This is a genomic window from Fulvimarina manganoxydans (assembly GCF_900176465.1).
GTDB classification, from domain to species: domain Bacteria; phylum Pseudomonadota; class Alphaproteobacteria; order Rhizobiales; family Rhizobiaceae; genus Fulvimarina; species Fulvimarina manganoxydans.
Genome location: NZ_FWXR01000006.1, coordinates 53891 through 111561, shown reverse-complemented (window position 1 = coordinate 111561; position 57671 = coordinate 53891). Strand labels below are relative to the sequence as shown.

At 63.1% G+C, this 57671-nt stretch carries 49 protein-coding genes, 1 pseudogene and 1 riboswitch (2 of these 51 running past the window's edge); of the genes and pseudogenes, 22 read left to right on the top strand and 28 right to left on the bottom strand.

The features are described 5' to 3' along the window. The 4 genes from B9A15_RS09255 to B9A15_RS09240 form a co-directional block, all read right to left on the bottom strand. Positions 1-1145 carry the 5' portion of an alpha,alpha-trehalose-phosphate synthase (UDP-forming) gene (locus tag B9A15_RS09255; RefSeq protein WP_084409765.1) on the bottom strand. The gene continues 313 nt to the left of window position 1, outside the view, so the window shows 1145 of its 1458 coding nt (coding positions 1-1145); its start codon is at positions 1143-1145; its stop codon lies beyond the left edge, outside the window. 149 nt (positions 1146-1294) lie between these two features. Further along, positions 1295-2038: a trehalose-phosphatase gene (otsB, locus tag B9A15_RS09250; protein WP_084409833.1), complete on the bottom strand. Its 744-nt coding sequence runs from the start codon at positions 2036-2038 to the stop codon at positions 1295-1297. 97 nt (positions 2039-2135) lie between these two features. After that, positions 2136-2936, bottom strand: a complete 801-nt coding sequence (locus B9A15_RS09245) for an N-acetylmuramidase domain-containing protein (RefSeq protein ID WP_084409764.1) — start codon at positions 2934-2936, stop codon at positions 2136-2138. A 147-nt stretch (positions 2937-3083) separates the two neighbouring features. Next, the gene (locus tag B9A15_RS09240; RefSeq protein ID WP_084409763.1) at positions 3084-4373 is read right to left on the bottom strand and encodes a D-amino acid dehydrogenase; all 1290 of its coding nucleotides are present in this window, start codon (positions 4371-4373) and stop codon (positions 3084-3086) included. A 167-nt stretch (positions 4374-4540) separates the two neighbouring features. Continuing rightward, positions 4541-4631: riboswitch (glycine riboswitch) on the bottom strand. 198 nt (positions 4632-4829) lie between these two features. Here B9A15_RS09240 and B9A15_RS23620 point away from each other — a divergent pair. After that, entirely contained in the window at positions 4830-7415 is a 2586-nt protein-coding gene (locus B9A15_RS23620) for a methyl-accepting chemotaxis protein (protein WP_280173788.1), read from the top strand. A 100-nt stretch (positions 7416-7515) separates the two neighbouring features. Here the strand turns inward: B9A15_RS23620 and B9A15_RS09230 are convergent, their stop codons facing one another. The 5 genes from B9A15_RS09230 to B9A15_RS09210 all read right to left on the bottom strand — a co-directional run bounded on the left by B9A15_RS09230 (position 7516) and on the right by B9A15_RS09210 (position 13847). Then, complete coding sequence (locus tag B9A15_RS09230; protein ID WP_084409761.1) at positions 7516-8643, bottom strand: TRAP transporter substrate-binding protein; 1128 nt, start codon at positions 8641-8643, stop codon at positions 7516-7518. A gap of 254 nt (positions 8644-8897) precedes the next feature. Then, positions 8898-9983, bottom strand: coding sequence for a glycine betaine/L-proline ABC transporter substrate-binding protein ProX (gene proX / locus B9A15_RS09225; protein ID WP_084409832.1), 1086 nt, complete (start codon positions 9981-9983; stop codon positions 8898-8900). A gap of 107 nt (positions 9984-10090) precedes the next feature. Continuing rightward, positions 10091-11308 (bottom strand): glycine betaine/L-proline ABC transporter permease ProW, encoded by a 1218-nt coding sequence (gene proW, locus B9A15_RS09220; RefSeq protein ID WP_084409760.1) that lies wholly within the window; start codon positions 11306-11308, stop codon positions 10091-10093. Next, a complete protein-coding gene (gene proV, locus B9A15_RS09215; protein ID WP_084409759.1) occupies positions 11301-12491 on the bottom strand; it encodes a glycine betaine/L-proline ABC transporter ATP-binding protein ProV in 1191 nt (396 codons plus the stop codon). Before proV ends, proW begins: the two co-directional genes overlap by 8 nt. Positions 12492-12728: 237 nt before the next feature. Next, positions 12729-13847 carry a TRAP transporter substrate-binding protein gene (locus B9A15_RS09210; protein ID WP_084409758.1) on the bottom strand — a complete coding sequence of 373 codons (1119 nt, stop codon included), beginning with the start codon at positions 13845-13847 and terminating at the stop codon, positions 12729-12731. Between the two features lie 349 nt (positions 13848-14196). Between B9A15_RS09210 and B9A15_RS09205 the strand changes: the two genes are divergently transcribed. From B9A15_RS09205 to pnp, 9 genes are all read left to right on the top strand, one after another. Beyond that, entirely contained in the window at positions 14197-14952 is a 756-nt protein-coding gene (locus tag B9A15_RS09205; RefSeq protein WP_084409831.1) for a gamma-glutamyl-gamma-aminobutyrate hydrolase family protein, read from the top strand. Between the two features lie 349 nt (positions 14953-15301). Then, entirely contained in the window at positions 15302-15739 is a 438-nt protein-coding gene (locus tag B9A15_RS09200; RefSeq protein WP_084409757.1) for a DUF2852 domain-containing protein, read from the top strand. 249 nt (positions 15740-15988) lie between these two features. Continuing rightward, entirely contained in the window at positions 15989-16843 is an 855-nt protein-coding gene (locus B9A15_RS09195) for a M48 family metallopeptidase (protein ID WP_084409830.1), read from the top strand. 354 nt (positions 16844-17197) lie between these two features. Next, complete coding sequence (gene rbfA, locus B9A15_RS09190) at positions 17198-17626, top strand: 30S ribosome-binding factor RbfA (protein ID WP_084409756.1); 429 nt, start codon at positions 17198-17200, stop codon at positions 17624-17626. Further along, positions 17626-18612 carry a tRNA pseudouridine(55) synthase TruB gene (truB, locus tag B9A15_RS09185; RefSeq protein WP_084409755.1) on the top strand — a complete coding sequence of 329 codons (987 nt, stop codon included), beginning with the start codon at positions 17626-17628 and terminating at the stop codon, positions 18610-18612. The genes rbfA and truB overlap by 1 nt, the downstream gene beginning before the upstream one ends. Before the next feature lie 141 nt (positions 18613-18753). Beyond that, positions 18754-19845, top strand: coding sequence for a magnesium/cobalt transporter CorA (gene corA, locus B9A15_RS09180; RefSeq protein WP_084409754.1), 1092 nt, complete (start codon positions 18754-18756; stop codon positions 19843-19845). Positions 19846-19855: 10 nt separating this feature from the next. Further along, positions 19856-20782 carry an alpha/beta hydrolase gene (locus B9A15_RS09175; protein WP_084409753.1) on the top strand — a complete coding sequence of 309 codons (927 nt, stop codon included), beginning with the start codon at positions 19856-19858 and terminating at the stop codon, positions 20780-20782. Positions 20783-21039: 257 nt separating this feature from the next. Then, positions 21040-21309, top strand: a complete 270-nt coding sequence (gene rpsO / locus B9A15_RS09170) for a 30S ribosomal protein S15 (protein WP_084409752.1) — start codon at positions 21040-21042, stop codon at positions 21307-21309. Between the two features lie 370 nt (positions 21310-21679). Then, entirely contained in the window at positions 21680-23821 is a 2142-nt protein-coding gene (gene pnp, locus B9A15_RS09165; RefSeq protein WP_084409751.1) for a polyribonucleotide nucleotidyltransferase, read from the top strand. A 365-nt stretch (positions 23822-24186) separates the two neighbouring features. Here pnp and B9A15_RS09160 read toward each other — a convergent pair whose 3' ends face one another. The 17 genes and pseudogenes from B9A15_RS09160 to B9A15_RS09080 form a co-directional block, all read right to left on the bottom strand. Next, complete coding sequence (locus B9A15_RS09160) at positions 24187-25902, bottom strand: methyl-accepting chemotaxis protein (protein WP_084409750.1); 1716 nt, start codon at positions 25900-25902, stop codon at positions 24187-24189. Positions 25903-26215: 313 nt separating this feature from the next. Next, complete coding sequence (gene tilS, locus B9A15_RS09155) at positions 26216-27520, bottom strand: tRNA lysidine(34) synthetase TilS (RefSeq protein WP_170923222.1); 1305 nt, start codon at positions 27518-27520, stop codon at positions 26216-26218. A 55-nt stretch (positions 27521-27575) separates the two neighbouring features. Then, a complete protein-coding gene (gene ybgF / locus B9A15_RS09150) occupies positions 27576-28511 on the bottom strand; it encodes a tol-pal system protein YbgF (protein WP_084409748.1) in 936 nt (311 codons plus the stop codon). 138 nt (positions 28512-28649) lie between these two features. Further along, complete coding sequence (gene pal, locus B9A15_RS09145) at positions 28650-29186, bottom strand: peptidoglycan-associated lipoprotein Pal (protein ID WP_084409747.1); 537 nt, start codon at positions 29184-29186, stop codon at positions 28650-28652. Between the two features lie 259 nt (positions 29187-29445). After that, positions 29446-30735, bottom strand: coding sequence for a Tol-Pal system beta propeller repeat protein TolB (tolB, locus tag B9A15_RS09140; RefSeq protein ID WP_139798302.1), 1290 nt, complete (start codon positions 30733-30735; stop codon positions 29446-29448). Positions 30736-30850: 115 nt separating this feature from the next. Next, positions 30851-31951, bottom strand: a complete 1101-nt coding sequence (locus B9A15_RS09135) for a hypothetical protein (protein WP_084409746.1) — start codon at positions 31949-31951, stop codon at positions 30851-30853. Positions 31952-31971: 20 nt separating this feature from the next. Then, entirely contained in the window at positions 31972-32424 is a 453-nt protein-coding gene (gene tolR, locus B9A15_RS09130; protein WP_084409745.1) for a protein TolR, read from the bottom strand. Between the two features lie 49 nt (positions 32425-32473). After that, entirely contained in the window at positions 32474-33190 is a 717-nt protein-coding gene (tolQ, locus tag B9A15_RS09125) for a protein TolQ (protein WP_084409744.1), read from the bottom strand. Between the two features lie 260 nt (positions 33191-33450). Continuing rightward, a complete protein-coding gene (locus tag B9A15_RS09120; protein ID WP_342170299.1) occupies positions 33451-34122 on the bottom strand; it encodes a nicotinate-nucleotide adenylyltransferase in 672 nt (223 codons plus the stop codon). An 8-nt stretch (positions 34123-34130) separates the two neighbouring features. Further along, positions 34131-35414: a glutamate-5-semialdehyde dehydrogenase gene (locus B9A15_RS09115; RefSeq protein ID WP_244556874.1), complete on the bottom strand. Its 1284-nt coding sequence runs from the start codon at positions 35412-35414 to the stop codon at positions 34131-34133. 30 nt (positions 35415-35444) lie between these two features. Then, complete coding sequence (proB, locus tag B9A15_RS09110) at positions 35445-36617, bottom strand: glutamate 5-kinase (RefSeq protein ID WP_084409742.1); 1173 nt, start codon at positions 36615-36617, stop codon at positions 35445-35447. Then, positions 36614-37708 carry a GTPase ObgE gene (obgE, locus tag B9A15_RS09105; RefSeq protein ID WP_084409741.1) on the bottom strand — a complete coding sequence of 365 codons (1095 nt, stop codon included), beginning with the start codon at positions 37706-37708 and terminating at the stop codon, positions 36614-36616. The genes proB and obgE overlap by 4 nt, the downstream gene beginning before the upstream one ends. Positions 37709-37818: 110 nt before the next feature. Beyond that, positions 37819-38388 carry a DUF3833 family protein gene (locus B9A15_RS09100; protein WP_170923220.1) on the bottom strand — a complete coding sequence of 190 codons (570 nt, stop codon included), beginning with the start codon at positions 38386-38388 and terminating at the stop codon, positions 37819-37821. 8 nt (positions 38389-38396) lie between these two features. Next, positions 38397-38960, bottom strand: coding sequence for a GNAT family N-acetyltransferase (locus B9A15_RS09095; RefSeq protein WP_084409739.1), 564 nt, complete (start codon positions 38958-38960; stop codon positions 38397-38399). A 142-nt stretch (positions 38961-39102) separates the two neighbouring features. Then, complete coding sequence (rpmA, locus tag B9A15_RS09090; protein ID WP_084409738.1) at positions 39103-39372, bottom strand: 50S ribosomal protein L27; 270 nt, start codon at positions 39370-39372, stop codon at positions 39103-39105. Between the two features lie 124 nt (positions 39373-39496). Beyond that, positions 39497-39787 (bottom strand): annotated as a pseudogene (gene rplU / locus B9A15_RS09085) (50S ribosomal protein L21); the annotation flags it as partial. A gap of 480 nt (positions 39788-40267) precedes the next feature. After that, the gene (locus B9A15_RS09080; RefSeq protein WP_084409736.1) at positions 40268-40609 is read right to left on the bottom strand and encodes a PepSY domain-containing protein; all 342 of its coding nucleotides are present in this window, start codon (positions 40607-40609) and stop codon (positions 40268-40270) included. Between the two features lie 268 nt (positions 40610-40877). Here B9A15_RS09080 and sfsA point away from each other — a divergent pair, with 268 nt between their 5' ends. The 3 genes from sfsA to radC all read left to right on the top strand — a co-directional run bounded on the left by sfsA (position 40878) and on the right by radC (position 43254). Then, entirely contained in the window at positions 40878-41612 is a 735-nt protein-coding gene (sfsA, locus tag B9A15_RS09075) for a DNA/RNA nuclease SfsA (protein WP_084409827.1), read from the top strand. Then, positions 41612-42460, top strand: coding sequence for a type I methionyl aminopeptidase (gene map / locus B9A15_RS09070; protein ID WP_084409735.1), 849 nt, complete (start codon positions 41612-41614; stop codon positions 42458-42460). Before sfsA ends, map begins: the two co-directional genes overlap by 1 nt. A gap of 83 nt (positions 42461-42543) precedes the next feature. Beyond that, a complete protein-coding gene (gene radC, locus B9A15_RS09065) occupies positions 42544-43254 on the top strand; it encodes a RadC family protein (RefSeq protein WP_244556868.1) in 711 nt (236 codons plus the stop codon). Between the two features lie 637 nt (positions 43255-43891). Here the strand turns inward: radC and B9A15_RS09060 are convergent. Continuing rightward, positions 43892-46246 (bottom strand): DUF4214 domain-containing protein, encoded by a 2355-nt coding sequence (locus B9A15_RS09060; protein WP_170923219.1) that lies wholly within the window; start codon positions 46244-46246, stop codon positions 43892-43894. Between the two features lie 992 nt (positions 46247-47238). After that, positions 47239-48894 (bottom strand): putative Ig domain-containing protein, encoded by a 1656-nt coding sequence (locus B9A15_RS09055; RefSeq protein WP_244556873.1) that lies wholly within the window; start codon positions 48892-48894, stop codon positions 47239-47241. Here B9A15_RS09055 and B9A15_RS22910 point away from each other — a divergent pair. The 9 genes from B9A15_RS22910 to B9A15_RS09010 all read left to right on the top strand — a co-directional run. Then, on the top strand, positions 48802-49188 hold the full coding sequence (locus tag B9A15_RS22910) for a hypothetical protein (protein ID WP_170923217.1): 387 nt from the start codon (positions 48802-48804) through the stop codon (positions 49186-49188). The genes B9A15_RS09055 and B9A15_RS22910 overlap by 93 nt on opposite strands. Before the next feature lie 740 nt (positions 49189-49928). Continuing rightward, positions 49929-51041 carry a BMP family ABC transporter substrate-binding protein gene (locus tag B9A15_RS09045; RefSeq protein WP_084409730.1) on the top strand — a complete coding sequence of 371 codons (1113 nt, stop codon included), beginning with the start codon at positions 49929-49931 and terminating at the stop codon, positions 51039-51041. Between the two features lie 11 nt (positions 51042-51052). Further along, positions 51053-52177 carry an ABC transporter permease gene (locus tag B9A15_RS09040; RefSeq protein ID WP_084409729.1) on the top strand — a complete coding sequence of 375 codons (1125 nt, stop codon included), beginning with the start codon at positions 51053-51055 and terminating at the stop codon, positions 52175-52177. Then, the gene (locus tag B9A15_RS09035) at positions 52174-53097 is read left to right on the top strand and encodes an ABC transporter permease (protein WP_084409728.1); all 924 of its coding nucleotides are present in this window, start codon (positions 52174-52176) and stop codon (positions 53095-53097) included. Before B9A15_RS09040 ends, B9A15_RS09035 begins: the two co-directional genes overlap by 4 nt. Positions 53098-53110: 13 nt before the next feature. Continuing rightward, complete coding sequence (locus tag B9A15_RS09030; RefSeq protein WP_084409727.1) at positions 53111-54127, top strand: formamidase; 1017 nt, start codon at positions 53111-53113, stop codon at positions 54125-54127. Positions 54128-54233: 106 nt separating this feature from the next. After that, a complete protein-coding gene (gene biuH, locus B9A15_RS09025; protein WP_139798295.1) occupies positions 54234-54959 on the top strand; it encodes a biuret amidohydrolase in 726 nt (241 codons plus the stop codon). Next, positions 54956-56065 carry a cyanuric acid amidohydrolase gene (gene atzD / locus B9A15_RS09020; protein ID WP_084409726.1) on the top strand — a complete coding sequence of 370 codons (1110 nt, stop codon included), beginning with the start codon at positions 54956-54958 and terminating at the stop codon, positions 56063-56065. The genes biuH and atzD overlap by 4 nt, the downstream gene beginning before the upstream one ends. After that, positions 56062-57651, top strand: coding sequence for an ABC transporter ATP-binding protein (locus B9A15_RS09015; RefSeq protein WP_084409725.1), 1590 nt, complete (start codon positions 56062-56064; stop codon positions 57649-57651). Before atzD ends, B9A15_RS09015 begins: the two co-directional genes overlap by 4 nt. Beyond that, a protein-coding gene (locus tag B9A15_RS09010; protein ID WP_084409724.1) for a cysteine hydrolase family protein crosses the window boundary here: on the top strand, positions 57651-57671 show its 5' end (the start). It continues 687 nt past the right edge of the window; the window shows 21 of its 708 coding nt (coding positions 1-21); it begins with the start codon at positions 57651-57653; its stop codon lies off the right edge, out of view. The genes B9A15_RS09015 and B9A15_RS09010 overlap by 1 nt, the downstream gene beginning before the upstream one ends.

Below are 57671 nucleotides of genomic sequence, written 5' to 3'. Positions count from 1 at the left end.
ATGCCGTCGCGCAAAGGCGTAACGAGACAGACGCGGGCGGCCCGGTAGATGCCGGCCAGCGCCCGCCGCGTGAAGCCGCGCGTCATGATCTGCAGCGGCGTCCAGTCGAGCGTAGCGAAACGGCCATTGATATGGCCCGCCATCTCCTCCAGCTCCCGCCGCAGCTCCACATAGGCGTCGAGCTCGGAGCGCGAAAGCGGGGCGACCTGCAGGAACTGGGCCGAGCCGCGATTTTCGGGATAGTCCTCTAAAAGCCGTTCGAAGCCGCGAAAGCGCTCCAAAAGGCCTTTGGAATAATCCATCCGGTCGACGCCGACGATCAGCTTGCGCCAAGCATCGCCATCGGCATCCGGATTGGATGTGCGCACGCGGGTGAGATCATGCAGCATTTCCTCATGCTCGCCCGCTTCCGGCGAGACCGCGAAGCGCGCATAACCCTGCGCATCGATGCCGATCGGAAAGGCCCGCGCCACGACGGTGCGATCGCCGACCCGGACCCGCTGGCCTGACAACTTCTCGCCGCCGAGTTCGCGGATGCAGAAAGCGACGAAATTGCGCCGGTCGGTGTCAGTCTGAAAGCCGATTACGTCATAGGCCAGAAGAGCGCGCACGATGTCGTGGCTCGCCGGCAGGGCCGAGAAGATCTCTGGCGGGCAGAAGGGAATATGGAGGAAATAGCCGATCCGGCCCTTGAAGCCGCATTGGCGAAGCTCAGAGCCAAGATAGAAGAAGTGGTAGTCATGGACCCAGACGAGGTCGTCTTCCTCCAAGAGCGGCATGACCCGCGAGGCGAAGCGCTGATTGACCGAGCGATAGATGCGGTCCGATTGGCGGTCGAATTCGGCGAGATCGAGCCGATAATGAAGAAGCGGCCAAAGCGAGCGGTTCGAATAGCCGAAATAAAAGCCTTCAAGCTCCTCGGCGCTCATGTCGATCGTGGTCATGGACACATGGTCCTGGACCTCGGTCTTCAATTCGCAGAACGTGCCCTTTTCGGAGGTCTCTCCGCTCCAACCGAACCAGAGCCCGCCGCGCCTTTTAAGAGCATCCGACAAGCCGACCGCGAGGCCACCCGCCTTTCCTTCGTCATTCAGCGGTCCGACCCGGTTGGAAATCGCGACGAGCCGTCCCTGTCCCTCTGCCATAATCTCTCCATGTCCTGTTTTCGTCCGGTGCAGAGCAGCCCGTCTTATATCAGCAGCCCAGAATGCTGGCGCATTGGGCCGCTGTCACGTTCAAGCGCCACGCGGGTTTTCACCGCCGGCCGCCGGTCAAGACCTTAAGGCCGGCGGTATTACGCTTCGTTCCGCTCGGCGAGCGAAGCCGCGATCCAGCGATGGACCGCCGCCACATGTGGCAGCCGATAGGCCGCGACGCTCTCTTTCTCGCCGACCTTCACCGAAAGGCCGCCGCGATCGCGAACGACCTTCAAGGCGAATTCATCCGTCGTATCATCGCCCACATAGACCGGCACACGCCCCTTGAAGGGCGCCCGCTCCATCATCGCGGCCAGAGCCTGGCCCTTGTCCATGCCGGCCGGATGGACCTCGGCGATCATATCGCCATGCATGACGACGAGATCGTCCCGCCCTTCCGCCGCCCGGTCCATCGCCGATTGAGCCAAGCCCTGAAGATCGGGCGCCGTACGGAAATGCAGAACGAGAGCGAGGCCCTTGTCCTCCAGCTTCAGGCGCGGATTGCCCTCGATCACCGGCGCGAGCGCGTCGCGCAACGGGTCGAGCGCCTCCGGCGTGATCAGCCGCTCGACGCTTGCCCCCGGTTCGATGCGACGCTCCAGGCCGTGAACGCCGGCTGCGGCAAAGCGCATGGGCGACAGAAACCGGTCGAGATCGGCGATCTTGCGCCCGCTCACGATGCAGATCGCGTCGTCGCAGGCCTCTCGCAGCCGATCGAGCGGCTCGAAGGTGCCGTCCGGCAGGCGGACGGCATCGGGATCGTCGACGAATTCCGCCAGGGTTCCGTCGAAATCGAGGAAGACGGCGTGGCGCGCGGGATCGATCTTTGGAGGTTCGCTCATAGTGGGTAACCAGATAGGGTTGATGCCCCGGCCGCCAAGCTCTTCGATCTCCGTCTTCGCGAACCCGTCGCCGATGTCCGGGCGGGGCTTTAAGGTTTCAAAGGCGCAATCGCAGCCGCGTCGCCTCATCCGCGATGCCGCTCGGGGCAAGCCCGGCGGCTGTTTGCCAGACCGTCAGCGCCTCATGGGTTCGAGGTCCGAAGATGCCATCCAGGACGATCGGCGAGCCCACATTGCGCAGCGCCATCTGCAGCCGCAGGACCGCGTCCCCCTCGTCGCCGATGGAAAGATCGTCGCCGGCCTGCGCAAGGGCGTTCTTCGCTCGCTTGAGCGCCGCCGCGATCTTCTCGTCATAGCGGTTCTTGCCATAGGCCGGGCCGTTATAGCGTCGGGCAAAGCCTTTGACGTCGCCCTCCATCAGCCGGGCACCCAGATGGCCATGGGCGAGAAAGCGCGCCCCAATGCTCATCTGGCCATGGATCGAGGCGCGGGCCGCCTCGGCCAGTTCGGCAGCCGAGCCGAAACCGAGCGTTTTTCCATGAAGCCCCATCACCTGACACAGGCCCCAGGACACCGAGGCCGCCGCCGCTTCCGCATCGAGCGCGCGCGCGGCTTCATAAAGCGCCCAGCGCCCGCTCTGCCCCGGCGGATTGGCGATCCGCCCGGCACGAGGATGGGACAGCCCCGCAGCACGCGCCTTTGCCCGCAAGGCATCGGGCAGCAGCCGATCGAAATAATGCCCCTCGAAGCGGATGAGCGGCTCGTCTGCCCCCTTCACCTCGACGAAAGGCACGCCGCGCGTTTCCACCAGCGCCACCGCAACGAGCGCCGCCGGCGCCACCCCTTCACGCCCCCCGACGTCACGCGCAGCTTCCAACACCCGCCGATCGATCGCCATCGCTTCGCTCCTTCGCTAGCCTCATCACGGAGCGAAGTGTGCGGCCGGCAGAGAGGATGAGGGAAAAGATTCCTGCCAGAATCAGCGAAAAGGGCCGCCTTCATGGGCAGCCCTTTACATTTCAATCAGCAAGAATCGCGCAGCCGCTCAGCGATCGGCCATCGCGACGGCTTCCTGCGGGCGCATCGGGGCGACGCCTTTCACAGCGGGCTTGCGATAGGCGCCGGCGACTTCCGCCGCGATCATGTCGGCGGTCACGGCGCCGAGGGTCCAGCCCAGATGGCCGTGGCCGGTGTTGTAGAAGACGCGCGGGCTGCGGCCCCGGCCGACCTTCGGCAGCATATTCGGCATCATCGGCCGCAGGCCCGCCCAGGGAACGACCGAATTGGTCGCGATCCCCGGGAAGCGCTGGCGGCACCAGTCGACGAGCGGGCGAATGCGCGCGGCGCGGATATCGCGATTTTCGCCGGCAAATTCCGCCGTACCCGCGATTCGCAGCCGATCGCCGAGGCGACTGGTGACGACTTTTGCGTGATCATCGAGGATCGAGACGAAGGGCGCGGCCTGCCGGCTTTCCTCGTCGGTCAGATTGACGGTGATCGAATAGCCCTTCACCGGATAGATGTTCACCCGGTCGCCGAAACTCGCGGCGAGCTTGCGGCTGCCGACACCGGCACAGACGACGACCGAATCGAAGCGCGCGGTCCGGGCGGACTCCGCCTTGCCATTCGTCTTCCAGCGCACGGTGACGGCATCGGAGCCGGCCGAAGCGTCCTCGACCTCGGCGCCGTAATGGAAGGTCACACCCTTCCTGGCGGCGGCAGCGGCGAGGTTGCGGGTATAAAGATGGATGTCGCCGGTGAAGTCGCTCTCGGTGAAATAGCCGCCGATGAAGGTGCCATGGATGGTCGGCTCGATGGCGCTCACCTCTTCGGGCGAGACGAAGCGGCGGTTGAGCCCACCCTTTTCCAGAAGCGTGTTCACCTTGCGGGCGTGGGCGAGATCCTTCTCCTCCTCATAGACATGGAGGATGCCGCGCTTTTCGAGGTCGAAACCGAAGCCTTCGCGCTCGGCCATGTCGAGAAGATGCTCGCGCGCGGCGATCGCCAGACGCGTCGTCGCAACGGTGTTCTCTTCATAGGAGCGGGCGGCGAGAACGAACTCCGCCATCCAGGAGAGCTTGTGCCAGCTGGGCGCGGGGTGGACGAGGAGCGGCGCGTCCTTGCGCAGCATCCATTTCAGCCCTTTGAGGAAGGTCGAAGGACTGTTCCAGACCTCGGCATTGGAGGCTGACAGCTGGCCGCCATTGGCGAAGGACGTCTCCATGGCGGCATGGGGCTGACGATCGAAGACCGTCACGTCGAAGCCGCGAGACATCAGCTTATAGGCGGTGGTGACGCCGGTGATGCCGGCGCCGAGAACGGCGATAGAAGTCATGACGTATCCCTAACTCCTGCAAGATCGCAGGCGTCTCAGTCATGCCCCTCCCGTAACAAGCCTGAGAGCTTCGGCGTTCGCGAACTGAATTCCGCGGAACCCTTTCTCCTTCGGCGGACCTTGAGCGATCGACACGGATCGACTCATAAGCCACTCTTCGGACTTTGGCGACGCAAACGGTCCTTTTGCCTGAGAGTTTCCGGGGCGGTTGCTCCTTCGGCGCCGACCTTCTCGGCCAGTCTCTCCCGCAAGCGTCTTATGATTCAAGGTATAGCGTCCCCAATGCTGCGCGGCAAGATGTGCACTGCACACTCTTTCAGCAATTCCCCGAACAAAGCCCGGTTTTCCAAGCGGCAAAAGCTTGATTCCAGCGGCAACGCAATGCCGGCTCCAACTTCGGCGGCTAGAGCTTGAAGGGTTAACAAAGCGTGAAGTCGGTCGCAGGGCAGTTCAGGGGTGAAGACGAGGGTTTCCTCCGGTATCGGCGCAAGTGTCGCCGTGGGCGTTCTGCCCGCGGCGCTTCTTGGCGCCCTCTTCCTCCTCCTCGCCGCCTTTCTGCTCCATCGCTATGAGAGCGCGCCGAGACCGGAGCCCCGCGTCGTCGTCAAGACGGTGGTCGAGCGCGTCGAAGTGCCTGTGGAGCGCCCGGTCGCAGCCGCAGCCGAGCCGCAAATCATCCGCATGCCCGCCGCAGAGCCACGCCTGATCGCAGCGCCTGTGAGCGCCGCGCGCGCGCGCATCGAGGCGATCGCCTTGAGGGCGAGGCTGCTGGCCGAGGACGTCTCTCTCGCAGGCACCGAAATGGCGCCGATCGAAGGGCTGGGCGAGCGGATCACGCGCCTGTCGGACATGCTCGACGCCCTCGATCTCACGCCAACTACCGACGCCTTGCGACCAACATCCGCCGATGCCGCAAAGGCCAGGCTCGCGCTTTCGGCCTCCCTCGGCAATCTCGCCTCCGAGGTCGAGGCGATCGCCGATCTCGAAAGACGGATCCAGCGCGACAAGGATTTCATCGCCGATCGCTCCGCCTGGGTGCGCCGGGCGCTCGCCGACATCTCGCGGGTCGCCGGCATGGTCTTCGACATCGAAGCCCTCGATGCGGCAGCCCGTGTCCAGGCCCGCTTCGCCGAAGTCGAAGGCGCAATCGACGCCGCCATGCGGGTCGATGGTAGGTCTGCCTTCCCAATTGCCCAGCAGCGCTACGGCACGGCGCGCGCAGCTCTTAAGGAGCTGCGCCAGACGCTGCCCGATCCCCATCAGACGATCCGCGCCCGCAATGCCGATCGCCTCATGGCCCATCTCGGCGAGCGCGTCGCGCGGCTGAAGCTTCTGTCCGCCCAGCGGCTTGCCTTGCGCCGACAGCTTTCCAGCCGCTATCCGCCCTCCGATCTCGACGAGCTGATCGGCCGACTGGATGCCTATGTGGAGGCGGACGAGGCCCGGCTTGCGGAGGCCGAACTGGCGGCGGCCCGCAAGGAAGCCGCTGCCGCATCGGCCGCGAGCGAGATGCAACGTCCCGTGCTCGATGACGAAGGCAGGACGGGCCGATCGGGACCGATCGACGACGTCACGCCCGAGACGATTCCTGCTGTCATGGAGCCGGTCGCGACGCAGCCGACTGCGTCCACCGTCCAAACGGCCACACTGGAAGCGCCTGCCATCGCGACCCAGTCTGAGATCAACTCTCCGATCCCATCGAACGAGGGCGAGCCGGCAAACGATGCGCAAGCTGCAGGCTCGTTTTATGGCCCGCTCTTCCTCGGCGCCGCCTTGGTCCTTCTGCTGATCGCCGGGCTCTCGGCCTTTCGACTTCATCGCGTGCTGGCCGGGCGCATCACAGCGACGGGGGACACGCTCCGCGCCCTCACCGAGATCAAGGTCGAGCGTCCCGATACCGCTTTCATCGAGGCCCGGTGGCGGGAGGTCTCCTCGCGCGCCCATCGGCCGCTCGAAATTCTCTATGAGCCAATCGCCGCGATCGGCATGAAGCTCGCCGAGAAGGACCAAACGATTGCCGGTCTCGACGCCAATCTCGCGCGGGGCCGCCAAGACCTCGCGCGCTCGGCCGACGAGGCGGATGCGGCGGCTAGACGCCTGCAGGCGGCCCTCGATCGGCTGGCAGAAGCGCTGCCGCGTCTGGCGCGGGACGAAGACGACCTTGCTTTGGCGGCAACCGAGGAAGCCGGGCGGGCGGCGATCCTGGCTTTCAACGACGCAGCCTCGGTCATTACCGATCATCTCGCCTCGGCCCGGCGCGTCGGATCCAAGCTCGACGAGCGCATCGCGCTTTTGGCCGAGCGCCTGGAGGCCCATGCGGCCGACCTTCCGAACTCCGAGGAGTCGCTGAAGGCCCTTGCCGATTTCGTCGCAGGGCTCGAAGACGCCGCCAAGGGCATGGATCATGGGCTCGAACGGGCGCGGGCGAGCCGGACGGCTTCCGAGACCACGGCCAGCATCACCGGCACGCTTGGCGATCAAATTCGCGGCGTCGGCCAGTCGGCGGAGGACATTGCCCGCACGGTCGCGATGATCGACGAGATCGCGTTCCAGACCAATATTCTCGCCGTCAATGCGGGTGTCGAGGCGGCACGGGCGGGCGAGGCCGGCCGGGGCTTTGCCATCGTCGCACAGGAGGTGCGGACGCTCGCCGACCGCGCAGCCGGGGCTGGCCGCGAAATCCGGCGCCTTCTGCTCGTCTCCAGCGAGCGTGTCGCGGCGAGCCACAAGGCGGCCCAAAGCGCCCATGAGGCAGCGACAGGTGCCTTTGCAGAAATGGCAGATCTCGAAACCATGCTATCCGGCCTTCGCGCCGGCATCGGAGCCCATGCGGCTAAGATCGAGGCGATTGTTGCGCCGACACAGGCGCTGCGCGGCGCCATCGAAGCCGATCGCCGCTTTGCCGCCGAACAGGCAGAAGCCTTGCGCGACTGCCTGACCGGAACGGCGCGTCTGTCGGAAATCCTCGATCTCAGCGCCGAACGGCCCGCCCCGGCGAAGTTGAAGAAGCATCGAGGCACGAAACAGGGCCGCGCGGCCTGAACGCAAAAAAGCCCCCGACTGGTTCGCCGGGAGCCTCTTCATATACGCATCTATCCCCCGGCCACCATCGGAGTGCGCGGCCGGATGGCGGCCTTTCGGCTTACTGACCGCCCGACTGCATGGCGAGGGCGCCTTCGCGCTGCTTGATCATCATGAAGGTGTCGAAGGAATATTCCGCGATCTGCTGCCAGAGATAGGTCTCGGCCCGGAACGCCATCATCGAATCATAGATCGACTTGAAGGCGGCGTTCTGGCCGTTGATCTCGGCATAGACCTCCTGCGAGGCGTTCCAGCAGGCCTGGAGAATCTCCTGGCTGAAGGGACGAAGCTGGGCACCCGACTGGACGAGACGCTGGATCGCCTGGGGATTCTTGTAGTCGTATTCGGCGAGCATTTCCACATTGGCCGCTCGCGAGGCGGTGCGCAGCAGGCTCTTATAGTTCTCGGGCAGGTTCTCGAACTCGCTCTGATTGAAGAAGAAGCAGAGCGCGAGCGAGCCTTCCCACCAGCCGGGATAGTAGTAATAAGGCGCGACCTTCACGAAGCCGAGCTTCTCGTCGTCATAGGGTCCGATCCACTCGGCCGCGTCGATGACGCCCTTTTCGAGCGAGGGATAGATGTCGCCGCCCGCGATCTGCTGGGGCACGACCCCGACCTTCTCCATCACCTGACCCGCAAGGCCGGCAATGCGCATCTTCAGGCCGTTGAGATCGGCAACCGTGTTGATCTCCTTGCGGAACCAGCCGCCCATCTGGGTGCCGGTATTGCCGCCCGGCATATAGACAAGGTCTTGCGTGGCGAAGAACTCGTTCAGCTTGTCGATACCCTCGCCGTAATAGAGCCAGGCATTGAGACCGCGCGCATTGAGGCCGAAGGGAACGGTGGCGCCCAGCGCATAGGTCGGGTCCTTGCCGACATAGTAGTAGGAGGCCGTGTGGCACATCTGGACGGTGTTGCCGGTCACGGCGTCGGCGGCCTGAAGGCCCGGCACGATCTCGCCCGCGGCGAAGACCTGGATATCGAAATTGCCGTCGGTCGCCTCGCGGACATATTTTGCGAGGTCTTCCGCGCCGCCATAGATCGTATCCAGCGATTTGGGGAAGGACGACGTGCAGCGCCACTGGATCTTGGGCTGGCTCTGGGCAATGGCCGGGGCGGCGAGCCCGGCAGTCCCGGCGACGCCGAGCGCCCCGACGGTGGACGATTGCAGAAATTTGCGGCGGTCCATTCTGACCCTCCCTCGAGCCCGAAACGGGCTGTTCCCATTCACCACACGCCAGAGGCATCGATGTGCCCGCGCGTGTCTTGGCGATCCTACGACAAGACTGCGTCATTTCAACAGTCTGCGCGGAGGGGGCATGCGCCAGGCGAAGCGCGAGCGCAAGAGGGCGGATTCAGCAGCTCAAACAAGACGAGCGGGCGACCCTGAGGCCGCCCGCTCGTCGCGGTCATTCCTGTCGTAAGGGCATGCGCCGCCGGGCTTTAGCCGGCCGAGGCGTTGCCCTCTTCCACCTCGCCGGTCGAACCGGCATCGGCGCTGTCCTGGGCCGCCGCACGCGCCTCGTCAAGCCAGCCGTTCCAGAGCTCCTGATGGGCCTTTATCCAGGCATCGGCGTGACGTTCGATATCCTCGTCCGAATCCTGGCCCTGCTGCATCAGAAGATTCTCGGCGCTGATGTCATTGGCCGAAACCTGCATGATTTCGAACAGTTTGGCCGCATCCGGATGATCCTCGGCAAACTGCTTATTGGCCGCGATCTTCTGATCATTGGCCTCGAAGCCGTAATTGGAGCCGTCCGGCAGCGAGGTATCGACGTCCGAGCGCTCGCCCGGCAGCGAGGAGAAGGGCACATTGAGCCAGGTCACATCCTTGCCCGGCACCATCACGCCCGAAACCCAGTAAGGCGTCCAGGTGTAGTAGAGGACCGGCTCGCCTTCCTTGAAACGGGCGATGGTGTCGGCGATGATCGCCGAATAGGACCCCTGATTATGGGTCACCGTGTCGCGCAGTTCGAAGGCGTCGAGCTGGTGCTCGATCACCTTCTCACAGCCCCAGCCGGGCGTGCAGCCGGTCAAATCCGCCTTGCCGTCGCCGTCGGTGTCGAACAGCTTGGCGATCTCTGGGTCCTTCAGCTGGCCGAGATTGGTGATGTCGTGCTCTTCGGCGGTCTTCTTGTCGATGAGATAGCCCTGGAGCGCGCCCGGCGAATAGACGCCTTCCCGGTAGAGCTTATCCGTGCCACCGGCCGCCGAAAAGAAATCGGCATGGAGCGGGTCCCAGCTATCGGCCATGAAGGTGCCGTCGCCATTGGCGATGGCGACATAGGCCGCGGGATATTCCAGCTCCTTGATGTCCTCGACGTCGTAGCCGAGTTCTTCGAGCGCCTTCGAGACGAGAAGCGTCTGGAAGGTCTCTTCGGCGATCGAGGATTTCAGCGGAATGACCGTGACGCCTTCGCCGGGCATGGACTGATCCTGTGCGAAGGCGGGCATTGCGACCGCCGAGAGCGAGACGCCGGCGGCTGCGGCAAGGCTCAGAAGCGTCTTTCGCGTCGTTGCTGTCGTCATTCGTTCGTCTCCAATTGTTGTAACGGTTGTCAAAACATGAAGCGTGAGCCCGCAACCGATGCCGAAGACGATCGGTGCGGGCCAAAGCTTCATTGGGAAAGCAAGGCTCATGCCTCGCGAGTCGACTGGTCGAGGCTGGCGCCTTTGCTCGTCGCGTCGCCGCCGCTCTCGCGGCGCTGGCGGACCAGGCCGCGAACGAGACCCGCAGGGCCCGTCTCATACCAGGCGAGATTGCCGCGCTCGCGCCGGGATTGGCCGAGCGCCTGGGTCATCCGATCGATGAGAATCGCGAGAATCACGATGCCGACGCCGCCGACGGTCGCAAGACCCATATCGAGGCGACCGATTCCGCGAAGAACCATCTGACCGAGACCGCCGACCGCGATCATCGAGGCGATGACCACCATCGAAAGGGCGAGCATCAGCGTCTGGTTGACGCCGGCCATGATGGTCGGCATCGCGATCGGCAGCTGCACCTTATAAAGGAGCTGCCGCTTCGACGCCCCGAAGCTGCGAGCCGCCTCGATGAGATCGCTCGGCACTTGCCGGATCGCCAGATTGGTCAGGCGGATCAATGGCGGCAGGGCGAAGATGATGGTCACGACGACGCCCGGCACGTTGCCGATGCCGAAGAGCATGACGATCGGCACCAGATAGACGAAGGCCGGCGTCGTCTGCATGGCGTCGAGGACAGGTCGGATCGCACCGGCAGCCCGATCGTTGCGGGCAAGCCAGATGCCGGTCGGCAATCCGATAACGACGCAGAAGAAGACCGAGGTGAAGACCAGCGCGAGCGTCACCATCGCTTCCGTCCACGCCCCGATCAGGCCGACGAAGGTCAGCGAAAGCACGGCGCCGATGGCGAGCCGCCGGCCCGCGACCTGCCAGGCGAGCAAGCCAACGAGCGCGATCATCAGGATTGGCGGGATGCCCTGGAGCATCGCCTCGATGAAGGAAAGAACCGCATCGATCGGGTAGCGGATCGCTTGGAAAACCGGACGAAAATGGGCGACAACCCAGTTGAGACCGCTATCGACCCAGTCGTTCAGAGGAATGACGGAATGGTCGAAGGGGTGAAGCCAATCGAAGCTCTTTTCCGGGGCCGCCGGCACCTGAGACAGCCAGTCCGGCGTGCCGGACACGGTGCCGGGTGGGCTCGAGGCCGCTGCGTCGCCAGTGGCCGACCCGCCGCTGGCGCCCCAAGGGTTGGAGGCGGCAGCCGCGCCGGCATCGGGCGCTGCGCCCGCAGGCTCGGAGGCCGAACCCCCGCCGCTGGCCCAAGGATTGTCAGCCTGGGCGATGAGGATATCGGTTGAATCAGCCATGGACTTCGTCCTCCCGGCTCATCGCCTGAAGCAGCGTCTTTCGACTGACGGCGCCGACCAATTCGCCATCGGGCCCGACCACGGGCATGGGCAGATCAGCTTCGGCGACCGGAGCGACAATCTGACCGATCTTCGCCTCGCCATCGATCGGCTCGACGCGGTCGATCACGGTGGCAAACCCGCCATTGCCGGCCTCGGCCATCAACGCGTCGCGCGAAAGTGCGCCGACGAAACGTCCATCCGCTTCCGTCACATAGGCGACTGGGCTCTCCCCGATCGCGGCGAGCGCGCTCTTCGGATCGCTGCCAGCCTCGACCACCGGAACGGCATCGGCAATGGCGATGTCGCCGGCGGTGATGACGTTCTGAACATTAACGCCCCGGAAGAAGGAGCGCACATAGTCATTGGCCGGCTGGTGCAGGATCTCGTCGGGCGTGCCCACCTGGACGACACGGCCGCCCTGCATGATGGCGATGCGATCGCCGATACGCATGGCCTCGTCGAGATCGTGGGAAATGAAGACCACCGTGCGGCGATGCTCTTCTTGAAGCGTCAGAAGCTCGTCCTGCATCTCGGTGCGGATCAGCGGATCAAGGGCCGAAAAGGCCTCGTCCATCAAAAGGATGGTCGGATCATTGGCGAGCGCACGAGCGAGGCCGACGCGCTGCTGCATACCGCCCGACAATTCGTTGGGATAGTTCCGGCCATAGGCACCGAGCCCGACCTGCGCCAGGGCATCCTGGGCCCGCGCCTCCCGCTGCTTTGCCGGCACGCCGGCCAATTCCAGCCCGAAAGCGGCGTTCTGTAGGACCGTCATATGCGGCATCAGCGCGAAAGACTGGAACACCATGGAAATATGGGTTCGACGGAACGCCATCAGCTCCGTCTCGCTCATGGCGGCGATATTCTCGCCACCGACGATGATCTCGCCGGCCGAGGGCGCGATCAGCCGATTGAGCATCCTTACCAGGGTCGACTTGCCCGACCCCGAAAGACCCATCACGACGAAGATTTCACCCTCGCGCACGGTGAAGCTCGCATCGCAAACCCCGAGCATCATTCCGGTCTTGGCAAATATATCGTCTTTCCCAAGTCCTTTTCGGTAGAGTTCGATAGCCTGCTCCGGTTCATCGCCGAAGACCTTGAAGAGATTTCTGACGGTGAGGATATCGGTATCACTCAAAGCCAATCACCCGCCGACGCTCCATCGAGGGCCGACGGTCCATGTTCGCTCGATCTGATCATGCGCAGGACTATAGAAGCGGCCCGCCAATCTGTCGACCCGAAGGCCGCAAATTTGCCGTAATTTCACAAACGCCCTGCCGGAGAAGGGCTCCGGCAGGGCGCATGCCGGCAAAACAAAAAGGCCTCCGAACCCGCCGGGTTCGAAGGCCTTTCATTCATGCCACGGAGCAGACGATCAAAGCTCGCCGTTACGCTGCTTCACCATCATGAAGGTGTCGTAGGTGTATTCCGACAGCTGCGCCCAGAGATAGGCGTCGCGCTTGAAGGCCTTTTGGCTCTCAGCGATCGTCTTGTAGTCGGCATTGTTGGCCATCAGATCAGCCTCGACCTCGTTCCAGGCCTCGAAGGACGCGTCGAGGATTTCCTGGCTGAAAGGCCGCAGCTGCGTTCCGTTCTGCACTAGCGAGCGGATGGCCTTCGGGTTGCGGTAGTCATAGGCTGCGAGCATCGCCGAATTCGCCGCCTCCGACGCCGCGCGCAGAAGCGTCTTATAGCGCTCGGGCAATTCGTTCCACTGGTCGAGATTGACCATCAGATGAAGGGCCGCGCCGCCTTCCCACCAAGCGGGATAGTAGTAATAGGGGGCTACCTTGTAGAAGCCGAGCTTCTCGTCGTCATAGGGGCCGACGAATTCGGTCGCATCCAGCGTGCCGCGCTCGAGCGCGGCATAGATGTCGCCCGCCGCGATCTGCTGGGGCACGACGCCGAGCTTCTCGACCACTCGCCCTGCAAGACCCGCGATTCGCAGCTTCAGACCCTTGAGGTCCTCGACCGTATTGATCTCCTTGCGATACCAGCCGCCCATCTGAGCGCCCGTATTGCCCATCAAAAGCGCATAGATGCCCTTCTTGGCGTAGAAATCGTCGAGCAAAGCCTGACCGCCGCCATCAATGATCCAGGCATTGATCTGACGCACATTGAGGCCGAAGGGCACAGCGGTGCCGAGCGCGAATGCCGGGTCCTGGCCCCAATAATAATAGGACGCCGTATGGCCCATCTCGACCGTGCCGCCTGCGACTGCGTCATAGACTTGACCGCCCGGCACGATCTCGCCGGCGGCGAACATCTGGACCTCGAACTGGCCGTCCGAGGCCTCGGTGACGTAGCGGGCCATGCGCTCGGACGCACCGAAGATGGTGTCGACCGATTTGGGGAACGACGACTGGCAGCGCCAGGTGATCTTCGGGTTCGACTGGGCAATGGCGGGCGCCGCGAGACCGCCTGCGGCAAGGCCCACCGTGCCGGCTCCGAGCGCGCCCTTGGCCGCGCCCGAAATGAATTTGCGTCTATCCATGAACAATTCCTCCCAACTGCAATGATGACATGCGGCACAAAAAAGACCACGCCGCACCGGCAACCGGCTTTTCGCCCGCCTTTGGGAGCCAAGCTCTAAGGGCGCGATCGGGCGAAGACAAGCGGGAAGCGTCGATGTTTCAGTGCCTTTCGCCGGCCGCTTTCCCATTGCCTCCGCTCAAAGCGCCTGCTCCTCTCCCCTTAAACCTCGCCGCCTTCGCATCCTTCGCAGCCTTCGCAGCCTTCCATTCATGATGGGAGGCCGGATGATCGCAGATGCAATCACGATGCCGGCGGTGTAGGACGGGCCAACGCAACCGTCTCTCCTCAACGCCATTCCCGTGACCGTCATGCCGGAAACAACCTCTCCCATCCTCATCGCCGTCCCGGCCGACGTGAAGGCGGTCGAAAACTATCACTGGCACGCATCGCCCGACACCTATCTCAAGGCGCTCATCCGCGTCGCCAAAGCGGTGCCCTTGATCGTGCCGGCGCTCTCGGAGGAGTTCGACATCGAAGCCGTGCTCGACCGCATCGACGGCGTGATGCTCACGGGCTCGGCGTCGAATGTCCATCCCGATCGTTACGGCGTGCCACCGAGCGTCGCCCATGAACCTTATGATCCCGAACGCGACCGCCTGACCGAACGCTTGATCCGAGCAACGCTCGATCGTGGCCTTCCGCTCCTCTGCATCTGCCGGGGCCATCAGGAGCTGAATGTCGCGCTGGGCGGCACGCTTCATGCCGAGGTCCAAGAGATCGAAGGGCGCATGGACCATCGCGCGATCAAGCATCAGGAACAGCGGGAGCGCTTCGCCATCCGCCATGATGTGGCGATCGAGCCGGGCGGCGTGCTGGAGGAGATCGTCGGCGAGGGGCCGATCCGGGTCAATTCGCTTCATCGCCAGGCGATCGACCGGCTGGCCGTGGGTTTGCAGGTGGAGGCACGGGCGCCGGACGGCACCATCGAGGCGATCTCGGTGACGAAGGCACAAGGATTCGCGCTCGGCGTCCAATGGCATCCGGAATATTGGGCCGAGACAGATGCCGCCTCGGCCGCGATCTTCGAGGCTTTCGCCAGAGCCTGCCGCGAGCGCCGCAGTTGACTTTAGGGAAGACCCGCCGCTCGTGTCGGGTCTGAAGCGGCCTTGCCAGGAGCCTTCGAACAGGCGCTTGCCCCGACGCACTACGGCGGAAAAGAGATGTCCCCCGCGTTTGGACGCGACGCCGGAGGCGCAAGGCTATGGTGAGGCTTCATTCCAGGCCTTCGTCACGCGCCTTTCGCAGGCCCCTTCGATGCGACGAGAGGCGACGAGAGGCGCGCGATTTTTCCGCGTGAGCCAATTGAACTCCGCGATCAGACCCACCACATCTCAAGGAGTGAACAGAGTAGATCGTTTAGATCACCCGCGATGCTTGGCGTCGCGGCCCTCCAATGAAAGGAACGTGGCAAGAATGTCTTCGCAAGCGTTGATCCGTCCGGCCTGGACGCCGGCAACCATTGCTCTCATGGTCGGTGGTTTCTTCGTCTTCTGGCCTCTCGGCCTCGCCGTGCTGGCGTATATTCTGTGGGGCGACCGGCTCGAATCCTTCAAGCGCGATGTGAACCTGTCGACCGACCGCTTCATGTCCGGCGTCAAGCGCTCCGGCATGGGCAAGGGCTTCGGCTTCGAGCGCACCGGCAATGTCGCCTTCGACGACTGGCGTGAGAAGGAGCTTTCCCGCCTCGACGAAGAGCGCCGCCGCCTGAACGAGGCTGCCGCCGAGTTCGAGGAGTATGCCCGCGAGTTGCGCCGCGCCAAGGACCAGGAAGAATTCGATCGCTTCATGTCCGACCGCCGTCGTCGCGAGACGAACCATAGCGGCCCGGTCGTGGACGGCCAGCCGGCCTAATCCCGTGCGTTCGTTATCGGCGGCAAGCCTGGCAAACGCTCCTTGATCAGACCGACCATCCTCGCTTGACTTTTTAGGAACGGCGGCGCATCTCGCGCCGCCGTTTCGCGTTTTCGCGGAGGAATGACGGGGCTGGCGATGTCATTGAAATATAGCCGCGATTCGAGCAGCATCACGAGGCCTTGAGACAAAGTGGCGGAACGCTTTGATCGGCGCCGGATCGACGATGAGGGGATGCCGACAGTTTCGATGGCGATCGCATTTCGCAAGACGACGAGCACGAAGCGACCGAGAGCAGGCCTGTCGGGCGCAGAGCCGGTCCAATCGATCCATGTCGCCGGCCGCGATCTTCTCGTGACGGTTCGCCGCAATCGCCAGGCCCGCCGCCTCATCCTACGACTGGCGCCGGAAGGCGACGGCGTCCTCGTCACGGCGCCGCCCCGCGCCGGCACCCGCCAGATCGCGGAGTTTCTGGAGCGTCATCGCAGCTGGATCGAGGATCGTCTCGACGATGCCCCCCGCCCGATCGATATCATCGATGGCGCCATCCTGCCCTTTCGCGGTGCGCCTCTGCGCATCGTCCATCATGGCGGACGGTTGCGCACGAAGCTGAGCCCGGCACCGCTCGGCATCGACGCCGAGCCGGACGATCCGCGCCTCGTCGCGCTCTTCGCCGAGCCCGCGCGGACCGGCGCCGCCCAAGCGCTCTCGGAGCTTCATGTGGGCGGCGCGCCGGAGCATCTCGCCCGGCGGGTCGCCGATTTCTTGAAAGCCGAAGCCAAGTCCGCCCTTATGGTCGCCGTCGAGCGCCATGCCCAAACGGTCGGCCTGAAGCCGGCGGCCATGACGCTCAAGGACACCAAGAGCCGTTGGGGCTCCTGCACATCGGATCGCCGCTTGTCCTTTTCCTGGCGGATCGCCATGGCGCCGCCTGACGTCCTCGATTATCTCGCGGCCCACGAGGTCGCCCATTTCGTCGAAATGAACCATTCGGCGGCTTTCTGGGCACTCTGCCGCAAGCTCTGCCCCGGCAGCGAGGATGGACGGGTTTGGCTGAGGACCCATGGCGCCGTGCTACAAGCCGTGCGCGTTAGCTCGCGCTGATCCGAAACAGCCCTTCGCCACGGTTGACAATTTTGCGACGGCATTGGAGAAGGCCGGCCGGTGCTTACCCGTCCCTTGCCGAGTTCAGTTATCTGCCTCGAGCGCGGGATCGGGCCGGTCCGAAAGCCGCTTCCGGTTTTCCGAGTCCCAGCCTCGGCGGCAGCGAAGACGAAACACACGATCGAAGTCGAAAGCCGATCCGTTCGGCGGAGTTGGTCCCTTTAAAGGCTCGTCTGCTTGTTCAAGAGCGGGCCGAAAAGGGCGTTCGCCATTCAATGAGATGCCCGAGCGCCGAGGTTTTGGCACGAACGGCAAAACGAGACGATCAGACGAGAGGACAGCTTTTTTAGTTCCATGGCATCCCGCTCCCATCAAAAGCCCGGTTCCGGGCCCAGCCAACGCCAGCTTTCGGTCGGCGAAAAGGTTCGCCACGCGCTGACGGAGGTCATGCAGCGCGGCGAAATTCGCGACCCGCTGCTCGAAAAGGCCGTCGTCTCCGTGTCCGAAGTGCGCATGTCGCCGGATCTGAAGCTCGCCACCGCGTATGTGACGGTGCTCGGACAGGACGACGTCACGCCCTTCGTCGATGCGCTCAATTCCAATGCGCGATTCATTCGCGGCCGGGTCACGCCGGCGCTCAAACAGATGAAATACATGCCCGACATTCGCTTTCGCGAGGACACCTCCTTCGACAATTTCGCGCGGATCGACGCGCTCCTGCGCTCGCCCGAGGTCGCCCGCGATCTCGACGAGGACGAGACCGATGACGAGGAGACGAAGTGATGGCGCGCCGTGGAAAGAAGCCCAAAGGCCGGCCGATCAATGGCTGGGTCATTCTCGATAAGCCGAAGGGTCTCGGCTCGACCGATGCGGTCGCCAAGCTGAAGCGGCTCTATTTCGCTCAGAAGGCGGGCCATGCCGGCACGCTTGATCCGCTCGCCTCGGGCATGCTGCCGATCGCCTTTGGCGATGCGACCAAGACCGTTCCTTATGTAATGGACGGTCGCAAGACCTATCGCTTCACCGTTCGCTGGGGCGCCGAGACGACGACCGACGATACTGAAGGCCCGGTCGTCGAAAGCGCCGAGATGCGGCCGAGCGAGGAGGCGATACTCGATCGCCTGCCCGACTATATCGGCGAGATCGAGCAGGTGCCGCCGCGCTTTTCCGCCATCAAGATCGATGGCGAGCGTGCTTATGATCTGGCGCGCTCCGGCGAAGAGGTAGAGATCGCCAGCCGCATCGTCACCGTTCACCGGCTGGAACTCCTGGAGCGCCCGGACGACGACACGGCGGTTTTCGAGGCCGAATGCGGCAAGGGCACCTATGTGCGGGCGATCGCGCGCGATCTCGGCCGCGATCTCGGCTGCTTCGGCCATGTGATCGATCTGCGCCGAACCGCCGTCGGCGCCTTCGAGGAAGAGGACATGGTGACCCTCGACGAACTCATGGAGGCGGCCGACGAGGGCCGCGAAGAGCTCGATGAGGAACAGGTCGAGGCCGGCGCCACCGCACGCGTCACCGATTTCGAGCCGCTGGACGACTATGTCGTGGACGCGGCCGAGGCGCTCTCCGATCTTTACGAGGTCTCGCTATCGGAAGAACAGGCGAGCCGCGTCCTGTCCGGCAATCCGGTTCTCTTGAGGGGGCGTGACGCCCCGGCCTTTTGCGAAGAGGCCTTTGCGACCGGGCATGGGCGGCTGATCGCCATCGGCGCGATCGAACAGGGCTCGTTCCACCCGCGCCGCGTCTTTGGCGGACGCGGCTGAGCAAAATTGGGTCGGGCTTCCTACGAAGCGGCAACCACACGTCGCACTTGCAACCGGCCGCCCCTTTCTCAAGTTACCCGAGCGGCCGTCGCATAGACCCATGCGACGGCCGATTGCGTTGACGAGAGTGGTAAGCGTTCGATGGTGGCATTCCCGAGACTGAAAAAGAAGAAGCGTAGGCGAAGCACCCTGAATCGCTCCGGCGTCGGGGCGCCGCCCGGCCTTCTGGTGGCCGATCCCGAAGCCGTGCCGTCCCGCCTCTCGGTCTATGGAATCGGCGACGGGCGCTTTCACAAGCAAGTCGGCATCGATCTCGACGAGGCTCTCGCTCTGCGCACGGAATGGCCCGTCATCTGGCTTGATTGCTCGGGCCTCTCCGACATTGGCCTCGTGGAACGGATCGGGGCAGCCTTCAACCTTCATCCCCTCGCGCTCGAAGATGTGGTCAACACGGAACAGCGGCCGAAATGCGATCCCTATCAGGATCATGCCTTCGTGGTCGCTCGAATGCTCGATCCGACGGGGAATTCCGAACAGCTCTCGGTCTTTTTCGGCGAAGGCTTCGTCCTCACCTTTCAGGAGCGTCCGGGCGACGCCTTCGATCCGGTGCGCAAACGCATCGAGAAGGGCGCGCCGCGTCTCCATGCCGGCCATTCGGACTATCTCGCCTATGCGCTGATCGACGCGGTGATCGACGCCTATTTTCCGGTCGTCGACCGGCAGACGGGACGCATCGACGAATTGGAAGACGAGATCTTCGACGATCTCGACGCCGTTCAGGTGCCTGAAATCCATGGCCTGCGTCGCGACATGCTCAATCTGCGCCGGGTTCTGCGTCCGACACGGGACGCGCTCAACGCGCTGCTGCGCCTCGATCGTCCGTTTCTACGCGAGGAGACCAAAACCTATTTCGGCGATGTCCAGGACCATTGCGATCAGCTGATTGATCTCAACGACACCTATCGCGACACCGCCGCAGGCCTCATCGATCTACACATGACCTTATCGGCGGCCGCGACCAATGAGGTGATCAATCTTCTGACGATCATCTCGACGATCTTCATCCCCTTGGGCTTTCTGGCCGGTCTCTGGGGCATGAATTTCAATCCCGAGATCTCCGACTGGAACATGCCGCTCACCCAATCGCCCTATGGCTATCCCATCGCCCTTGCCGTTATGACCGTCATCGCCTTGGGGTTGCTCGCCTATTTCAAGAAGAAGCGCTGGATTTAAGGGAGGCAGCATGTTGAAGGACGATGCCAAGGCCGTGCTTGCCGATCTGTCGCGAAAGACCGGCGTCCAGGTGCCGCCCCGCGACGAGGCCCAGAAGCTTGAACAGGCGCGCGCTTTGACCGGCTCGCTGACCGACTATTCCGGCAACAGCCCAGGCGATGTCAGCGCGGAGGCTTTGGCGGTCGAGGGACCGGCCGGCGCAATCCCCGTTCGGCTTTATCGTCCCTCTAGCGAAGCGTCGCGGCTCATCGTCTGGTATCACGGCGGCGGCGCGATGGCCGGCTCGCTGGACAGCCACGACGTGGCATTGCGCCAGCTCTCTTCGTCCACTCGATGCGCCATTGCCTCGGTCGACTATAGGCTTGCGCCCGAACATCCCTCGCCGGCTCCGCAGACCGACTGCATCACGGCGACAACTGCGCTTCTGTCGAAAGCTGGCGATCTCGGATTCGATCCCGACCGCATTGCGATTGGCGGCGATTCCATCGGCGGCCTGTTTGCCGCCGTGACGGCGATCCATCTGCGCGAGGCGTGCGGGCCGATGCCGGAGGCGATGTTGCTGCTTTATCCGAACACCGATCTGCGCCCGGATCGGCCTTTCGCCTCGCTGAGAAGCGAGAGCGGCCATGTGATGACCGAGGAGTCGCTCGCCTATGAAAATGGGCTCTTCGTGCCCGACATCGCCGCCCGGTCCGACCCCATCGTCTCGCCCCTGCTCGCGCCCGATCTCTCCCGCCTGCCCCGCGCCCTCATCGTCACCGCTGAGCACGATCCCTTGCGCGACGAGGGCGAAGCCTTCGCGCAAAGACTGCACGAGGCCGGCAATGACGTCATGCATCATCGGTTCGACGGCATGATTCACGGCTTTCTGCAGATGGATGGCTGGATCGGCGAGGCGGGTGATCTGAGAAGGCTCGTCGCAGACTATCTCGCCTGACCGGCCTCCTCTGACGGCGTCAGATGGAACGGCGGACGATTGGTCGGCGCGTTGAGACGGGTCGCAACCCCTCGCTGTCGATTTTTCGCCGGGAACGCGCGGCGCGCCGCCCCCCTATCATTCCCCGTCGATATCCCTTATATGCACGGCATCCGCGCCGAGGGTCTCAAACCCTGTGACGCGCGGCAACGGCCCTCGCTGGACGACATCCCGGCCACGGGCGACACACCCACCCAACGACAACAGAAAGGGACCCGATGTCGATTACGGCTGAGCGCAAGGCGGAACTCCTCAAGGAATACGGCACCAAGGAAGGCGACACCGGTTCGCCCGAAGTCCAGGTCGCCCTCCTCACCGAGCGCATCACCAATCTCACCGAGCACTTCAAGGGCCACAAGAAGGACAATCATTCCCGCCGTGGCCTCCTGAAGCTCGTCTCGCAGCGCCGTCGCCTGCTCGACTATCTGAAGGGCAAGGAAGACGAGCGCTACCAGAGCCTGATTCAGCGTCTCGGCCTGCGCCGTTGACGCTTTGAGATCGAATGCCCGGCGGGTCCCTTGAAGGTCCCGCCGGTTTCGCATTCCGGCGGATGTCGTCTCGCAAGGGACGCCTTTCGCCGGAGCCCCCGCCGACCCATACAAAGGCGGTGCCGGCGCTGAGAAGCGACAGGCATGGCCGGGCCGGCGGATCCGCCGAACGGCGTCATGGGGCAGGATTGCAGACGGCTTCTTCTCCGGTTCGTCCCGGAATTGTCCTGAAGCCCTCCGTCGTCTTGCCCGTGACCCCTTCGCACGACCGATGTGCGATCCGACGATGATCCGTTTGACGACGTGAGGGCCCGCCGAAGAGCGGCGCGGCCGGTCGGATCGCCTTAAGACAAGAAGGCAAGACCTTATCATGTTCAATTCCCATCGCGTGGATGTCGACTGGGCCGGCCGCCGGCTCACCCTGGAAACCGGCAAGATCGCCCGTCAGGCCGACGGCGCCGTTCTCGCCACCTATGGCGAGACCACGGTCCTTGCGACCGTCGTTTCCGAGAAGCAGCCCAAGGCCGGCTTCGACTTCTTCCCGCTGACCGTGAACTACCAGGAAAAGGCCTTCGCGGCCGGTAAGATCCCGGGCGGCTATTTCAAGCGCGAAGGCCGTCCGTCCGAGAAGGAGACGCTGGTCTCCCGCCTCATCGACCGTCCGATCCGTCCGCTCTTTGCGGAAGGCTACAAGAACGACACCCAGGTCGTCGTCACGGTTCTTCAGCACGATCTCGAAAACGACCCTGACATTCTCGCCATGGTCGCGGCCTCGGCGGCCCTCACCCTGTCGGGCGTGCCCTTCATGGGCCCGATCGGCGCGGCGCGCGTCGGCTATATCAATGGCGAGTACAAGCTGAACCCGCATGTGGACGAGATGGACGAGTCCGCGCTCGACCTCGTCGTTGCCGGTACCCAGGACGCGGTCCTCATGGTGGAATCGGAGGCCCAGGAGCTTCCCGAGGACATCATGCTCGGCGCCGTCATGCACGGCCATAAGGGCTTCCAGCCGGTGATCGATGCGATCATCAAGCTCGCCGAGGTCGCCGCCAAGGAGCCGCGCGAGCATTCCGCGCCGGATCGTTCGGCTCTCGAAGGCGAGATGCTGCAGCTGGTCGAGACCGATCTGCGCGAAGCCTACAAGATCACCGACAAGCAGGCCCGTTACGGCGCCGTCGACGCCGCCAAGGCGAAGGTGACCGCGCACTTCCTGCCCGAGGGCGCGGAAGAGACCAAATACACGAAGGAAGAGGTCGGCGCGGTCTTCAAATCGCTCCAGGCCAAGATCGTTCGCTGGAACATTCTCGACACCAAGAGCCGCATCGACGGTCGCGACCTATCGACGGTCCGTCAGATCGTCGCCGAGGCCGGCGTCCTGCCGCGCACCCATGGTTCGGCGCTCTTCACGCGCGGCGAGACCCAGGCGCTTGTCGTCGCGACGCTGGGCACCGGCGAGGACGAGCAGTTCGTCGACGCCCTGACCGGCACCTACAAGGAGCGCTTCCTGCTCCATTACAACTTCCCGCCCTATTCGGTGGGTGAGACCGGCCGCATGGGCTCGCCCGGCCGCCGCGAAATCGGTCACGGAAAGCTTGCCTGGCGCGCCATTCGGCCGATGCTGCCGGCTCAGGAGCAGTTCCCCTACACGCTGCGCGCGGTCTCGGAGATCACCGAGTCCAACGGCTCGTCCTCGATGGCGACCGTCTGCGGCACCTCGCTCGCCTTCATGGATGCCGGCGTGCCCCTGAAGCGTCCGGTGGCGGGTATCGCCATGGGCCTCATCAAGGAAGATGAGCGCTTTGCGGTTCTCTCCGACATTCTCGGCGACGAGGATCACCTTGGCGACATGGACTTCAAGGTGGCCGGCACGTCGGAAGGCGTGACCTCGCTCCAGATGGACATCAAGATCCAGGGCATCACCGAGGAGATCATGAAGATCGCCCTCGAACAGGCCAAGGGCGGGCGCATCCACATCCTCGACGAGATGGCCAAGGCCCTCTCGGAGAGCCGCGCCGAGCTCGGCGAGTTCGCTCCGCGCATCGAGGTCATGCAGATCCCGACAGACAAGATCCGCGACGTGATCGGCTCGGGCGGCAAGGTCATCCGCGAGATCGTCGAGAAGACCGGCGCCAAGATCAACATCGACGACGACGGCACGATCAAGATCGCGTCGGCCTCCGGCAAGGAGATCGAGGCGGCCAAGAAGTGGATCCACTCGATCGTGGCCGAGCCGGAAGTCGGCGAAATCTACGAGGGCACCGTCGTCAAGACGGTCGAATTCGGCGCCTTCGTCAACTTCTTCGGCTCGCGTGACGGCCTCGTTCACATCTCCCAGCTCGGCGAAGGCCGGGTCGCCAAGACCACCGACGTCATCAAGGAAGGCGACAAGGTCTATGTGAAGCTCATGGGCTTCGACGAGCGCGGCAAGGTTCGCCTGTCCATGAAGGTCGTCGATCAGGAGACCGGCGAAGAGATCAAGAAGGGCAAGGATTCGAGCGAGGACGCGGCTTAAGCCCTTCGCTTGATCGCTCGGAACATCGAAAGGCGCGCTCCGATCGGGGCGCGCCTTTTTGGTTTGATCTGGGGTGGTTCAGAAGGCAGCTGCGGAGTCGAAGCGCCATCACCGTCCTCAACCGCCAAGCCATGGATGCCAGATCGACGGTGGTGGAAAGTTGCGCGCCCTTGAAAGAATGAAGGCATCGAGTGGGACGGAATGGCTCCTCGTGCTCTTCGAGCCCGAGGAAGATGACGAAGCGTCAGGGGAAGTGCTCCACGCATTCGAAGCCTACGGACGCCGCACCAATTCAGGATCGAGACGGAAGACGTGCGACACTACGACCACCGAATGCCCTGGTCTTCCCTCGCCGATAGAACCGATCAAGCCGCCCTCTCGTTACGCGCATAAGCGCCTCCCGCGACCGCTCGCCGCGCGGCGCCCGTTGCGGCGGCGTCGATCCCAAAGCGCGCCAGAAGCATCGTCATGCGCTCGGCTTCGACGCCGAGATTGGCGCAGGCGCTGGCCGCCTGCTCCACCATGGCGCCGTTCTGATGGGTTCCCTGATCGATCGTTTCGACGGCTCGCGTGATCTCGGACAGATTGACCCCTTGCGCCCGCGTCGTCTCAACGATGGCCGCGATCAACCGATCGACCTCGGCAACCGCCTCGACGATGCCGCTCAGGCTGGTTCCGGTCTCCCCGACGAGCTTCACCCCCGCCTTCACATGCTCGCCCGAGCGCTGGATCAGCGCGTCGATCTCCTTGGCCGCGTCGGCAGAGCGTTGGGCCAGCGCGCGAACCTCCTGTGCGACGACGGCAAAGCCACGACCGGCTTCGCCGGCGCGCGCCGCCTCGACCCCGGCATTGAGGGCAAGCAGATTGGTCTGGAAGGCGATTTCCTCGATGACCGAAACGATACGGGTAACCTCCGAAGAGGAGTTTGCGATCGCGCTCATCGCCGCCGTAGTGTTTTCGACGACGCGGCCCGAGGTCTGGGCATCGCTTCGCATGGCGGAGACGCGCTTGCTGACATCGGCAGCGCGCTTGGCGGACTCGTCGACCGCGCCGTAGAGTTTGGCGACCGCTGCCGAGGTCTCTTCGACGGAGCCGGCCTGCAAGCGTGTCCGGCTTGACAGGCCATTCGACGCATCGCTGATCTCCGCCGTCGTGGCGCGGAACGCCTTCGCGCTTTCGCCGACATCGGTCAAAGCGTCCCGAAGCATGGCGACGGCGTTATTGAAATCCTGGCGCACCGCTTCGAGCTCGGGCACGAACGCCGTCTCGATCGTCTGGTCCAGCTCGCCCTCGGCCAAACGCTTCAGGCCACCGGCAAGACTTCTCACCGCAGCGACACGGCCCGTGACGTCGGTGGCGAATTTGACGACCTTGAAGACGCGCCCCTCATCGTCCCGAATAGGGTTATAGGTCGCCTGGATGAAGACCTCTCGGCCGCCCTTGCCGAAGCGCAGGAACTCGCGGGCACAGAATTGACCCGCCGCGAGATCGCGCCAGAAGCCCGCATAGTCCTCGGACTTGGCGTAGTGGGCGTCGACGAACATCTTGTGGTGACGGCCGACGATCTCGTCTTCGCGATAGCCCATTGTTTGAAGAAAGTTTGGATTGGCCGAAAGGATCGTTCCATCAGGCAGGAACTCGATCACGGCCTGGGCGCGGGACAGCGCATCCAGCTTCCCGGCATCCTCCATCGCCTTGCGCTTTTCGGAGGTGATGTCGGCGGCAATTTTCACGACCTTCACACACCGTCCCCTGCGGTCGAGGATCGGGTTGTAGCTCGCCTGAATCCAGACCTCCCGTCCGTCCTTAGCGATGCGCTTGAACTCGCCCGACATGAAGCGCCCCTCGCTCAAGCTGCGCCAGAAGGTTTGATAATCCGGCGACTGAGCTTGCGCCTCTTGAACGAACATCTTGTGATGACGCCCGACGATTTCGCTCCGCTGATAACCGAGGGCCTGGCAAAAGTTGTCGTTGGCTTCGAGGATCGTGCCGTCTGGCTTGAACTGGATCGTGGCCATCGAACGGTCGAGGGCCTGCTGGATCGCATCGGAGTCAGATGGAAACGTCAATCGACTGAGCATGAAGCGCGCCTCGGTAAGGTGGAAGGATCGACGACTCAGGCCCTTGGCGTTCTCACGGAGAGCGTCGGCTGGCGTCCATGCGGCGAAGCTAAAACAAATCCGTTAAGAGATATCTCACACTTGAAGTACCAACAGGGGGATGAGAACGCCGCACTCCACCACGTTATAATAATTCTGTATTATTTTTTGGATCCCCGCTTTAAAGCGCACCTAAACTGTCCAGGACGAAGTGCCCGCAGGCAGGAAAATCATCACCTCGCCTTGCAATAATTCACAACCAAGCCATGCATAACTGCACTTTACTTGGCAGGATTTACCTCTGGGCATCAGCGTGCAGATCCGCGCCAAAACGCCAAGCCAAACGGCTGAAGGCGTTTGAGAAGCTAGGACGTTCGAGCTTATCGGCAAGAAGCGGATGGGCCGCGATCAACGCGCCGCTTCGATCGACGAGGCATGGCAGGGTTTTATCATGCAGGTTGCCGCGCCCCAATGCACCAAGCGGCAGGATCCAACCCGCCTCTTCCGCTTCCTCATCTGACAAGACGATGTCGAAACGCTCATCGAAGAGATACCGTCTTAAGCCATTCGAGACACGCACGCTTGGCGGGCCTTTTCGGCCAAACTCTCGTTCGAAGACGAGGGTGCCCTTGCGGGTTCCGGGACCTGGGGTGAAGGAGACCCGCGCTCCGCCAAGAGTGCGGACGAAAGCCACCTCACAGCCGTCGAGTGCGCGTTCGAGCCGCGTGACCTTGTCACGATCTGGCGCTTCAGGCGCACCGCCGGCTGCTGTCAGGAGGCGCGATAGGAGCGCCCTTCTCACCTCACGCTCGCCCGTCTCGAACGCGTCGCAATCGAGACGCACTCGTCCACTCACCTCGAAAACCAGCGCGCCCGCCGCGTCCAGCCAGGCGATCACAGCCGCCAGACGCCCCATCTCCTCGCGGCGCTGTTCGCAGGCTCGGACAATCGCCTGGTCGATCTCGGCAAGTTGCTCGACGTCATATCGCGCCAAATCCTCGCGAAGGGCGACGCGGGCAAATCGGCGATCTTGATTGGAAGGATCGGCCACCGCCTCGATCCCCTCTTTGCGTAAAAGCGCTGCAAGCCGCGCCGGATCGATCGACAGGAAGGGCCGCAAGAGCTTTACGCCAGGCGCCAGATCGCGCGCGGCGCGCATGCCGGCAAGTCTTGCGCCTTGATGACCCCGAGCCTTGGCGAGGCAATGGGTCTCGCGCTGGTCCTGACGATGATGGGCGACGATGACCGCGGAGGCGCCGATCTCTTCCGCATGGCTCGTCAGCAAGCGGTAGCGAGCGGCGCGCGCCTCTGCCTGAAGATTGCCGGTCCCGTCCCAGCCTGTCCAGGAAAGCGTCTGATGCGGGATCGCCCAAGCGCGGCAGAGTTTAGCCACATAACGCGCTTCGCAGGCCGCTTCCGGGCGCAATCCGTGATCGACGGTCGCGGCCGCAAAGCACCAGTTCGGGTTCTGGGACAAGGCGGCAAGACGCAGGAGCGCGAGCGAATCCGGCCCACCGGACACGGCGATAAGGAAGGAGTTTGGTTTTGGGGGAGGATTGCCCGGAAAGCAGGCGGATAGAAGACTCGAAAATTCGGTCAAGCTCAGCGGCCGATCATCGCGCCCTGGCGACACGGCGGGCGCTGAGACTGAAATCTCAGCACTTGGCCTTGGACTGCTCTTCGGAGAGCTTGCGGCGGACATTGTCGCTCATATCCGGGTATCGGCTCGCCACCTCGCGAAAGGTGACACAGGCCGTGTCGCGATTGCCGAGAGCGGAGAGGGACATGCCGAGCTTCAGCATCATGTCCGGCGCCTTGGTCGCGTTCGGGTGGGCCTTCTGGCCTTCCAGAAAGACCTCCGCCGCATCGGCATAGCGCTGCTGCTGGAACAGGCTCTCACCGAGCCAATATTGCGCGTCCGCTATGTCCGGAGCGTTCGGATAGGTCTGCACATATTGGCGAAAGGATTGTTCGGCGAGTTCGTAGTCGCCGGCCAGAAGCTGGTCGTAAGCTTCGCGATAGACCCCTTCGGAAGCGCCGTTTCCGGCTGTCGAAGGAACTGGCGTTTGATCGGCGCCGCCGGCTGCGCTGAAATCGGGGTTTTCGAGAATGCCAGCGATATCGTCCCCGCTCCCGACATCCGCGCCGCTGCCAGCTTGCGCGGTGTCGGAACCGCTCGCAGACCCGAGATCGAGGTCGCCGCGCTGCTGCGGCAGGCCATCGCCAGAGCCGCCCGAACCGGGGCCCTGTTCCAATTCCTGAAAACGGAACTCGTTGTTTTCCTGCGCGCGGCGCATGTCTTCCTGAGCCTGAAGGAGCTGGAAACTCAGCTCTTCCACGCGCCCGTTCAGACGACGCACCTCTTCCTCGAGCCTTTGCAGCCGGGTCAGGACATCGCTCGCCTGCGCCACGCGCATCGGCGTCTCTGACGCCTTCGCTCCGCCCATCAGGTCGGACAGAGAGATCGTCCCCCGCGCAACCACATGCGAGGACGCGTCGAAGCCTTCCGAACGGGGTAAGGCCCAAGCCCCGCCGGATGTGGCGAGGAGCATGGCCCCTGAGACCGCAAGAAGGAGCGAACGACGGATCATGCCGGAAACCTCATGCTGAAGAACCGATCGCCGGCCGTGATCGCGTCACCGACGGCGCGCCGGCCAGCGCGCGAGGGTTGTTTAGCACGGAAGAGCCTTGGCGGTGCAAGCCCTGCTTGCCACCAAGGCCTTTCGCCATCAGCTTCCGGCGCCGCCGAGAACGGTCACGGCACGGCGGTTCTGCGACCAGCAGGAGATGTCGTCGCAGACCGCGACCGGCCGCTCCTTGCCGTAGGAAATGGTGTTGATGCGATTGCGCGCAACGCCGAGCTGGGAGAGGTAGTCACGGGTCGCCGCCGCACGGCGGGCGCCGAGCGCCAGATTGTATTCGCGCGTGCCGCGCTCATCCGCATGACCTTCGACGGTGATGGCATATTGCGGATACTGGTTCAGCCACTGAGCCTGACGCTGGAGCGTCTGCTGGGCATCTGCCCGGATCGACGAGGAATCGGTGTCGAAGAAGATGCGGTCGCCCACATTCACCGTGAAATCCTGGGAGGTTCCGGGCGCGGCATTGCCGGCGCCATAACCGCCCGCACCGCCGGCGCCGGACAGGCCGAGGCCCGCAGCGTTGTCCGGCAGGGCGTCCTGCTTGTTGGCGCAACCCGCCGCAAGGAAGCCGGCCAGAAGCACGACGACGAGAGGATTGCGGATGAGGCAAGAGAGACGGCCCATGGCCAACTCCTTAAAAACTGTTGGTCGGTCTTTGCGACGGGTTTACCGTCGCCACACTTAACACCTCGTGAAGAAAGACTTTTTTCGTCTTTTCCTCACGCATGCGTGACCCGCCGCCTCTCATCCGTCGCCGATCGATTCGGCAGCGGTGCCGGCCCGTGGAGTCGGGCAGGCGATGCAAGTTGGCAACAGCCACTTCGGAATAAGCGGCGAAGCTTGCGCCGGCCTGATGGGACCGGCGCTTTGGTGCCGTCTGACCTCAGCCGAGCAGAGGCGACCAGGCGGGGTCGGAGGCAAAGCCCTGGGTGGGCACACGTTGTTCGTTGCGGCCGGACAGATCGATCGAGAAGAGCTGCGGACCGCCGCCGCCCTTCTGGTCGCGGAAGAACATCAGGACACGGCCATTGGGCGCCCAGGTCGGGCCTTCATTATGAAAGCCGGAGGTCAGGATGCGCTCGCCCGAGCCGTCGGGCCGCATGACGCCGATCTGGAACTGGCCGCCCGACTGTTTGGTGAAGGCGATGAGATCGCCGCGCGGGCTCCAGACCGGGGTCGAATAGGCCCCGTCGCCGAAAGAGATGCGCTGCTGGTTCGAACCGTCGGCATTCATCACATAAAGCTGCTGGCGCCCGCCCCGGTCCGATTCGAAGACGATGCGCTGACCGTCCGGCGAATAGGAGGGCGAGGTGTCGATCGCCGCCGTGTTCGTCAGGCGCGTCGTCGCGCGCGAGCGAAGATCCATCGCATAGATATTGGCATTGCCGTCCTGCTGCAGGCTCATGATGACCTTCTGGCCATCCGGCGAGAAGCGCGGCGAGAAGGTCATGCCGGGGAAATTGCCGACGATCTCCCGCTGACCCGTCTCCAGCTGCAGGAGATAGACCCGCGGCTCGCCATTGCCGAAGGACATATAGGTAATTTCCTGGCGGTTGGGCGAAAAGCGCGGCGTCAGAACGAGGTCTTCGCCTTGCGTCAGATAGCGCATATTGGCGCCGTCCTGATCCATGATGGCGAGGCGCTTGACGCGGTTCGCCTTGTCCCCAGCTTCGGCAACGAAGACGATATGGGTGTCGAAATAGCCCTTCTCGCCGGTGATCTGCTCATAGATCGCATCGGCGATGATATGGGCGATGCGCCGCCAATTGTTGGGATCGGCATAGAATTGCTGACCGTCCATCTGTTGGCCGGCGAAGGTGTCCCAGAGCCGGAATTCGACGCGCAGGCGTCCGTCGGCCTCGGTGGCGACGCGCCCGACGACGAGCGCCTGGGCGTTGATCACGGTCCAGTTCTCGAAGGCGGGCCGATCGTCGGGGGTCAGACCCTTCTGGATAAAGGCCGAGGAGTCGATCGGCGCAAAGAGGCCCGAGCGCTGGAGATCGGCCTTCACGACGTCGGAAATCTGCTTGCCGAGGCCGTTGTCAGAGGCAAAATCGGTGATCGCGATCGGCAGCGGCTCGGCCGTGCCGCCGGTGATGTCGATCGTCACCCGCGCCTCGGCGCCCGCTAAGGGCACGAGAACAAGCGCGGCCGTAAAAAGGATGGCGCGCATGGCTAGGCCAAGCGCGGCGCCGGTCCGCGCGATCATGCGGTTCATGCTGGTTAGGGCGAAATCCATGTCGTCCTGTCCCTTGGGTCTGTGATCCCGCCTCCCCTGAGGCGAGTGTTCAATAAGCCTCGCCGGGCCGGAAATTGAAGGTGAGTTCCGACCAGGCATCATAGGATTGTGCGGACAGCCGATAGCGTCCCTGTTGGGCGCAAATTTGAACCGCGCGCGAGGCGCTCGATTCATAGGCGCGCCGTGTTGCGGCATCGCCGCCCGTCGCGGTCACCCGCGGCCTCGAACGGAGCGAGCCATCCGGCTCCAATTCGAAGGAGACCTCGATGACGATGCCCTCGGCGCCGAAGGAGCCCGACGGCTCGTACCAGCATTCCTTCGTCGCCTTGCGAAGGGCGTCGATCTCGCTCTGGGCAAGCCGCGCGCCCGTCGTCTCGCGCCCACCGAGGCTCGCCGGCTTGTCGGAGCGCCGCGCGCCACCGCCCGACGACTTCTCGCGATTGAGAAGCGCGGCGATCTTGTCGGCGTCGAAATCGCTCTTGTCCGGCGCCTGCGCCTCGGTCTCGCGCGGCTTTTCGGGCTTCTCGCGCGTCTGCGGCTTCGGCTCGGGCTCAGGCCGCGCTTCGGCAACACGCACCGGCTCGGGCGGCTTCGGCTTGATCTTCGGGACCGGCACATTGCGCGGCACCGGCGGTGTCGGATCCGGTTCGGCCTCGGCGATCGCTTCCGTCACCGGATCGGGCGTCGGCTCAGGCTCGGTTTCCGCAACTTCTGGCGCAGGCTCCGGGGTGGGCTCGGGCTCGGGCTCTGCCACCGGTTCAGGTTCAGGCTGCGGCGTCGGCTCGGGCACGGCTTCGGGCGTCGGCGGCGCGACAGGCTCCGGCGGCGCGGAAGCGGCGGCCGTCTGAACCGTTTCGCGGGGGGCCGAGCGGGGCGTCGGCAGAGCGTCGAGATCGACCTCGTTCGCACCGGCGTTTTCCGCCGTCTGATCGGGCTGCGGTGCCTCCTCAGTCGGCTCCGGATTGAAGGTCTCGTCCATCGGCGCATCCTCGGCGCCCGCAACGCTCTGGGAGAACTCCTCGATGGGCACGAGATCGACCGGCAGGCTGTTGTCGATCGCAGACATGGGTTCGGGTCCCGCCAGGGACCACAACCCCCAGGACAGAAGCACCACATGTGCGATCGATGAGACGACGAGGCCGGTCTTCATGAGACCTTTTGATCCAGTCCTTAAGCGTTGCGTTCTTGGTCGGTCACGAGACCGATATTCTTGAAACCGGCGGCCGAAATGCGCGCCATCACCTTCATGACGGTGCCGTAATCGGCCGAGCGGTCGCCGCGCACGAAGATGCGCTCCTGATAGCCGGCCTTGGCGATCGCCTGCAGCTTCGGCACGACCTCCTCGACAGCGATCTCGGTGTCATTGAGAAAGACCGCGCCGGCCTGATCCACCGAAATGGTGATCGGCTGGCTCTCCGAGTTGATCGCCCGCGCTTGCGTCTCCGGCAGCTTGATCGGCACACCGACGGTGAGCATGGGGGCTGCGACCATGAAGATGATGAGCAGAACCAGCATGACGTCGACCATCGGCGTCACGTTAATTTCGCTCATGGGCTGGCGGCGGCGTCCGCGCCGTCTGCGGCGCGAGCCACCCCCTCCCCCTCCTGCGACGGACATGCCCATCGGCTAAGACCTTTCCGATCTGCTGTGCCTGCGGCCGGGCTCCAAGGCCTCAGCGCGCGCTCATCTTCTCGTCGATCTGACGCGACAGGATGGCGGAGAATTCGTCGGCGAAGGATTCGAGCCGCAGCCCGATCTTGCCGGCATCGGCTGAGAGCTTGTTATAGGCGATGACGGCCGGGATCGCGGCGACGAGACCGATGGCGGTCGCCAGAAGTGCCTCGGCGATACCAGGTGCGACGACCGCAAGGCTCGTCTGCTGGGACCCGGCGATCGCCTGGAACGAGGTCATGATGCCGATGACGGTGCCGAACAGCCCAACAAAGGGCGCGGCGGAACCGATGGTCGCCAGGAAGCCGAGCCGCGATTCCAGCTCGTCCATCTCGCGGGCAAGAGTCACGTCCATCGCCTTCTCGATCCGCGCCTGCAGGCCGATCGGCGATCGCGCGCCCTTCTCGAAGCTCTTCTTCCACTCGCGCATCGCCGCGACGAAGAGCGCGCCCATGCCCGTCGGCTTGCGCTCCGACAAGGTCTGATAGAGCTCTTCGAGCGACTGGCCGGACCAGAAATGGCTTTCGAAATTGTTCAGCTGGCGCCGCACCCGGCCATAGCGCAGGCTCTTGTCGATAATGATCGCCCAGGTCCAGACCGATGCGACCACAAGGCCGATCATGACGAGCTTGACGATGAAGCCCGCCTGCCAGAACAACTCCCAAAGCGATATGGTCCCGGCTGAGGCCAGAGACTCCGTGACGACGCCTTCGCCCATCCTAAATACAAACCCCTCGATCGTCGGGTTTTCATGGCCGGCGACGTGGCTCGTCGCTCGATATCCGGCCGAAACGGTCATCGTCCGAACCGGCCAGACGTCGGACAGCCCGAAATCGCCTGCTGCACTGCCGCATGAACCCCTCGCCTTCTGCTTTTCCAACCGAATCCGGTGAAAGAATGGCGAAGGTGGTGTTAAGCTGACGGATCGAAGTCTTCGTATTTTATGGTTTATAGACAGTTAACGTCGCTTCGGGCACGTTAGCCGCCCCTCAGCGCCGTCGAGGAGATCGCCCGGCGCGGCCCGTGGAGAAAGACCCAGGCGGGTGGAGAGCGGCGCGGCAGGGACGCGGCGTCGCGTTCGGGTAGGCGGTAAGCCCCCAGCGCCTGGGCGGCCTTGGCATGGAGCGCGCCAAGGGTCGCGCCGGGCCGGTCGACGATCGCGATGGGGACGGCGTCGGCAATGGCCCGCCAATCCTGCCAGCGATGGAAGCTCGTCAGGCTGTCGGCCCCCATGATCCAGACGAAGGCAAGATCGGGACGACGTGCGACGAGAAGCCGGATCGTATCGGCGGTGTAACGGATGCGCCAGGCGGCTTCGAGCGCGGTCGGACGGTGATGGCGCGCTTTTGCCAGCTCACGAACGGCGGCGAGGCGTTCGGGCAGCGGACGCAGCGCGCCATGATCCTTCAGCGGATTGCCGGGCGTCACCAGCCACCAGACGGCATCGAGCTTCAGGCGCTTTCGAGCGGTCTCGGCAACGAGGAGATGCCCCTCATGGGGTGGATTGAACGAGCCGCCGAACAGACCGATCGCTTGGCCCCGACCGGCGGTGGGCAGACGCAGCGCCTCAGTGGAAAGCGCCGAAGACGGCTTATCCGCCGATGAAGCGCTGAACCCGACGCCGCTCCCCTCGCCGATCAGATCGTTCACATCACCCCTCACGGGCGCGTCTGACCGGTGCCGTGGACGCGGTAGTTGAAGCTCGTCAACTGCTCGACGCCGACCGGCCCGCGCGCATGCATCTTGCCGGTGGCGATGCCGATCTCCCCGCCCATGCCGAATTCGCCGCCATCGGCGAACTGAGTCGAGGCGTTGTGGAGGAGAATGGCGGAATCGATGCCGTTCATGAAGGTCGCCACCGCCGAGGCATCTTCGGCGATGATCGCCTCGGTGTGGTGGGAGGAATGGGCCTCGATATGCTCGACAGCGCCTTCCACTCCGTCGACCAGCGCGACGGAGATGATCGCGTCGAGATATTCGGTGACGAAGTCCTCAGCGCTTGCCCGGCCGGCTTCGGGAACGAAGCTGCGAACCTCCTCGGTCGCGCGGATTTCGCAGCCCTTCTCGGAAAGGGCCTGAAGGATCGAGGCAAGATGGGTGGAGGCCACCTTCCGATCGACGAGGAGCGTCTCGGCCGCGCCGCAGATGCCAGTGCGGCGCATCTTGGAGTTGAGCACGACCTTCACCGCCATATCCAGATCGGCCGAGCCGTCCACATAGACGTGGCAGAGGCCTTCGAGATGGGCAAAGACCGGCACGCGCGCCTCGTCCTGGACACGGGCGACGAGGCTCTTGCCACCGCGCGGCACGATGACGTCGAGATTGCCGGAGAGACCTTTCAGCATCTCGCCGACGGCCGCCCGGTCGGTGGAGGGCACGATCTGGATCGCCGCTTCCGGCAGACCCGCTTCCGCCAGCCCTGCGCGCAAGGCGGCATGGATCGCGGCCGAGGAGCGCGCCGAATCCGAACCGCCGCGCAGGATGACCGCATTGCCGGCTTTCAGGCACAAGACGCCGGCATCGGCGGTGACGTTCGGCCGGCTCTCATAGATGACGCCGATGACGCCGAGCGGGGTGCGGACCCGCTCGATCTTCAGCCCGTTCGGCCGCTCCCAGGCGGCGATGACGGAGCCGACCGGATCGGCGAGGTCGGCGATCGCGCGCACGCCTTCGGCCATGGCGATGATACGGGCCGGATTGAGCGTCAGCCGGTCGATGAAGGAGGCGGCCATGCCGGCCTCCTGGGCTCGCGCCACATCGGCCGCGTTCTCGGCAAGGATCGTGTCGATCGAGGCGAGGATCGCATCGGCCATCTTGTGAAGGGCGATATCCTTCGTCTCAGCTGGGACCGTTGCGAGAATGCGCGCGGCCTCGCGGGCGCGTTTGCCCATCTCGGCCATAAGATGTTCGATCGAAGCTTCGCTGCTTGTGGCCGCCACCATGTCCAACATTCGTCTCGTCCCTGTCCGTCTTCAGCTTGCGGCTTCGCTCGTCCGCTTGTCTTCGCCGTTGTCAGTGCTCGTCTCTGCGCTTGGGCCGACGACCATATCGTCGCGATGTATCATGGCCCGCCGACCCTCGTAACCCAAGGCGCCCTCGATGGCGTCAGAGCGCAAGCCGGCGATGCGGCGCGCCTCCTCCGCGTCATAGGCGACGAGGCCGCAAGCGATTTCCCGCCCGGTTTCGTCCATGATCGAGACCGTATCGCCGCGCCGGAACTCGCCCTTCACCTTGCGCACGCCGGCCGGAAGCAGGCTCTTGCCGGCACTCAAGGCGCGAATGGCGCCGACATCGACGGTAAGCGCGCCGGATGTGTTCAAATGGCCGGCGATCCAGCGCTTGCGCGCCGTCACCGGATTGCCGCTCGCTGTGAAATGGGTCAGCCTCTCGCCGGCCTCGATCGCGGAGAGCGGATAGAGGCGGCTGCCGAGCGTGATGATCATGTCGGTGCCGGAGGATGTCGCGATCTTGGCGGCATCCACTTTCGTCTTCATGCCGCCGCGCGAGAGTTCGGAGCCAGCCGACCCCGCCATCGCCTCGATCGCTGGCGTGATGCGCTCGACGATCGGGATATGTTCGGCGCCAGGGTCCTGAGCGGGCGGAGCCGTATAGAGCCCGTCGACATCCGAGAGAAGGATCAGGAGATCGGCATCGAGCATGGTCGCGACGCGGGCGGCGAGGCGATCATTGTCACCATAGCGGATCTCGCTCGTCGCCACCGTATCGTTCTCGTTTATCACCGGCACGGCGCCGAAGCCGAGCAGGGTCGAGATCGTCGCCCGCGCATTCAGATAGCTGCGGCGATGCTCGGTGTCGTTGAGCGTCAGAAGGATCTGGCCGGTCTCGACGCCATGTCGGCTCAGCATTTCCGAATAGGTGCGCGAGAGGGCGATCTGGCCGACGGCCGCCGCCGCTTGGCTTTCTTCGAGCTTCAAAGGGCCCTGGGGCAGTTTCAGCACCGTCCGGCCAAGGGCGATGGCCCCGGACGAGACGATCAGAACCTCATGCCCGCGCGATGTCAGCCGCGCGACGTCCTCGCACAATGCCTCCAGCCAGACCCGGCGCATCCCCTTTTGGCGGTCGACCAGAAGGGCCGAACCGATCTTGATGGTGATGCGCTTATAGGGGGAGAGATCGAAGCTCACGCCCTTCCCTCGCGCTCGGAGACCTCGCCGTCCTCGTCGTCATCCTCGCCCTTGTCGAGCGGATCGTAGCGACGGTCATCTTCCTCGGCGTCGGGAACGGGCGCCAGATGCGCGATCTCCTGACGAAGGGCGCGAAGCACGTCCTCCAAACCCTCGCGGCTGACGGCGGAGAGCTCCATGATCTCATGGCCGCAGGCTTCTTCGAGTGCCGCGCGCTTGTCCGCCCGCGCTTCCTCATCGGCCGTGTCGATCTGGCTGAGCGCCACGATCTCCGGCTTGTCGATCAGGCCGTGGCCATAGGCGTCGAGCTCGCCGCGCACGGTGCGATAGGCTTTGGCGACGTCTTCCTCGACCGCCGAGACGAGATGGAGAAGCACGCTGGTGCGCTCCACATGGCCCAGGAACCGATCGCCGATGCCAACGCCCTCATGGGCGCCCTCGATGAGGCCCGGAATATCGGCGATGACGAATTCGGCCTCGTCGATCTTGGCGACGCCAAGGCCGGGATGCAGGGTCGTGAAGGGATAGTCGGCGATCTTCGGCCGCGCCCGGGTGACCGTCGCCAGGAAGGTCGATTTGCCGGCATTGGGCAGGCCGACGAGACCGGCATCGGCGATCAGTTTCAATCGCAGCCACAGGGTCAGCTCGGCGCCTTCAAGACCGGGATTGGCGCGGCGCGGCGCCTGATTGACCGAGGATTTGAAATGGGCGTTGCCGAAACCGCCATTGCCGCCGGCGGCGATCTTGTGGCGGTCGCCGATCGCTTTCAAATCGCAGATCAGCGTCTCGTTGTCCTCGGCATAGACTTGCGTGCCGGCAGGCACTTTCAACGTCACGTCTGCGCCATTGGCGCCATGGCGGTTGCGGCCCATGCCGTGGCCGCCGGTCTTGGCCTTGAAATGCTGCTGATAGCGGTAGTCGATCAGGGTGTTGAGGCCGGCGACCGCCTCCACCCAGACATCGCCGCCGCGTCCCCCGTCGCCGCCATCCGGCCCGCCGAATTCGATATATTTCTCGCGGCGGAAGGAGACGCTGCCGGCACCGCCATCGCCCGATCGGATATAGACCTTGGCCTGGTCGAGGAATTTCATCGGTTTTCGTCTTTCGTCTTTGGCTCGGCGGCGGGCTTGCTTTGAGCCCTCTCTATCCGTCCCAGCATCGCTTGAAAACGGAGGAGACGAAATGGGTGGCTGCTCATGCCTTATTTCGGCTTGAAGAAGGTCACCGTCGAGGTCGCCAGAGGATGATAGAATTTCGAGATCGTCACACGGTTCTCGACGGTTCCATCGCCTTGGCGCGTCATGGAATGGTGGAAATGAAGACGCGTGGCCCCGCCTCCCGGCGCGATCCCGTCATAATCGAGAACGAGCCGGTCTTGGGTCGCCCAGCCGGAGACCGGAAAGGCTTGCGACATGACTCCGTCCTCCGCCTGGGTCGACACCGTTCCGGAGATCGTGCCCTTGCGGTCTGCCGAGAGGTCCCAGATCTGCAGCGGCTGGCCATCGGAAAAGCGGAAGGCCTCGCGCAGCTTGAGCCTCGCGTTGCGATAGGTTCCGGTCAGTCGCGCCGTGAAGGATTCAGGGTCCGAGGCGATCTGATCGAGACGGCCACGAGACAACGTCGTTCCATCGAAGAAGGACAGAAGTGTTTCGTCTCGGCCCCCGATCGGCAAAGACTCTGTCGGCTCGGCGTCGAACCGGCCGCGCTCACAGCCGGCGATAAGCGTCAGAGCCAGCGCGCCGCTCCCAAAGAGAAGCGCGCGCCGCGTCACACGATCCCTCACGGCCGCCCCCAGGCGCGGATGGCTTCCCAACAGCGTCGATCCATCGCGTAATGCTCGCTGGCGACCCGGCCCGAGGCGAGCGTCTGCAACATGCCCGGCCCGCAAAAGGGAAAACCGCATTTGCGCAGGACGCGGCGCGAGGCCTCGTTGACCACCCGGCAATCGGCATCGATCCGAGCGAGCTTCAGCGTCTCGAAGCCGTAGTCGATCATCCGCTGGGCGGCTTCCGTGGCATAGCCATGCCCCCAATGGGGCCGGCCGAGCCAGTATCCAAGATCGGCACGCTTTGGACCAATGGCCTTCAGACCAGCAATTCCGATGACGGCATCCGAGCCTTTGAGGACGATCGCAAAGATTCGCTCATCGTCGCGACGCTCGATAAATGCCCGCGCATCGTCGAGCGTATAGGGATACGGGACGCGGGTGAGCATCTTGGCGACGTCGTAATCGGCGAGATAGGCTGCAATCGCCGGAGCGTCCCCCTGTCTCAACGGTCTCAGTCGCAAACGCCGCGTGTCTAACGACTCGTCGACATCATCGGCAGTCAGGTCCTCGGTCATGTCCAAACCCTCCAGGACAAACGAACACAGGGGAGATGGCTGCCCCATCTCCCCTGCAAGTCCGCTCATCGGAGAGTCGCCTTGCGACCTTGATCCTTCGAGCGCCGGGTCGGTGGGACGCCGGCGCTACGAAGGCACCGGTTCACTCGGCGGCTTCTGCTGCTGGCATCACGGAAACATAGGTCCGCTTGTTCGCTTTTTTCTGGAAGGTCACTTTGCCTTCCGAAAGCGCGAAGAGCGTATGATCCTTGCCGATGCCGACATTGACACCGGGATGCCAGCGCGTGCCGCGCTGACGGATGATGATATTGCCGGGAATGACGGCTTCGCCGCCGAACTTCTTCACGCCGAGGCGCTTGGACTCGGAATCGCGACCGTTGCGCGAAGAACCGCCTGCCTTCTTATGTGCCATTTCGAAACTCTCCTTGCCCTTTCAGGCGCGGGGCTCTCAAGGCCCCTTCTCGTCCATCGATGTCTCGCGAACCACCCGTTTTTTGGGCGGCCTCGAGAAGGCTCTTCGTCCTTTAGGCGCCGGCGATCTCGGCGACGCGGATCTTCGTCAGGTCCTGACGATGGCCGCGCGTGCGCTTGGAGTTCTGGCGACGGCGCTTCTTGAAAGAAATCACCTTCTTGCCGCGGGTCTGCTCGACGATCTCCAGCTTGACCGAGGCGCCGCTCACGAAAGGCGCGCCGATCTTGGAGCCGACCATCAACACCTCTTCGAGGGTGACCGTGTCGCCTGCCTCACCGGGAAGGCGCTCCACCAGGAGCACGTCGTCGGCGGCCACGCGATACTGCTTGCCACCGGTCTTAATGACTGCGAACATTCTTTTCTCCGTTCGATCGATCAGCTCTCGCAGCGTCTTCCAGGCGGGAGACACACGGGCCGTCTTCTTGTCAGTCGGGTTGCGGATAGGGCGGATAAGGGCGAGGCCTTCGGCCGCCCAGACTTTCGTCAGAAGGTGCTATAGGCGCGGGTCTTCCTAGCGTCAAGCGAGGCCATGCTTCCAAGACGGCGCGCAGGCGATCGCAGCGCCGCCTCGACAGCCGTCAATCCATTGAACCTGTTTGAAAAATCGGACGCCGACGACACGAGGAAAGCACGGCGAGAATATTGTCACGATTACACTTCAACAACACCGCAGGAGGATGCCGCGAGCGAGTCGGCCAAGATCAATAAGTCAAACAGAGAGGAGGCCGAGCCCTCGCGGACCGACCTTCAAAGACCTCCCTCTTTGATCGTGATGAGGGGGTCTCACCCCTGTCACGCAGTGCCCCGATCATGGGCCGCGAGATAGCCGCCGAGATCAGCGCACTGAGAGCACCTCGCCGCTGCGCCGATCGATATCGACGCGAATATCGTCGCCCCGACGGTCGATGCCGGCGATGCGATAGGCCCGGCGCGTCTTCGTGATGGCATCGACCTCACGAACGCCTTGGCTACGGGCGATGCGCACGGCTTCCCGTTCGCTGAGGCCGTCCGCCCGTATCGCCCTTTCGTCACGCCGATCGATCCGCTCCTCGCGAACATCTTGGTTCGGCACCAGGCGGATGCCATCCCGACCGATCTCGATGCTCTGGGCGTAAGCCGGCGCGGCCAGTCCAAGGGACAAAGCGAGCGCCAGCGCGCTGGTCAGCTTCGAAGTCATGGATTCACTCCCAATTGGCCGCACGAAGACGTCTCCCACCTGGAACGGATCCGGCGGAGAACCTTTTTACGGCGCTGTCCGATATGCGTGCGCGAACAATTGCGTATCGGGGCACAAGTTCCCACAGGATCAAGGCGTTGCCAGTTTTGTGATCGTAACGCCCAGCCCACGAAATCTTCGTCATATCTCTGACGGCGGAACCTTCGACGCTCGCTCCCCGAGCCATGCGCAAATTCCATCCGGGCACCCATTGGGCTATGCCCACGATATGCCCAACTTCCCCACCCCTCTCCTTCCTGCCCGGCTTTTGCGTCGCTACAAGCGCTTCCTCGCCGATGTGGTCCTCGATGAAACCGGCAAGGAGACCACTGCCCATTGCCCCAATCCGGGCGCGATGATGGGGCTGAAGGCGCCCGGCTCTCGCGTCTGGCTGTCGCGTTCGCCCAATCTCAAGCGAAAATTGCCGCTGACCCTCGAGATCGTGGAAGCCGATGGGACGCTGGTCGGGATCAACACGAACCTGCCCAACACACTCGCGGCCGAAGCGATCGAGGCGGGTCTCGTGCCGGCCTTGACGGGGCTCGGCCCACTGCGCCGCGAAGTGAGATATGGCCAATCCTCGCGCATCGACCTTCTCGGCCAAGAGCCAAAGGCCGACGGTGCGGAGACACGCCCCGTCTTTATCGAGGTGAAGAACGTCCATCTCATGCGCGAGCCCGGCTTGGCCGAATTTCCCGATTGCGTGACGGCCCGAGGCGCCAAGCATCTGGCGGAATTGGCCGATCAGGCGGAGGCCGGCGCGCGCGCCATCATGCTCTATATCGTCCAGCGCGGCGACTGTGAGCGCTTATCCTTCGCCGACGATCTGGACCCGGCTTATGCCAAGGCCTTCGCCGCCGCGCGAGCGAGAGGGGTTGAAGCCTATGCGGTTCGGTGCGACATCAACCTCTCTCAGATCATTCCGCGGGTTATGATCCCCGTGATAGAACCGGCAGACGCCTGATGACGACCTATCTCGAAGCCGAAGCAAATCCTGTCCGCAACACCGGCACGATCCGCCTTTACGGCTCTGATGCCTTCGAGGGCATGCGCAAGGCCTGCGCCGTGACGGCCGAGTGTCTCGACGCGCTTGCCGCAATCGTCAAGCCGGGCGTGACGACCCAGGAGATCGACGATTTCGTCTGGGCTTTCGGCGCCGAGCGGGGCGCGGCCCCGGCCACGCTTCATTATCGCGGCTACACCAAGAGCACCTGCACCTCGATCAACCATGTGGTCTGCCACGGCATCCCCAACACCAAGCCGCTGAAGGAAGGCGACATCGTCAATATCGACGTGACCTATGTCGTCGACGGTTGGCACGGCGATTCCTCGCGCATGTATCCGGTGGGTCAGATCAAGCGCGCGGCCGAGCGTCTGTGCGAAGTGACCTACCGGGCTCTTCTTCTCGGCATCGAGGCTGTGAAGCCCGGCGCCCGCCTAGGCGATATCGGCGCCGCGATCCAGACCTATGCGGAAGCGGAGCGCTGCTCCGTCGTGCGCGACTTCTGCGGCCATGGCGTCGGGCGCCTGTTCCATGACGCGCCCAACGTTCTCCATTACGGCAGCTATGGCGAAGGGCTGGAACTCAAACCCGGCATGATCTTCACCATCGAGCCGATGATCAATATCGGCCGGCCCCATGTGAAGATCCTCGCCGATGGATGGACGGCGGTCACCCGCGACCGAAGCCTTTCGGCGCAATATGAGCACACGCTCGCCGTGACCGAGACGGGCTATGAGGTCTTCACCCTCTCGCGCAACGGCCAGGACACGCCAGGGATCAAGGTCCCTGCCCTCGACGTCGCCGCCTGACGGGCCGCGTCGTGGCGGCCGGTCCCGACAAGGGGAAAGAGCGGACAAAGCCCGGCTTCACGGAGACGGAAACGTTTTCGGGCTTGGGCGAAAGGCCGCCAGCGGGCGAGGCCAAGCGCGAAGCACGCCATCATGACGGCCATCGGGACCGGCTGCGCGAGCGCTTCAGCGAGGCCGGCGCCGACGCCCTTGCCGATTACGAGCTTCTCGAACTCATCCTTTTCCGCACCATTCCGAGACGCGACGTCAAGCCGATCGCCAAGGCGCTGATCGCCCGCTTCGGCTCATTGAACGAGGTGCTCGGCGCCCCGCGTCGCCTCCTCATGGAAGTGCCGGGCGTGAAAGACGCGGTCGCGCTGGATCTGACTATCGTCGCGGCGATCAACCGGCGGGCCATGCGCGAAGCGGTCCGGAAACGCGAGGTTCTCTCCTCCTGGGCGGCCGTTCTCGATTATATCACGGCGGCAATGGCCCATGAACCGCGCGAACAATTCCGCATCCTCTTTTTGGACAAGAAGAACGCCCTCATCGCCGACGAGGTGCAGGGCACCGGAACGGTCGACCACACGCCCGTCTATCCGCGCGAGGTCGTCAAACGCGCCTTGGAACTCAACGCCACCGCCCTGATCCTGGTCCATAACCACCCCTCCGGCGACCCCACCCCCTCGCGCGCCGATATCGACATGACCCGGACGATCCAGGAAACTGCGAAACCTCTCGGCATCGCCCTTCATGACCACATCATCATCGGCCGGCACGGCCATGCCAGCCTGCGGGGGCTGAAGCTGATCTGACATCAGCGCCGCTTGGAAGCCTCGCCTGCGAAGGGCGGGCGGAACCAGCGGCGCTCCAGCAAGTCGTTGGACGAGAATCGACCAGAGGGGTCTGTTCGTTCCTCGGCGACAAGGGGCAGTCCCCGTCAGGCGCCATGATAGAGCATCCGGCAGGAAAAGACCGGGTCGGCCGGAGCGGAACGCGAAAACAAATATGTCACCCGTGAAGAATCCCCCGCCGTTTGATTTATAGGGGGTTCTGGGGGCTCTGCAAAATTGGACACCTCCGAAACAGTTCGACCAGATCTCGAAGCGCGGCTGCAATCAGGGCCAAGACTACCTCTTCAACCGCCCCGTCGCCGAGACCGAAATCCCTGCCCTGATCAACGACTATGGCTGCCTGCCAGAGCGATCGGTTGGCAGCGGGGCCGACTGAGACCGCCTGCCCGAAAGCTCGGCGCAGAGACATATCCAATTGGGACGGCGGACGAGGAGCGGACAGGCCGCAGATCCGAAAACGGCCCCGGTCGAAAACCGGAGCCGTTCTTTTCACCAGCCACGCGCTTTGCAGCGACGTCAGCCAAACCGCGTTTCGTCCCTACCCGGTGCCCTTGAGATGATGGAGCACCGGACGGGTTACTCCATTTGCTCAGGATGCTTATGGGAGGATATCGCCCCAGTTGATGTCACTGCTATGGAGAACCTCAATATTCGAGACCTCGCCATTCAGACTTGAATCATTATCGAAGCTGGAATCCCCGATCCGTTCTTGTGTCCGAGCGACAGGCGTATATGTGAATTCATAACCATAGGCGACAATGCCATCGCTATTGTCATATTCGCCATTTCCATTCTTATCTTCGTAAAGAAACAGCTTTCCCAGATTTCTTTCGCTGTTGGTGATATGGAAGCCAGCAATCCAGTGTTGAGCAACGTCCTCCTTAATTACGTCTGTCAACTCAACATAGTTTTTCGAATACCCATCTTTATTGATGGTCATCCCGGAGATCGCGCCATTCGAATTCTCAACGCTCTGACTGCTGGAATTTCCGCTCGCCGGATTTATGAACTCAAAGCGCAAACTATCGCTATTGCCGACCTGCCCGAGCCAGATGCCGTTTTGGCCGTTGGCCCCTTCGGAGAAGTCGAACAGACGCTGCCAATCTCCTGAAGCCAGATCGTTATAGGTGCCGGTGATCTTGACGACGAATTCCGGCGAACTCGTCGGATTGATGTCGATATCCTTGACATTGACGGTGACATTTTCCGTCAAGACGGGGCTGCTATTGTTCTCACCCGTGGGCGTCGCCTTGATCGTGAGATCGTAGCTGCTCTGAGATTCGTGATCGAGGCTCTTGTCGGCCTTCAGCTTGAGGACACCGCCCTTGATTTCGAAGAGGGCATTGAGAGCATCGGTTTCGGTCTCGTCAGAGCCTTCGATGGCGTAGCTGTACTCGACCTCGCCCGACGCCTTCAGCGTCCCGACGATGGTGCCTGTGGTACCAGCTTCGGTTCCTTTCAATTCCTCGATGACCGTTCCGGTATTGTCCGGCGCCTTATCGTCTCCGAAGTAAAGGTCGAGCTGCGTGACGTCGAGCTTGAAAGTCTGAGCATCCGAGGTCGCGCCGTCATCATCCTTGACCGCCACTTGGAAGGACGCCCCATTCCCTTCCGAGCCGTCCTGGACGAAGCTGACCTTACCGCCATCGAGCTCAGCATAGGTGAAGGAACTGGTCTTCACGAGCGTGTTCTCGCCCTCGACGATGCGCTCGACGAAGACGGAGCCGTGCTCGGCATTGCTGACCGTGAACGAGATCGCTGAAGCGGCATCGTCCCGATCGGTGTAAGCAATATCATCATCATCGGTCGTCAGCCGATAGCTGCCTGCCTCGCCAACCACATGGGCCGATGAGCCCAAGGTCAACTCCGGCTTGTCGTTATCCCCATTGACCGTCACCCTATAGGTCTGCGTGGCGCTTGCACTGCCGTCGCTGACCGATACGGTGAAGTCATCCGTCTGCGTGCCGGAGGTCAGAGCCTCGATCTTCGGGTCGTCCGGGACGAAGAGATAGGCCCCTGTCGAGCTCGACACATAGAGCGTGCCGTAAGAGCCGGCCTTCGACACATCATAGATCACCTCGCCGGGCTTATAGCTTCCGCCGGTGGTGCCGCCGGTGATGCCATAGGTCAGCGTCGTGTTGGCATCCGAATCGGCACCCTGCAGTTTGCCGGACGCGTTATCAAAACTATCGTCGGAAGCCGTGTCCGTGTAGGTCGTGCCTGTCACCGCCTGAAGTGTCGGGGCGTTATTGACAGGACCGCCGCCACCACCCCCGCCGCCGCCGCCAGCGCCGCCGCCGCCAGCATCACCATCGGTGACGTCACCATCTCCGCCATCGTCAACGACCGGATCGTCTCCGCTTTGATCGTTCGGCAAGAGGGAGTCGCGATTGTCGGCCAATTGAACGATTCCGTCATCGGTCAGGTCGGCATAATAAGCGACGATATTGGCCCCGATGAGGTCCTGTGCCTCTTGGGAGCCGAGGAAAGAAGCGACGAAATCCGGGATCGTCAGCTTGTCGTTCTCCAGCACATTCAGCCAGAACGCAAAACCCTCGGCATCCGGCACGCGGCCGAGCAGGTTTTCATAGAACAGGTTGACCAGCTCCTCATTCGAGACCGTGTCGCCGAGCTCCGGGAACCGATCCTGGACCTCTTGGGTCTCGGCGAATGTGCGAATGAGGTCGGTAAAGCTGTGCGTGCCGGTCTCGATAGCCTCGGACCAGAAGGAAAGGCCGCTGGGCTCCGGCGTGCGCAAAAGAATGCCCTGATAGAGACCGATGATCGGCAGAATGACGGTCTGGATTTCGATCGCCTCGGGCGTGGCCGCGAGCTGGGCCTGGAGCGCGCTTTCGCCCCCTTCCGAGAGGACCGACAGGCCGCTCGCGATCTCCGCCTCGGAGGGCTCACGGATCAGCAGCCGCTGATAGAGAGCAATGACGACGTTTTCCATGACAAACAAGCCTAACGAGTTGTTAAGATCGTGCTTGTTTTGCATTCGACCCGCAAGGAGTCAATCTTCTATTTAAGGAATCGTTAATCGACGCAATTTATGCTTTAGATTGGAAGTCTATATTATCAATTTAACTTCTATATCCGCGCATATGTTTAAGTAAATTATTTTTCGGTCGATGAAGCAGAAAAGCGTAAATTCCCTGTCCGCCCCACAATAGAACACCATGATCATTGCTGAATAAGCGGAATAAGGGCTTAAAAGCCCCGCAAAAGTATCATATCTCTTTTTTAAATGGTTATTCTACACGCGCTTTCCGCTTTGAGATACCGCACCCGAGCTGCCATCGCTAAGATGAATGCGACCCGACCGCAACCCGCGAGCTCAAAGTAATTCTGACTGCCCATCAGTCATTATGAGTATTTTTTGCCCATGAAGCGCAGAGGGAATCATCTTCTGTAAATATTGATGATGTTTGGCCCATGAAGGATTTTTCGTCTCCCGTGAGACGGCAATCGCGCTTCCGATGGATCGAATTTCGAGCCTCAATCCCCGGGACAATTCCGGTGTGGGGAAGTCTTCGGATGGGCGGCGAAGGCTGCAGAGACAAGTCGCGGAGGCCGCAAGCAGGAGCGCAGTCGGCCGCACGTCCTCCGAGTCAGGCTCGCCGCAAGACGGGTCGCACCCTGCGATGACTTGCCAGCTCCGGTCCATTCTCGTTCGGCGACGGGCTCAAACGCCCCTCCAGGTCTCCGCTCCTAGCTCGGTCGCCGTCCCGCAGCCGCGCTTGACGCCACGCGCCATGATGGGCGCGGACGGGACCTTCTCCCCAAAGGACTGCGCCCAGGCCGGGCGCACCGAATAAAAAGACGGCTCCGATCGCAGACCGAAGCCGTCTTTATCACAAGTCGCCCATTACCCACTCCGGGTCATCAGGCCTCTGCTTCCCTATCCGCCAGCATCCACAGATCGTGGGATGCCGGACGACTTCATCAGAAGCCATAATAGTGATGGAAAGCACTACCCAGGTCGTAACCCGCGCCAAAGACTTCCATATGGGACACTTCGCCGATCAGAGGCTTATCCTGGTCGTAGCTGGACTCACCGACCTTCTCGCTCCCTCGAACAACAGGGTCATAATGGAAGGTGTTGCTCAAAGCCAGTTGGCCATCCTTCGAAGCGTCATACTTACCGTCATTATCCTTATCTTCGAAGACGAAAAGTTGACCTTCTGTAACCGTCTTGGTTTCGAAACTGTAAGTTTTAGGATTCAAGGAGTAAATTACGGTCTCTCTGGTGGTCTGGAAACCGGCAATCCAGTTTTGCTCTTGCCCTTCGTGGATTGCATAATGAAGCGTGGCCGACGGATGCCAGACAGATGTCTGACCATAACCAAACCCCGTCGTTGCAGGGCCGGTAAACTCGATCTTCAAATCGCCGGTCTTCCCGTCCTGCCCAAGCCAGATGCTGTTGTCTCCATTAGCGCCCTTGGAAAAATCGAACAGGCGCTGGTAGCTCGCGCCATCCAGATCGTTGAATTTGCCGGTGACTTTGACGACGAAATCCGGCGAAGTTGTCGTCGGATTGATGTCGATGTCCTTGACATTGACGGTGATATTTTCGGTCAGGACATGGCTGCTGTCGGCCTTATCCGTTGCCTTGATCGTGAGCTCGTAGCGATCTTGAGTTTCGTAATCGAGGCTCTCGCCTGCCTTCACCTTCAGGACGCCGTTCTCGATATCGAACTTGTCGGAGCCTTCGATCTCGTAGCTGTAGGACCCGTCATCCGAAGCCTTCATCGTCCCGACGATGGTGCCTGTGGTACCATCTTTGGTTCCTTTCAATTCCTCGATGACCGTTCCGGTGTTGTTCGAAGTCTGGGTGTCTCCAAAATAGAGGTCGAGCTGTGTGACGTCGAGCTTGAAGGTCTCAGGATCCGAGGTCGCGTCGTCATCATCCTTGACCGCCACTTTGAAGGACGCCTCATCCCCTTCCGTGCCGTCCTGGACGAAGCTGACTTTGCCGGCATCGAGATCAGCATAGGTGAAGCTCTGGACCGACTCTCCGTCGATTGTCACAGCGCCATGCAAAATTTCGCTCACCATGAATGTGATCGCCGAATCCGCATCGTCCGGATCGCAATAGCCGAGATCTTCCGTCGTCAGGGTATAGCTGCCCGCCTCGCCGACGCGTGCGGACAAGTCTCCCGTCAGGACCGGTGCGTCATTGACCCCAATAAGATGAAGATCGAATGTCTGCGTCGCATCGCTCTCGCCCTCGACACCTGAGGACGCCGTAACGATGACCGAGACATTCTTGGTCTCCTGATCCTGAGGCAGTTCGCCGGAGATAATTCCGGTCTCCGGATCGATCGACAGGCCCTCGGGAAGATTTTCGGCGCTGTAGGTCAACTTGTCGCCGTCGGCATCTGCAAAATAGCCGGAGACGTCGAGGGAGAAAGGCTCGTCCTCCTTCGCAGTCTGCTCTTCGATCGTGCCTTCGGCCGTCGGAGAGTTGCGGCCGCCGCCGAGATAATCGGTAATGAGCGACTCGATATGGTCGATCAGTTCCTCGACTTTGTCTTTGATGGCGCCGGCATCGTCCGACGGATCATAGGCAGACTTGCTCAGATCGATGATGTCCGACACGAAGGCTTCGATCTTCACCTGGCTGCTCGGAACGATGGTCGACCAGGACGAGTGGTCACCGACATCCGGCGCAGACATCTGCGGCAAGCTGCCCTGAAAGAGGTCGACCACAGGGACAGTGATGGCCTGAAGCTGAACAGCCTGAGGCAGAGCCGCGAGCTGCGCGTGGAGAGCGTCCTGCCCCCCTTTCAGAAGCGCCGATATGCCGTCTGCGATCTCGGTCTCGGATGGCTGGCGATGCATCAGACGCTGATAGAGAGCAATGACAAGGTTTTCCATGACGAAGAAGCCTAACCAGTTGTTAAGGTCGAGCTTGTCTTACACTCTACGGGGAAGGAGTCAATATTCTATTTAACAATCCGTTAATTCATAAACTTTTTTATTTAAGTCTGAGGATTTATATTATCACTATACAGTACATTACTGACGGACCTGCCTCGCGCGGCATGCACTGCTCAGCGCGAAGCGGCAGGCATATACCGCCCTTTGGGAAACGCGAAAAGCACATATGGGACGTTAGCAAAGTCCGCCGACAGCCGGAATACACCCGATGAGGTAACGCAATTAAGACGCTGAAGGGCAGTTATACAATTTGACCATTCCCCTATCCGTCTCCCATCTGCGCCGATGCGCCGTCACCCTTGCCGTCGATGATCACCTGCGCATGGCCTCGATAATCTGAAGTTATTATAAACTCATCTAAGTATATCTTGCCTGCGAATGATGCCCATCGATCGATGAGCTTCCACAGGCTTAAGGGGATCGTTCGGGCGCCCCTATCACCGGACGGCCCGCCGAATTCGTCCATCGGCAGGCAAGTCTTTCCGGTCCCATCCGACTTCACCCAGCCCCATTGCGAATGATGCACGAGACGGCAGCCTCTTAGCGCAACTTGGGCAGATCGCTTATTTTTTGATCATTTTACGCAGACCGGATTTTATGTAAGTCTCTGAAAACAATAACTTTCACCTATGGCACGGTGATTGCATGCAATCTCTGTTGAGGCCCGTTGGGTCGGACAATGGAGATGATCGATGACCATGCTGCCCCTTAACCGCCGCCGATTGCTGATCTCGGGTTCGGCGCTTCTCGCCGCCCCGCTTCTCATGCGGGTCTCGCCGGCTGCGGCCGCCTCGCTGACCGCCGGTTTCATCTATGTCGGTCCGCGCGACGATTTCGGCTACAATCAGAGCCATGCGGAAGGAGCTGCGGCGCTCAAGGCGATGGACGGGATCACGGTCCTCGAAGAGGAGAACGTTCCGGAATCCAACGACGTCGTGAAGTCGATGGAATCGATGATCCAGCTCGACGACGCCTCGCTCCTCTTTCCGACCTCCTTCGGCTATTACAATCCCTTCGTGAAGGAGACGGCGGCCGACTACCCGGACGTCCAATTCCGCCATTGCGGCGGGCTCTGGAGCGAGGCCGATCCGAAGAATGCCGGCTCCTATTTCGGCTATATCGGCACCGCGCAATATCTGTCGGGCATCGTCGCCGGCCATCAGACGAAGTCGAAGCGTCTCGGCTTCGTGGCCGCCAAGCCGATCCCCCAGGTCCTGATGAACATCAACGCCTTCACCCTCGGGGCGAAATCGGTCGATCCCGAGATTACCACCCAGGTCATCTTCACCGGCGACTGGGCCCAGCCTGTCAAGGAGGCCGAAGCGACCAACGCCCTGATCGACCAGGGCGCCGACGTTCTCACCTGCCACGTCGACAGCCCGAAGGTCTTCGTCCAGACTGCGGCCGGGCGCGGGGCCTTCGTCTGCGGCTATCATACGAGCCAGGCTCCGCTCGCGCCCGAGCACTATCTCACCGGCGCCGAATGGAACTGGTCGACCGTCTATAAGATGTTCGCAGAAAAGGCGCTGGCGGGGGGAGCCTTGCCGAATTTCGTGCGCGGCGGCCTCGTCGAGGGTTTCGTCAAGACCAGCCCTTATGGCCCGGCCGTTTCCGAGGCAGCGCGCAACCAGACCGACACCGTGAAGGCTGAGGTGATGAAGGGCGGCTTTGCCGTCATCAAGGGGCCGCTCAAGGACAACAAGGGCAACGAGGTGGTCGCGGCCGGCAAGGCCTATCCCGAGACGGCGGTCGAACTGGAGTCGATGGATTATCTCGTCGAGGGCGTCCTCGGATCGACCTCCTAAGGGCCGAAGCCATGAGCGAGACCCAGGCTTTCGTCCGCCCCACCCCGATCGGCGCGGCTCTTTCGAAAGGGGCCGGCGAGTCGGCCCGCCGCCGGCTCGAAGCCGTGCTGATCCCGATCCTTGCGCTTCTGGCGGGCCTTTTCGCCTTCGGCCTGTTCCTCTTGGCGATCGGCAAGTCGCCGGTGGAGTTCTATCAGCTCGTCTATCGCGGCGGGTTCGGAACCTGGTTCTCGCTCCAGAACACGATGCAGCGGGCAGCACCCCTTCTTCTCACCGCGCTCTGCGTCGCCTTGCCCGCCCAGCTCGGCCTGGTCGTCATCGGCGGCGAAGGCGCCTTCGTTCTCGGCGGGCTCGCGGCGGCGGCGATCGGCGCCGCCATGCCGGATGCGCCGGGCCTGATTGGCATGCCCGTCATGGCGCTCGCCGGCCTTTGCGCCGGGGGTGTCTGGATCGGCGCGGTCGGCGCGCTTCGCCATTATCGCGGCGTCAACGAGACGATCGCCTCGCTTCTGATGGCCTATATCGCCATCGCCTTCATGCAGCATGTTGTCGAAGGGCCTCTGCGCGATCCGGCAAGCCTCAACAAGCCCTCCACGACGCCGCTCGCCGATCAGCTGCGCATTGGCGAAATTCCCGGCATGGACGTCCATTGGGGCTTCGTCGTCGGCATTCTGGCCTGCCTCGTCGCCGGCTTCGTCCTGTCGCGCACGACCTTCGGCTTTTCCGCGCGCATCGCCGGTGGCAACGCGCGGGCGGCAGCCGTTCAAGGGCTTCCCGTCGGCCGTCTGATCCTCACCTTCACCTTCGCCGCCGGGGCGGCGGCCGGCCTCGCGGGCATGATCGAGGTCGCGGCGATCCATGGCACGGCGAATGCCTCCCTCATCGCCGGCTATGGCTATACCGGCATTCTCATCGCTTTCCTCGCCCGCCAGAATCCGATCGCCATCATTCCGATGGCGCTCATCATCGGCGGCATCGGGGCTGCCGGTGGACTCGTCCAGCGCCGCATGGACCTGCCCGATGCGACCGTCCTCGTTCTCCAGGGCATTCTCTTCGTGGCGATCCTCGTCTCCGAAACCCTGTCGGGCCGCCTTCTCCCGGCCCTCGGCCTGAAGACCACGGGAGAGGCGAAATGAACGCCGATCTCGGCCTCTGGGCGGTTCCCCTCGCCGTTCTCGGCGGCATGCTCCGGGTCTCGACCCCGTTCCTCTTCGTCAGCCTAGGCGAATGCGTGACGGAGAAGTCGGGCCGCATCAATCTCGGCCTCGAAGGCACCCTCGTCTTCGGCGCCATGGCCGGCTATGGCGGCGCCTATCTCACCGGCTCGCCCTGGCTCGGCGTCCTCGCCGCAGGGTTGTTCGGCGTGCTTTTCGGCCTTCTGCACGGGTTTCTCTGCTCCCTGCCCAAGGTCAACGACATCGCCGTCGGCATCGCGCTGATGCTCCTCGGAACGGGCCTTGCCTTCTTCTTCGGCAAGCCGCTGATCCAGCCGGCCGCGCCCATGCTCCCGGCGATCCCGCTCGGGGCCTGGTCCGACGTGCCGCAGGTGCGAGCCGCGCTGGAGGTGAGCCCGCTCTTCGTCATCGGTCTTCTGATCGCGATCGCGCTTCTCTTCGTCTTCAAGCGCACCAAGATCGGCCTCGTCCTTCGCATGGTCGGCGACAGCGCGGATGCGGCGCGCGCCATGGGCTATCCGATCCTTCCCGTCAGGATCGGCGCCACCGCTTTCGGCGGCTTCATGGCCGGCGTCGCGGGTGCCTATCTCTCGCTCTATTATCCGGGCTCCTGGAACGAGGCGATCTCGTCGGGCCAGGGCCTCATCGCCGTCGCTCTCGTCATCTTCGCAAGGTGGAACCCGCTCGCCTGTTTCGGCGCCGCGCTCCTCTTCGGCGGGGCGGGCGCGCTCGGCCCGGCGCTCCAGTCGGTCGGCGTCACCGAGGGCTACTATCTTTTCTATGCGGCGCCTTACGTGCTGACCCTTCTCATCCTCTTCTTCACCTCCTCGCGCACCAAGGCCCTCGAAGGGGCGCCGCGCGAACTCTCCATCACGAAATAAGGGAGCTTAAGAGATGAACGGTCTCGGCGGACTCAACAAATCCGAAAACGGCGTCGTCATCGGCCTCGTGCAGCTCCAGCTTCCGCTCGTGAAGACGCCGGAAGACCTTGAAGCGCAGACACAGGTGATCGTCGACATGGTCGCCAAGGCGCGACGCAATCTCGGGACGATGGATCTGGTCGTCTTCCCGGAATATGCCCTGCATGGCCTTTCGATGGACATCAATCCGGACATCATGTGCCGGGTCGATGGGCCGGAGGTTGCCGCCTTCCGAAAGGCCTGTGTCGACAACGCCATCTGGGGCTGCTTCTCGATCATGGAGCTCAACCCCGGCGGCATGCCCTACAATACCGGCCTCGTTATCGATGATACCGGGGAGATCGTCCTCAACTATCGCAAGCTCCACCCCTGGGTGCCGGTCGAGCCCTGGGAGCCGGGCGACAAGGGCATTCCGGTCATTGACGGGCCGAAGGGCTCGAAGCTCGCTCTGATCATCTGCCATGACGGCATGTTCCCCGAAATGGCCCGCGAATGCGCCTATAAGGGCGCCGAGATCATGCTGCGGACCGCTGGCTATACAGCGCCGATCCGTGAGAGCTGGCGCTTTACCAATCAGGCGAACGCCTTTCAGAATCTCATGATCACCGCCAATGTCTGCATGTGCGGCACCGACGGCACCTTCGATTCCATGGGCGAAGGCATGATCGTCGATTTCGACGGCACGGTCATCGCCCATGGCACGACGGGCCGGGCGAACGAGATCATCACCGCCGAGGTGCGCCCGGATCTCGTGCGCGAGGCGCGGGCCGGCTGGGGCGTCGAGAACAACATCTACCAGCTCGGCCATCGCGGCTATGTGGCGGTGAAGGGCGGGGCAAAGGACTGCCCCTACAGCTTCATGCACGACATGGTCGCGGGGACCTATCGCCTCCCATGGGAAGAAGAGGTCAAGGTCACCGACGGCACGTCTTGCGGCTTCCCGGCCCCGACGCGCCTTTACGGCGAGCGCTTCAAGGACGCGGCGGAGTGATCACGATGGTGTCCTCGCCCGACGCCGGAAAAGGGATGACGGCTCCCGGCCCTCGTCGATCGCCGCCCCCCGCCCGATGCGCTCTGAACCGAGAAGGAATTCGCTGATGTCCGCAACCCTCGATGAACGCATCGACGCCGCCATGGTCGAGAATGGGCGAACGATCGCGTCCGATCCCTATCCCTGGCCCTTCGACGGCGATCTGAGGCTAGAAAACACGGCCATCGTCGTCATCGACATGCAGGTCGATTTCTGCGCGCCCGGCGGCTACGTCGATTCCATGGGCTACGACATCTCGCTCACCCGTGCCCCGATCGAGCCGATCGCGAAACTCCTCGCATTCGCCCGCGCCCGGGATCTGACCATCATCCACACCCGCGAGGGCCACAAGCCGGACCTCTCGGACTTGCCTGCCAACAAGCGCTGGCGCTCCCAGCGGATCGGCGCAGGCATCGGCGACCAGGGCCCCTGCGGGCGGATTCTCGTGCGCGGCGAGCCGGGCTGGGAGATCATTCCCGAGCTTCAGCCGATCGCCGGCGAGGCGATCATCGACAAGCCGGGAAAGGGATCGTTCCTGGCCACCGATTTCGATCTCGTTCTCCAGACCAAGCGGATCCGCAACATCGTCCTTTGCGGCGTCACCACCGATGTCTGCGTCCACACCACCATGCGCGATGCAAACGATCGCGGCTATGAATGCCTCATCCTGTCGGACTGCACGGCGGCCACCAAGATGGAGAACCACCTCGCCGCCCTCGACATGGTGAAGATGCAGGGCGGCGTCTTCGGTGCGGTCGCGACGAGCACCGCGCTGATGGACGCGCTGGCATGATGCGTCAGGCGCGGGTTCATCGGCTCGCCACGAAGGCTCCGGACGACGTGTCGGCGCTCCGGCAGGCGATCGAGGCCGGGCACATCGATCCGCGTGGGATCGTCGCGATCCTCGGCAAGACCGAGGGCAATGGCTGCGTCAACGATTTTACCCGCGCCTTTGCCGTCAGCGCCCTCAGATCGGCACTCGCCGATCATCTGGAGCCGGAATCCGTCTCCCGCATCGCCTATGTCATGTCGGGCGGAACCGAAGGCGCGCTGTCCCCGCACCTCGTCGTCTTGGAGCGCGGGACGGCTGAGCCGAGTTCCTCACCGGCCCTTGCCATCGGCAGCGCACAGACGGGCGACATCACCCCGGAAGCGATCGGCCGGCTGGACCAGGTCGAGATGGTGGCGGACGGCGTGCGTCGCGCCATGGCCGATGCCGGTATCGCCAACCCGGCCGATATTCACTTCGTCCAGATCAAATGCCCCTTGCTGACCGGCGAGCGCATGGCCGAAGCCGACCGGCGCGGGGCGTCCATCGCAACGCGCGACACGCTGAAATCCATGGGTCTGTCGCGTGGCGCATCGGCGCTCGGCGTCGCTGTGGCGTTGGGCGAATTGTCCATCGAGGACATTCCAGAAGCGGCAATCGGCAACCGGTTCGATCTCTTCTCCGCCCGCGCCAGCACATCGGCGGGTGTCGAACTCCTCAATCATGAGATCGTCGTCCTCGGCATGAGCGCAAATTGGTGCGGGCCCCTGATGATCGATCATGCCGTCATGGCGGACGGGATCGACATCGAGCCGGTCCGAGCGGCCTTGAAGCGCGTCGGCTTTGTTGCCGACGGACAGCTGTCCGAGGCGGAGCGGCCGCGCCTTGCCGCGCTTCTGGCCAAAGCCGAGCCGTCGAGCTCGGGGTCCTTGCGCGGCGCCCGTCACACCATGCTCGACGACAGCGACATCGCGGCGACGCGCCATGCGCGCGCCTTCGTCGGCGGGGTTCTCGCCTCGCTTGTGGGCACGAGCGAAATCTTCGTCTCCGGCGGCGCCGAGCATCAGGGTCCCAATGGCGGCGGTCCGGTCGCGATCATCGCAGAACGCAAGGAAGGAGTTTTCGCATGAGCGCTGTCTCTGTTGCCGAGCGTTTCGACGATGTTGGAGCAAGCGAGGTCTCGCCGTCGCAGGCCCGAGCCGAACGCCCCATCCTCGAAGCCGTCGGGCTGACGAAGCGCTTCGGCGCTTTCACAGCGCTCAATGATGTGACGATCGCCCTCATGGCCGGCGAGTTCCACGCGCTTCTGGGCGAAAACGGCGCGGGAAAGTCGACCTTGGTCAAATCCATGCTCGGCTATTACCACCCCGATGGCGGGGCCGTCGTCCTCGACGATCGGGAAGTGACGATCGCCAATCCGCGCGATGCCCGCCGTCTGGGCATCGGCATGGTCTATCAGCATTTCACTCTCGTCCCGGCCATGACCGTCCTTGAAAATCTCGTCATGTCGCGGGTCGATGTGCCGAGTGTCGTCAATTGGGCGAAAGAGCGAAAGGCCCTTTCGGCCTTTCTGGAAACCATGCCCCTGAAAGTGCCGCTCGACACGCCTGTCGACCGGCTGTCCTCCGGCGAGCGCCAGAAGACGGAAATCCTCAAGCAGCTTTATCTCAAGAGCCGCATCCTCGTCCTCGACGAGCCGACATCGGTTCTGACGCCCGAGGAGGCACGCCAGGTTCTGGGGTTCCTCCGAGCCCGCGCCAGCGAGACGGGCATGGCCGTCCTTCTCATCACCCACAAATTCTCAGAAGTGACGGCCTTTTGCGACCGGGTCACCGTTCTGCGGAAAGGCGCCAAGGTGGGCGAAGGCCTCGTCGCCGATCTTTCCACGAAGGAGATGGCGGCTCTGATGATCGGCGAGCGCGAATTGACGCAAGCGCCGGGCCGGGACGAAAATCCGAAAAGTGCCGAGCCGGTGCTCGCACTGAAGGGGGTGCGATCAGGCGATAGCGGCACGCGCGGCTCGCTCGCCATCGAGGAACTGGTGGTTCATGGCGGCGAGATCGTCGGCATTGCCGGCATTTCGGGCAATGGCCAGACCCGGCTCGTCGAACTCATCTCCGGTCAGGCTCAGAAAACCTCCGGCGAGATCAGGGTGAAGGGCGAGCCCTATGATGCGAGCCGCGCGACGGCCCAGGCGATGAAGGTGCGCTGCCTGCCGGAGGAGCCCCTCCGCAATGCCTGTGTCGGGCGCATGAGCGTCTCCGACAACATCGCCTTCCGAACCTTCGATCGTGACGCCTCGGGATCGAAAATCCGCCTCCTCGACAAGAAGCGCATGCTCCAGCGCGCGCAAGAGCTGATCGAGGTTTATTCGATCAAGACGCAAGGCCCCTCGGCCCCGATCCAGACCCTGTCCGGCGGCAATGTCCAGCGGGCGGTTCTGGCGCGCGAACTTGCCGGCGAGACCGATCTCCTTGTCGCCGCCAATCCCTGTTTCGGCCTCGATTTCGGCGCGGTCGCGGACATAAGGGCCCAGCTGATCGCCGCACGAAACCGGGGAACGGCGGTTCTCCTCGTTTCAGAAGATCTCGACGAGATCGTCGCGCTTTCGGACCGGATCTGCGTGATGTTCGAGGGGCGCATCGTCTTCGAATGCGCGGGCGGTGATGCGGTCGATACCACGCGCATCGGCGCCCATATGGCAGGACATCACTGATGGGACGCGTTCCAGCACGA

What these genes read in the sequence shown, in the direction of transcription:
- otsB (WP_084409833.1), bottom strand. Translation starts at nt 2,038, where the DNA reads ATGAGCGAACCTCCAAAGATCGATCCCGCGCGCCACGCCGTCTTCCTC.
- B9A15_RS09245 (WP_084409764.1), bottom strand. Translation starts at nt 2,936, where the DNA reads ATGGCGATCGATCGGCGGGTGTTGGAAGCTGCGCGTGACGTCGGGGGG.
- B9A15_RS09240 (WP_084409763.1), bottom strand. Translation starts at nt 4,373, where the DNA reads ATGACTTCTATCGCCGTTCTCGGCGCCGGCATCACCGGCGTCACCACC.
- B9A15_RS09230 (WP_084409761.1), bottom strand. Translation starts at nt 8,643, where the DNA reads ATGGACCGCCGCAAATTTCTGCAATCGTCCACCGTCGGGGCGCTCGGC.
- proX (WP_084409832.1), bottom strand. Translation starts at nt 9,983, where the DNA reads ATGACGACAGCAACGACGCGAAAGACGCTTCTGAGCCTTGCCGCAGCC.
- proW (WP_084409760.1), bottom strand. Translation starts at nt 11,308, where the DNA reads ATGGCTGATTCAACCGATATCCTCATCGCCCAGGCTGACAATCCTTGG.
- B9A15_RS09210 (WP_084409758.1), bottom strand. Translation starts at nt 13,847, where the DNA reads ATGGATAGACGCAAATTCATTTCGGGCGCGGCCAAGGGCGCGCTCGGA.
- B9A15_RS09205 (WP_084409831.1), top strand. Translation starts at nt 14,197, where the DNA reads ATGCCGGAAACAACCTCTCCCATCCTCATCGCCGTCCCGGCCGACGTG.
- B9A15_RS09200 (WP_084409757.1), top strand. Translation starts at nt 15,302, where the DNA reads ATGTCTTCGCAAGCGTTGATCCGTCCGGCCTGGACGCCGGCAACCATT.
- B9A15_RS09195 (WP_084409830.1), top strand. Translation starts at nt 15,989, where the DNA reads ATGGCGATCGCATTTCGCAAGACGACGAGCACGAAGCGACCGAGAGCA.
- rbfA (WP_084409756.1), top strand. Translation starts at nt 17,198, where the DNA reads ATGGCATCCCGCTCCCATCAAAAGCCCGGTTCCGGGCCCAGCCAACGC.
- truB (WP_084409755.1), top strand. Translation starts at nt 17,626, where the DNA reads ATGGCGCGCCGTGGAAAGAAGCCCAAAGGCCGGCCGATCAATGGCTGG.
- corA (WP_084409754.1), top strand. Translation starts at nt 18,754, where the DNA reads ATGGTGGCATTCCCGAGACTGAAAAAGAAGAAGCGTAGGCGAAGCACC.
- B9A15_RS09175 (WP_084409753.1), top strand. Translation starts at nt 19,856, where the DNA reads ATGTTGAAGGACGATGCCAAGGCCGTGCTTGCCGATCTGTCGCGAAAG.
- rpsO (WP_084409752.1), top strand. Translation starts at nt 21,040, where the DNA reads ATGTCGATTACGGCTGAGCGCAAGGCGGAACTCCTCAAGGAATACGGC.
- pnp (WP_084409751.1), top strand. Translation starts at nt 21,680, where the DNA reads ATGTTCAATTCCCATCGCGTGGATGTCGACTGGGCCGGCCGCCGGCTC.
- B9A15_RS09160 (WP_084409750.1), bottom strand. Translation starts at nt 25,902, where the DNA reads ATGCTCAGTCGATTGACGTTTCCATCTGACTCCGATGCGATCCAGCAG.
- ybgF (WP_084409748.1), bottom strand. Translation starts at nt 28,511, where the DNA reads ATGATCCGTCGTTCGCTCCTTCTTGCGGTCTCAGGGGCCATGCTCCTC.
- pal (WP_084409747.1), bottom strand. Translation starts at nt 29,186, where the DNA reads ATGGGCCGTCTCTCTTGCCTCATCCGCAATCCTCTCGTCGTCGTGCTT.
- tolB (WP_139798302.1), bottom strand. Translation starts at nt 30,735, where the DNA reads ATGCGCGCCATCCTTTTTACGGCCGCGCTTGTTCTCGTGCCCTTAGCG.
- B9A15_RS09135 (WP_084409746.1), bottom strand. Translation starts at nt 31,951, where the DNA reads ATGAAGACCGGCCTCGTCGTCTCATCGATCGCACATGTGGTGCTTCTG.
- tolR (WP_084409745.1), bottom strand. Translation starts at nt 32,424, where the DNA reads ATGGGCATGTCCGTCGCAGGAGGGGGAGGGGGTGGCTCGCGCCGCAGA.
- tolQ (WP_084409744.1), bottom strand. Translation starts at nt 33,190, where the DNA reads ATGGGCGAAGGCGTCGTCACGGAGTCTCTGGCCTCAGCCGGGACCATA.
- B9A15_RS09115 (WP_244556874.1), bottom strand. Translation starts at nt 35,414, where the DNA reads ATGGTGGCGGCCACAAGCAGCGAAGCTTCGATCGAACATCTTATGGCC.
- obgE (WP_084409741.1), bottom strand. Translation starts at nt 37,708, where the DNA reads ATGAAATTCCTCGACCAGGCCAAGGTCTATATCCGATCGGGCGATGGC.
- B9A15_RS09095 (WP_084409739.1), bottom strand. Translation starts at nt 38,960, where the DNA reads ATGACCGAGGACCTGACTGCCGATGATGTCGACGAGTCGTTAGACACG.
- rpmA (WP_084409738.1), bottom strand. Translation starts at nt 39,372, where the DNA reads ATGGCACATAAGAAGGCAGGCGGTTCTTCGCGCAACGGTCGCGATTCC.
- B9A15_RS09080 (WP_084409736.1), bottom strand. Translation starts at nt 40,609, where the DNA reads ATGACTTCGAAGCTGACCAGCGCGCTGGCGCTCGCTTTGTCCCTTGGA.
- sfsA (WP_084409827.1), top strand. Translation starts at nt 40,878, where the DNA reads ATGCCCAACTTCCCCACCCCTCTCCTTCCTGCCCGGCTTTTGCGTCGC.
- map (WP_084409735.1), top strand. Translation starts at nt 41,612, where the DNA reads ATGACGACCTATCTCGAAGCCGAAGCAAATCCTGTCCGCAACACCGGC.
- B9A15_RS09060 (WP_170923219.1), bottom strand. Translation starts at nt 46,246, where the DNA reads ATGGAAAACGTCGTCATTGCTCTCTATCAGCGGCTGCTGATCCGTGAG.
- B9A15_RS22910 (WP_170923217.1), top strand. Translation starts at nt 48,802, where the DNA reads ATGGTCGATCAGTTCCTCGACTTTGTCTTTGATGGCGCCGGCATCGTC.
- B9A15_RS09045 (WP_084409730.1), top strand. Translation starts at nt 49,929, where the DNA reads ATGACCATGCTGCCCCTTAACCGCCGCCGATTGCTGATCTCGGGTTCG.
- B9A15_RS09040 (WP_084409729.1), top strand. Translation starts at nt 51,053, where the DNA reads ATGAGCGAGACCCAGGCTTTCGTCCGCCCCACCCCGATCGGCGCGGCT.
- B9A15_RS09035 (WP_084409728.1), top strand. Translation starts at nt 52,174, where the DNA reads ATGAACGCCGATCTCGGCCTCTGGGCGGTTCCCCTCGCCGTTCTCGGC.
- B9A15_RS09030 (WP_084409727.1), top strand. Translation starts at nt 53,111, where the DNA reads ATGAACGGTCTCGGCGGACTCAACAAATCCGAAAACGGCGTCGTCATC.
- biuH (WP_139798295.1), top strand. Translation starts at nt 54,234, where the DNA reads ATGTCCGCAACCCTCGATGAACGCATCGACGCCGCCATGGTCGAGAAT.
- atzD (WP_084409726.1), top strand. Translation starts at nt 54,956, where the DNA reads ATGATGCGTCAGGCGCGGGTTCATCGGCTCGCCACGAAGGCTCCGGAC.
- B9A15_RS09015 (WP_084409725.1), top strand. Translation starts at nt 56,062, where the DNA reads ATGAGCGCTGTCTCTGTTGCCGAGCGTTTCGACGATGTTGGAGCAAGC.